Source organism: Enterobacter sp. CCUG 70166 (assembly GCF_020224095.1).
Lineage (GTDB): Bacteria > Pseudomonadota > Gammaproteobacteria > Enterobacterales > Enterobacteriaceae > Enterobacter > Enterobacter intestinihominis.
This window is the reverse complement of the sequence record NZ_NRIQ01000017.1, coordinates 16,317-73,987: the sequence shown is the minus strand read 5'-3', so window position 1 is coordinate 73,987 and position 57,671 is coordinate 16,317. Positions and strand designations below refer to the sequence as shown.

Here is a 57,671-nt window from a genome sequence, read left to right as displayed (position 1 = left end):
AACCGGCACCACCAGCGCCTCACTGCCCACGCCCGCCGGTAGGTTGGTTAAATTGATGGTGACCGTTCCGCTGACGCCGCCCACGACGGGAAAATCATCCGGGCGGGCATGGTTAAAATCACCTGCCAGGTCAATGTGTTGCTGTCGCTACTGCCTGAGTGCTCTTTGTACACAGCGGTAAACTCGCGACCGGGCAGGGCGTTGATCCTCACTACCGGTTTGTACTGCGCATTGCGGATATCGAAGGTGTTAAACAGGTTCTCTGGAAGGCTGAACACCACGTCCAGCAGGTCGGTACGGGTCAGGGTGACGACGGGCTGGCCGGCTGAGACGACCTGATGATTTCGCACATGTACGCTGGCCGCTGTCCCGCTAAAGGGGGCGACGAGCGTCATCTGGCTTAATTCCTCGCGAGCAATCTGTAGCGCGGCGTTTGCAGAATCGCGGTTTGCGCGCTGGACATCCATCTCGGCCTTCGACACGGCCTGGCGTCCTGCCAGGGTCTGGAAGCGGTCGAATTGCCGCTGAGCCAGGGTCGCCGCCGTTTGCCTGTCGTTCAGACGCTGCCGGGCTTCGCGATCGTTAAGACTGGCGAGCCTTTGCCCCTGTTTGACAACGGCACCCTGGCGAATGTCCAGGGTCTCAATCTGCCCGGCACGTTTGAACGCGAGATCGGTGGCGTCGCCGGATTCGATACGCGCGGGAAATACGCGCTGCTGCGCGTTGCCGGCCTTGACCACCTCTGCGACTTTTACCATTTTTGGCAGGGGCGCGGCGCGGTCGGGTTTGGGGTCGCACGCCGTCAGCAGCAATAAAACAGCAGGCAGAAGAGAGAGGTAGCGCTTCACAGTATTCCCCTGATAATAATTGTTTTATTTATTTCGTCATCAATGCTGGGGTGGCACTATTCCGCCAGGGCCGAGACGACCACATAGGTAAATAAACCGATTGCTGTGCTGGCGATAATGGCAAGCGCAATAAACAAACCAAGGCGAATCAGGCTTAAACCGTACATGCATTCCTCCATGAGGTTGAAGGTGGCGCGGGATAATGAGAATGAACGTGTTGCATGTCTGACTATGAGCATAGTCGGTGAATAAATAAATGTTAAATAACCATTATTAGTGGCGTGACATACTCAGGCGAAACAAGCGATACGATAGCGTATCCCCTTTGAATAACATCCTGATATTCCTGTGCTACGTTTAATAGCATCCATTCCTTTTTTCCGTAAAAGGCATTCACGCCTGTACCCATGGGTTTGATGCGATCTCTCCTGATTCACTCACTGTTGTGTTGGTTATAAAAAGGATGCTTGATATGTATAAAACGATTCTGGTGCCGGTGGATGTATACGAAACAGCGTTGTCTGATAAAGCGCTACAGCATGCCAAATTCCTGGCGCAAAGCGCATCGGGTAATGTCCATCTGCTGTACGTTATGCCAAAGTTCTCGGCGGAACTGACCCGCGGTTTTATTGCAGACGCGAGAAAGATGGATGAATATATGATTAATAATGCTAAAGAAAAACTGGCCGCGCTGGTAAAAAAAATCAGCCTGCCGGAAGCAAATGTCCATCTACATGTTCGCAGCGGGAATATACGTGATGAGGTAATCAAACTGGCGGATGAACTTAACGTCGGCGCGATTATTGTGGGGTCGCGCAATCCCAATATTCAAACCCATTTATTAGGGTCAGAGGCGGCGAGTATCGTTCGTTATGCACATGTTCCTGTTTTCGTTATTCGTTAATGACATGAAAGCAAGGTGATTTCTGAAAAGAACCCGAGGAAGGAACGATGATAACAGAAAAGCCTCACCATCCGTATTATCAACAGACCGTTGATGAAACCCTGACAAATATCAAATCCAGCCTGGACGGACTTACCAGTGCAGAAGCCACCGCCAGACTGGAAAAATACGGTGAAAATGCCTTACCGCAAAAACCGGGTAAACCTGGCTGGCTGCGCTTTCTGGCCCATTTCAACGATGTCCTTATTTACGTCCTACTGGCGGCGGCGCTGCTGAAGCTGATAATGGGACACTGGGTGGATATGTTTGTCATTCTTGGGGTGGCCATCATCAACGCCCTGATTGGACATATTCAGGAGAGCAATGCGGAGAAATCGCTGCAAAGCATTCGTAACATGCTCTCCAGCGAGGCTGTGGTCATCCGGCAGGGCAACCATGAAACTATCCCGACGACAGCGCTGGTGCCGGGAGATATCGTGGTGATACGCGCCGGGGATCGCATTCCTGCCGACCTTCGCGTAATAGAGGCGCACAACCTGCGGGTGGAAGAAGCTATTCTTACCGGCGAATCCACGGTAGTGGAGAAAAGCAGCGATGCGCTCCACGGGGAGTTGCCGTTAGGCGACCGTTACAACCTGCTTTATTCTGGCACCACCGTCAGCTCCGGCGGGGGAAAAGGGCTGGTGGTGGCGACCGGTGGGGAGACCGAACTCGGCCATATCAACCAGATGATGTCGGACATTGAAAAACACCGTACCCCGTTGATGGTGCAAATGGACAAGCTCGGCAAGACCATTTTTATCACCATTCTGGTGATGATGCTGGCGCTGTTCGTTTTCAGTCTTATCTTCCGTGATATGCCCGTATCAGAGCTGGTGCTGTCGCTGATTAGCCTTGCGGTGGCGGCGGTGCCGGAAGGTTTACCGGCCATTATCTCTATCATCCTCTCGCTGGGCGTGCAGGCGATGGCGCGTCGCAAGGCGATTATTCGCAAGCTGCCTACCGTGGAAACGCTGGGGGCGATGACGGTGATCTGCTCGGATAAAACCGGCACCCTGACCATGAATGAGATGACGGTAAAAGCGGTGATTACCGCGGACACCACCTACCGCGTGGAGGGAGACAGCTACGAGCCGGTGGGCAATATTCACCCTGTTGACGATCCAACACCGGTAACCGTGACCCAGGGGTCTGTGCTGGAGCGCTATCTGCGCACCGTCGATCTCTGTAATGACAGCCAGCTGATCAAAGATGAGCAGGGGCTATGGAAAATCACCGGCGGGCCCACCGAAGGCGCGCTGAAGGTGCTGGCGGCAAAAATCCCGCTTCCGGCAATTGACGCCGAATTGCGCAGTAAAATCCCATTCGATTCGCAATATAAATACATGTCCACCCTTTATCGCCTGGGCGACGAAGAGGTGATGTTAATCACCGGTGCGCCGGACGTCCTTTTCCGTCTTTGCCAGCACCAGCAGACTCAAAACGGGCTGGAGCCGTTCAACCTGCACTATTGGGAAGAGAAGATTGAAGAGTATGCGCGCGAAGGATTGCGCATGGTGGCTGCGGCCTGGAAACCGGCCGCCAGCGGGCAGCGCGAGCTGACGCATGCGGATCTGCAAGAGGGGGTCATACTGCTCGGCATTGCGGGCATGATGGATCCCCCGCGCCCGGAAGCCATTTCGGCCATTGCCGACTGCTTGCAGGCGGGCATTCGCGTGAAAATGATTACCGGGGATCATCCACAAACGGCGATGAGCATTGGTCAGATGCTGGGTATTGGCAACGCGGCGAGCGCCATTACCGGGCGCGAACTGGAGGCGATGGACGACCACCAGCTGAGCGAGGCGGCGCAAAAATACGATATCTTTGCCCGAACCAGCCCGGAAGATAAATTCCGTCTGGTGCAGGCGCTGCAAAGTAAGCAGGAAGTGGTCGGGATGACCGGGGACGGCGTGAACGATGCGCCTGCGCTGAAGCGGGCGGATGTCGGCATCGCGATGGGGATCAAAGGTACTGAAGTCACCAAAGAAGCCGCCGATATGGTGTTAACGGATGATAACTTTGCCACCATTGCCCGGGCGGTCCATGAAGGGCGTCGGGTCTACGACAACCTGAAAAAGACCATTCTGTTCGTTATCCCGAGCAACATCGCCCAGGCCCTGCTGATCATTATTGCCCTGCTGGCGGGGAACCTTATCCCGTTAACACCGGTACTGATCCTGTGGATGAACATGGCAACCTCGGCAACGCTGTCGTTTGGTCTGGCGTTTGAAGCGGGTGAGAAGGACATCATGAACCGGCCGCCGCGTAAGTCTAACCTGCACGTGATGGACGGTTACGCCATCTGGCGCGTGGTGTTTGTCGGCCTGATGATTGCCATCAGCGCCTTTGTGCTGGAGGCCTGGCTGCAACCGCGCGGTTACTCGGCGGAGTTCATCCGCACCGTGTTGCTGCAAACGCTGGTCACTGCCCAGTGGTTTTACATGCTCAACTGCCGCGTCACCGACGGCTTCTCCCTGAGTAAAGGTCTGCTGGCTAACAAGGGCATATGGATCGTGAGCGGCGTACTTCTGGCCCTTCAGCTTCTGATCGTCTATGCGCCATTTATGCAGATGTTGTTCGGTACCGAAGCGCTGCCGTTCCGCTACTGGATCATTACCTTCCTGATCGGGTTCGCAATGTTCATGATTGTGGAAGCGGAAAAAGTCCTTACCCGGAGATGGCGCACGACGAAAGGTTAACTGAATGAGTAGGCTAAGCCTGCCCACCGGCAGGCTTTCTCTTTGATCGAGTACAGAACACTATGATTCGATTTGCCGCGTTCGTTTTTACGCTTTGTATACTGGCTCCCGCTGCATCTGCTGTAACCTACCCACTCCCACCCGAGGGGAGCCGCCTGGTGGGAGCGCCGATAACTGTCACCGTACCTGAAGGCAATACCCTGCCGCTCGAAGCGTTTGCAGCGCAGCACGGGCAAGGGTTAAGCAATATGCTGGAAGCTAACCCGGGGGTAGATCCGTTTTTACCGCGTGCCGGTACACCGCTGGTGGTGCCGCAGCAGCTTATTCTGCCGCCAACCGTGCGTGAAGGGATTGTGGTGAACGTCGCGGAAATGCGTCTTTACTATTATCCAACCGGCAGCAAAACGGTTGAGGTGCTGCCTATTGGCATTGGTCAGGCCGGGCGCGAAACGCCGCGTAACTGGGTAACCGCCGTTGAGCGCAAACAGGAAGGCCCAACCTGGTCACCCACGCCAAATACGCGACGTGCTTACGCGAAGGAGGGGAAAACGTTGCCCGCGTTCGTGCCCGCCGGGCCGGATAACCCGATGGGGCTGTATGCCCTTTATATCGGCAGGCTGTACGCGATCCACGGTACCAACTCAAATTTCGGCATTGGCCTGCGCGTCAGCCAGGGCTGCATTCGCCTGCGTAATAACGATATCAAATACCTGTTCGATAACGTTTCGGTGGGAACGAGGGTACAGCTTATCGATCAGCCCGTAAAAGTGACCACCGAGCCGGATGGTAGCCGCTGGGTAGAGGTTCACGAGCCGCTTTCACGCAATCGCGCGGAATTTGAATCAACCCGAAAAGTGCCGCTGCCCATTTCGGCCGCGCAAAGGACGCAGCTGATAAGTGAAGGGGCGGGCGCTGAGCTGGAACGGCGGTCGGGGATGCCGGTGAGGCTTGCAATGCCCGGTGGCGTTGCGCTTTCCGGGCCTACAGGACCGTAGGTCGGATAAGCGGAGCGTCACCCGACAAACTTACCAAACGCAGAAAAGCAAAAAGCCTGCTTTAAAAGCAGGCTTTTCAAATTTGGCTCCTCTGACTGGACTCGAACCAGTGACATACGGATTAACAGTCCGCCGTTCTACCGACTGAACTACAGAGGAATCGTGTGAACGGGGCGCATATTATCGACCTGCGTACGCCTTGTCAAAGGATGGATCGCCGACTTTAGACTGTTTGCTGACAAAAACAGCAAACTGACGTTTTTACCAACGTAATGCACCATTATTGTGCAGATATACCCCGAATGGGGCAGATCGGAAACCGTTGTCACTGTCTGAAAACAGGCACCAGCGATTGGCTTTCCTTATTTTCAGCCGCTTAGCAAAGATATTTATTCGCTGCCAAAACCTGGCATCCATATTGCAAAACCTGTTTAACAACACAGCCGTTACCGGCACGCTATTTTCGAACAGGGGGCAACATGAACTTAAGACGACTGAAATACTTCGTAAAAATCGTCGATATCGGCAGCCTGACCCAGGCGGCTGAAGTGCTGCATATCGCGCAGCCTGCGCTGAGCCAGCAGGTCGCGACTCTGGAAGGCGAAATGGACCAGCAACTGTTGATCCGCACCAAGCGCGGCGTAACGCCTACCGAAGCGGGAAAAATTTTATATACCCATGCCCGTACGATCCTGCGTCAGTGCGAACAGGCGCAACTGGCCGTGCACAACGTAGGTCAGACCCTGAGCGGGAATGTCTCCATCGGCCTGGCGCCGGGAACGGCCGCATCGTCGGTAACCATGCCGCTGCTTCAGGCGGTGCGCGCGGAGCTACCGGAAGTGCTGGTTTATCTGCATGAGAACAGTGGTTCCGTGCTCAATGACAAACTGCTCAACGGTCAGCTGGATATGGCGGTGCTGTACGATCGCTCACCGGTTGCCGGGATCACCAGCCAGCCGCTGCTGAAGGAAGATCTTTATCTGGTCGGGACCCGTGATTGCCCCGGCCAGAGCATTGATTTAACCGCCGTGGCAGAGATGAACCTGTTCCTGCCGCGCGACTACAGCGCCGTGCGCGTTCGCGTTGACGAAGCGTTCTCGCTGCGCCGTCTGACGGCGAAGATTATCGGGGAGATTGATTCCATCTCCACGCTGACTGCCGCCATTGCCAGCGGCATGGGGGTAACGGTACTGCCCGAGTCTGCCGCACGTTCACTGTGCAGCGCGGCGAATGGCTGGATGGCCCGCATCACCACGCCATCCATGAGCTTACCGCTGTCGTTGAATATGTCCGCGCGCGGCTCCCTGTCACCGCAGGCGCAGGCGGTGAAAGAGATCCTGATGTCTCTGGTCAGTAAGCCGTCGCTGGAAAATCGCGAGCTGCAACTGGTCAGCTGATATTCCAAATAAGCATAAGATGCTGGTTTTTATTATTTGTTCTTCAGCCCGGCTGACTCTAACAATAGCCTTATGTCAGATGCGCCGGAGTGAATCGTGAATTTCCAGCAACTTAAAATTATTCGTGAGGCGGCCAGGCGGGATTACAACCTGACCGAGGTCGCCAACATGCTTTACACCTCCCAGTCAGGCGTCAGCCGACATATCCGCGAGCTTGAGGAGGAGTTAGGCATTGAGATTTTTATCCGTCGCGGCAAGCGCCTGCTGGGCATGACGGAGCCAGGCAAGGCATTGCTGACCATCGCTGAGCGCATTCTCAACGAGGCCAGCAACGTTCGTCGGCTGGCAGATCTCTTTACCAACGACGCTTCAGGTGTGCTGACAATCGCCACCACCCATACGCAGGCGCGCTACAGTCTTCCGACCGTTATCAAAGCATTTCGTGAGATCTTCCCGGACGTACGTCTGGAACTGATCCAGGGCACGCCGCAGGAAATCGAAGTGCTGCTGCATAACGGTGGGGCAGATATTGGTATCGCCAGTGAACGGCTGAGCAACGACCCGCTGCTGGTGGCGTTCCCGTGGTTCCGCTGGCATCACAGCCTGCTGTTACCCGCCGATCACCCCCTGAATCAGGTTTCGCCGTTGACGCTGGAAGAGATCGTCAAATGGCCGCTGATTACCTACCGGCAGGGCATTACCGGACGCTCGCGCATTGATGAAGCGTTCAAGCGTAAAGGTCTCACACCGGACGTGGTGCTGAGCGCGCAGGATTCCGATGTGATCAAAACCTACGTCGAGTTAGGGCTGGGGATTGGCCTGGTGGCCGAGCAGTCTGGCGGAGAATATGAGGCCGGAAATCTGGTGCGTCTGGATACGCGTCACCTGTTCGACGCGAATACCGTCTGGCTGGGGCTAAAGCGCGGGCAGCTTCAGCGCAACTACGTGTGGCGTTTTATTGAGCTATGCAACGCGGGGCTGTCGGTGGATGAGATCAAACGCCAGGTGATGGAGCCGGAAGAGGTGGCGATTGATTATCAGATTTAGTCGCTAATCAGTAGGCCGGGTAAGGCGCAGCCGCCACCCGGCAAATTTACCGAACCCACAAAAGCAAAAAGCCTGCTTTAAAAGCAGGCTTTTCAAATTTGGCTCCTCTGACTGGACTCGAACCAGTGACATACGGATTAACAGTCCGCCGTTCTACCGACTGAACTACAGAGGAATCGTGTGAACGAGGCGCATATTATCGACCTGCGTGCGCCTTGTCAAAGGGGAAAACACCGTTTTTGTTCGTTTGCCGACAATTTCAGCAAACCGATGATTTAATAGCAAATTTGCTTTCAAATTGCACAGCAAATCGCGCCGCCCGCAGACAGGCGGCGCGCAGGATCAGAACAGAACGGAGTAGTTCAGACCAAACGTACGGCCACGGCCTTTATAAGTATAAAGACCCGGTGCACCGTAGGTTGGACTATACAGCCCCGGTGCGCGCTGGCCCCAGGCGGTGGTGTAGTCTTTGTCCAGCAGGTTCTCCACGCTGAAGCTGACTTTGCCCACCGGCAGGGCGTAGCTACCCAGGAAATCAACGGTGTTATAGCCATCAATCTTCTTACCGTCGGCGTCAGACACGTCGAAGGTTTGTGTGCTCTGCACGCGCAGGGCCCAGTCGCCCGGCGCCCAGTTCACCCATGCGCTGGCTTTCGACGGGCTGGCGCTGTCGACCGTCAGCTTCTGCCATTTCCCGTTTTCACGCGTTTCGGACTTGATGGCGTTAAAGTTCGCCCCGGTGCTCCAGTCGCTGTCGGTGAAGAAATAATCCACCAGGCCTTCAATCCCGTAGATACGACGTTTGTCGTCTTCCAGGTTGATGGTCATGTCGCTCTTGTTGATGGTGATGGTTTTATCCGAGAGCGAGTAGTAGGCCGCCACCTGGGTACGCAGGTTATCGCCGGTGAAGCGCCAGCCCAGCTCGTAAGCATTGACCTTAATACCGTCCAGCGTTGAGTCGTTCACGTTCACGCTGTTTTGCAGGCGATAGTGACCATCGACCAGCTGATAGGTGCCGGAGCCGTAGTACTTCGCCAGGTCCGGAATTTCGAAGCCCTGGGAGAAGTTAAACCACAGCTGTTGCTGTTCGGTCAGACGTCCAAGGATCCCGGCGTTAAACAGGAAGTTGTTGTAGTCGGTTTTCCCGCCCGGCACCGCGTCAGCGGAGGTGGCTTTGCCCGTGGCGATTGCCTGCTGCTGGGCGTAACCGACAAAATCGTCCACCTTGTTTTCGGTGTACTGGTAGCGCACGCCGCCGCTCAGGGTGATAGCGTCAATGTCATAGCTGGCTTGCAGGAACGGCGCGAGGTTGGTAATGCTGTATCCCGGGTAACGGCCCACGTTGTAGGCGTTGTCCAGCTCCATGCCGCCGCTCGCCGCCGCTTTGCTTAAGTCGAAGAACTGCTGGTTGGCGTCGAACGTTTCGTGATCGGCATCCACACCCCAGGTGAGGGTCAGGTCGTCCATCGGCTTGCTGTTTAGCGTCAGCTTGCCGCCGTAAAAATCGGTTTTCTGCTGGGACGCGCCAATGCTGGTCACCGCGCCTTTGCTCAGCGTCGGGAACGGGTAGTAGGTCAGGCTCTCATCACGGTAGTAAATCTGCGCAACCAGATCCTGCCCCCAGAAGTCGGTGTTCGAGTACTGCAGGTTGATCAGGTGACGCTCTGTGCCCGGGATACGGTCAGAGTCCAGGTTGTCTTTGTTATAGGCTTTGGCATCGCCCGTGACCGCAGCGAAATTCTCTCCGAGGAACAGGCCGTGCTTGCCGTCGGATTCGCTCTTGTAGTACTGGGTGGTTAACTGGAGCTGCTGATGATCGTCGATGTTGATGGTGCCCGTTCCCATCACGTCGATACGGTCGGAATACTGCAAGCCGGTCTGGGTGTTATCGATAATCACCTCGTCGCCGTTGCCGTCATACCAGCCGCCGTAGCGCTGATAGGAGACCGACAGACGTCCAGAGGCATTGTCGTTGCCGCCGCTCACGGCTGCTGAGACGTTCTCATCATGGTCGTTATGGCTGTTAAACCCGCTTTTTGCCCCGGTCTGGAACTCCACTTCGGTCTCCGGCTGGCCTTTTTTGGTGACGATGTTCACCAGACCGCCGGTACTGCCGCCGCCGTACAGCGAGGTGGCGCCGGAAATGACTTCGATACGGTCAATGTTGAACGGATCGATAGAGTCGAGCTGGCGGCTGTCGCTGCGGGACGAGTTCAGACGTACGCCGTCCACCATTACCATCATGGAGCGACCGCGCAGGTTCATGCCGTAGTTGGTACGTCCCTGGCTGCTGACGTCCATGCCGGGGATCAGCTGGGCCAGCACCTCTTTAATCTCTTTCCCGCCCTGAACCTGCTGCTCAATTTCCGCCCGCTCTATAACCCAGGTGGTTTGCGCCATCTCTGCCACGCTGCGATGTGCCCGGCTGGCAGAGACCACAATATCTTCTTCCTTTTGTTCTTCCGCCCACGCAGAGGTAGAAAGCATGGCAAGCAAGCACGGATTTAAAACCCAAAGATGAGAACGTTTCATTGTTATGTTGATCCTGAATGTGTGTGTCAGTACTCGGTGGTCTTCATTAATGATTTAAAAACCTGGCTGCTCTCCGGGCTGGTGGTGCTCCGCCAGTGGATCACGCCGGGGGTGGTTGCCAGTTCAAACGGCTCGTCATCGTGAGCGCGATTCAGAATTCGCGCCGCGCGCCAGGCCATCAGGCTGAGCTGGGGTTCGGCAATACCGAGACGGTGCATCCCGGCATTGACGGCAAACAGGCGGTTGCTCTGCGGGCCGTCCCATTCAAGGGTAAAATCGTTGTTGATGCAGAAGGCTTCATCCTCATCCAGACGCAGTCGGGAAGAGAGCGGGGCGAGAAACGCGGGCTGCACGGCGCGGTAGCCGGTGGCGAAAATCACCACATCGCTTTCAAGCTGTTCGCGCCCGCCGTCCAGGTGATGCTGGATGCTGAGGCGCTGCCCGTTCTCCTGGCGCGTCAGCGCCGTCACCGAGCGGGACGGCATCAGGTGCGCCCAGGGTTTTTCCCGCAGCACTTCGAAGCGGTGATACATGGCACGATAGATGGCCAGCAGCGACTCCGTGGTGATCCCGTCGGAGGTCATCTTCTGCTCCTGCAACATCTGGCGACGGGCGTCGTCACCGAGGGTGGAGAAGCTGTCCACATACTCCGGCGTGAAATATTCGTTAGCAAACGCGGCTTCATCCAGCGCGTTGTAGTTGTTGCGACGCGAGATCCAGTTGAGGCTCAGCGGCTGGCCCCATTCCCCACGGAAGATATTCAAAAACAGATCCGCACCGCTCTGGCCGCCGCCGACGACGGTGACGCGCTTGCCTGCTAAATCCGGCGTGCGCAGCATCATTTCGCTGGCGTGGAAGCAGGTGTCGTCCTGCGCGGTGACGCAGTCTGGCAGATTGATCTGCTTCCCAATCCCCACGCAGACGTGGCGCGCCAGGAAGCGATCCCGCTGGGTCACGACCTCAAACAGACCGTTTTGCTCATCAAAGCTGACCTGCTGCACCTGCTGGCTGAAGGCCAGATTAGTCAGGTTATCCGCCGCCCAGCACAGGTAGTCGGCAAACTCCTCGCGCGAGACGGTGCGCTGCTCGGTAGTGAGGAAACGGTAGAACTTTTTGCGCTGTACCAGGTAGTTCAGGAAGCTGTGGCGGTTGGTTGGCTCCACGGCGCTGACCAGATCCTTCAGGAAGCTGGTCTGCATATGGCAGTCCGGTACCATCATTCCCGGGTGCCAGGAGAAGTGCGGCTTGCGTTCAAGAAACAGCGAGCTAAAACCGTCCAGCCCCTCTGCCAGCGCGGCAATACTGAGGTTGAACGGACCGATACCAATGCCGATGAAATCATAGGTTTTCATTGCGCTGACTCCTGGGAGACCAGAAAAAGAGGGTTATCAAGATCGCAGACGTAGTTCGGCAGCATGCGGCTGCCGCCATCGTGTTCAGAGAAGGTCAGTTTGACCGGGTTGAGGATCACGCGAATTATCTGCGGCTTAAACAGGTCGAACTTCGCGAAGCGCGCCGCAAGATCCGGATGGGCGGCCATATAGCGACGTAACACCTGCGCCAGGATCTGATAGAAGCGGGTTTCGCTCACGCCGCATTGCAGAGTGAGACGGGAAATAAAGCGCAGCACCGTGACAAAGTTGCCGGTTTGCAGGTCGTGGATGATGTAATCCGCACTGAGGCGTGCGGTGACGGCTTTTACCTGCTCCGGCAGGCTCTGCGCCTGCGGGAAATCCTCGTCCACCAGGCGCATGTCGCCCTGGAAATCCTTCAGCAGAATGCGCTGTGGGACGTAATCTTTCATCACCAGCGTGACGTTCTGGCCGTGGGCGATGAGCGCCACCCCGTAGCGGCAGAGCAGGTGATAGAAGGGGATCACCGTCGCCTCAAACAGCTTTTCCAGCCATGCGTCTGCGGTTAACCCCGAGCGTTTGATCCATGCGTCAATCAGCGGGCGCCCGTCGTTATCGGTTTCCATCAGCGCGGCCATCAGCACCGCCTGTTCGCCATCCTGTAAATAGCAGGATGGGTTCTCGCGCCAGATCACCCCCAGCATCTCCTGATAGCGGTACGGCGCCTCAGGCAATGCGGCATAACCCGGATGCGACAGATATCCGGCTGCGGGTTCGCCAAGCACCTGCGCCCCGGAGTGAATCAGCGTGGCATCGCTGGCGAACTGCTGCTGTAGCCAGCGCGAGGCCAGCGGACCGGCGGCAATATACTTGCCCGGAATACCGCGGTAGCAGGAAGTGTTGTAGATGGTCAGCGGCAGCTTGATGTCATACGGCGCGCGACGGCTGGCGTTGGTCAGCGTGCGCAGGGACTGCTGCGCCAGATACTCATCGCCGAACTCTCCCAGCTCCACCATCTCACCGCGCGCGAGCTGTGCCAGGAAATGAATGGCAATTTTTTGCTGCCACTGCCACGGATGCAGCGGCACCGGCAGCCAGCTGTCGTCCAGATCCAGTTCCTGCCAGCGGGCGTCGAATCGGGTGCGCTCGGCATCATCCATGGCGCTGGCGAGCAGGGTGTTGATATCGCAATCGGCGTCACTGCTCCAGACCAGACGATCGCGTTGCACGGCGACCCAGTGCAGACGAAAACGCCCGCGATATTCCGGCGCGTACAGGCGCAGGGCATCCAGCCCCCAGCCGCGGCGTCCCTTGTTAAAAATAAACTTCGGGTGACCGCGCATCAGGCACTGTAGTTCGTCCGGGTCGAGGTGGATCAGCGCATCGGCATCCAGCGTGTCACGCGCCTGCAACAGCTGCATGTCGCCCCGCAGCGTGGCGTAGAGATCTTCCATGTGCTCCGCCGTTTGCGCGTCGCTCATCTCCAGCACGGTGGCCAGTTGCAGCAGCGCGTTTTCCGCTTCGACCGCCGCGCCGCTGGCGGTGGTGAGGGTATCAGGGTCAATATGCAGCCAGCCCCAGATCCCACGCGTGGCGCTAAACTGCCAGGTCGCGTTGCCCATACTGATGCGCCAGTAGTCCGCCGAAACCGGCTCGGCGCGCAGGGTGCGTTCATATTCCAGTTCAGCGAGGATCTTCGCCACCATCTCGCGGTTCACTTTCTGCCAGAGCGCGTTCACAGTTCCACCTCATGGAAGAAGCGGTGACGCTCGCTCATGATGAGACGGGAGCGTTTGTGCGGGAAGTCGAACTCTTTCACCGTGTCGAAACCGGCAGACGCCAGATGGCGGAACAGACGCTGGTTGTCGAAGCGCGGTTCCGCCACAATGCGCGCCGTACGCGGTTCATCGAGATACAGATAGTGGCTGAGGCCGCGTAGCCAGCTGCGGATATACTGCGCCCCGCGCCAGTTCTCTTCACCCACCAGCATATGTAGCCCGCGGTCAAACGGCTGCCAGCGATAGTGGCGGCCAATGCGGTCTTCCGCCGCCCAGTAGAGTTCAAAATAGCCGAACGGCTGGTCGTCAAAGCAGCCGATCACCGGGTAACAATAGGTCGAGTCGAGCTGACGGCGCAGGTAGTTTTCCTGCTCGGCCTCCGGGCCCGCCATCTCCCAGAAGGCGTTCACGCGTGGGGTGTTCATCCAGCGGGTAAAACGCTCGCCGTCCAGCGCCACGTCCGCCACGCGGAAGCTCAGGGTGCGCTTAATCTGCGGATCGTAACGGCGATACACTTCGCCCTGCGGACGATGAGGGCGCAGCGGGAAGTACAGCTGACGGCTTTCATCAAACTGCATTCCGCCGCTCGCCTGCGGACGTTCGCCTTTCAGCCACAGCGGCAGCTGCCAGAATATTTCGCGCGCCAGATAATCCCCGTTTGCGATGCTAAACAGCGCCTGCGCCTGAGGTTCATCCTGCCAGGCGGCCCACGGCAGGGTAATGCCGGTCAGGGCGGGGGAGGCTACAAACAGCTGGTCGAGGGCGTCCACCAGCCAGCCGTCCGGGAGCCCGGCCAGACGCGCAAGGACCGCGCTGCCGTCAAGACCCAGCGTCAGCGGCAGGTTTTGTTCCGTGGCCGTACAGCGAAAGCCGTAGCCGGAATGGACGATGTTCGCGTTTGCCATCACGCCTTCTCCTTATAAAACGGGTTGCTAAAGTCGAAATAGATCACCGCCGGATCGACGATGGTGTTTTCGTTGCGATCGTGCAGGTAGCAGAAGAAGTTGCCTTTGCAGTTCCAGGTCGGGCTGTCGAGCACATAATCAAGGCAGCGGGTCTGCTTCGCCGTCGTGCGCAGTTTGGCCAGCGCGTCACGCACGCGGGGCATCAGGTTCTCTTCGCTGTCGAAGCCGGCAGCGGCGAGCGCGGCGGTGACGGCAAGGGTAGAGTTCAGCAGCAGGTAATAAGGGAAGTAGCGCAGCAGCTGGCTCTCACTGAAGCGGTTTTCCACCTCGGTTTCGCCTGCCTCTTTCAGCCACGCGTCGGCCCCTTCGGTCCAGGCGCTGCCCTGACAATCGCGGTAGATCAGCCCAACGGGGAAATCCTGCTGCATCTCAACGAGGATATTTTGCTGGTGCGCCAGCAGGACCAGACCGTAGTCCGCCTCGGCGCTGAACAGCGGAAGCAATACACGGTCGCAGTAGGCGTCCAGCCAGCAGCGGGCGGCCTGGGCGAGCGGGAGATCCAGACGCTGGCTCAGACGGCGCACCGCTGCCGCCAGCAGGCTGTCGCCGCCGTCCGGTGCCGCCTGGGTCAGGCTCACCAGCACGTTGGTTTGGGTATCTGGCGTATCAAACAGCAGGTTGACGCGCAGGGCCATCAGGCTCTCTTCCTGAATGACGCCGCTTTCATCGCGCAGCCCGGCCCAGCCGTCTTCCTGCATCACGCGCATGGTCGGGTAGCGCGCCTGGAGTTCCTGCCAGCGTGCCGTTTTCGCCAGCCGCGCCAGGCGCATGCCGCGCTTAACTTCTTTGACCGACAGCGTGCGCACGGAGTTGGTCAGCCGCACGCTGAGGGAAAACTTAATCATGTCGCTATTGGTTTCGCTGTACAGCGAGCGGGAAGAGCTGGTAGGCAGCCACTGTGCGCCCGCCTCGCCAAGATCCCGCAGGGCGCCTTTTTCAACCAGACGCTGGCACCACGGCTGCTCCAGCAAATAGGCAGCCTGCCACGGATGCATCGGCAGCAGCCAGCGGGTGTCGGTGAAGTGGCCGAGAAGATCCGGCGCACTCTGGGCCGCGAAGCGCAGCAGACGTTCACGCAGGGAGACGTTCAGACTGTCCCCGGCAATCAGTTCATGCTCAACCGCAAACCAGCGCAGCGGGAAGCGCGAGGCGAAATCCGGCAGATAGCGGCGCGCCTCGGCCTCGTTAAACGGCTCGTGCGACTTTGGGGCAGGATGAAAAGCATGGCCGACCAGCAGCGCCTGTTCCGCTTCGGCAAAGGTCAGCGGCTTATCGCGCAGGTTTGCCCAGTTGTGGCGTAAATCAATGGCCTGCCAGGTGTGCGTATGGCTCTCCAGGACGCGCTGCTTAAAGCGGGCCAGCGTATCGGCGTCCAGAGCGCCTTTTACTGTCTCTTTTTCAAGAATGAAATCAATCAGTTGATGGAATGTGACTGTGTCACCGCCGTCGCTGTCGGCCTGAATCAGCGTGGCCGGGAAACAATACTGGTGATGTTGCGTGGGGGAGAAATAGCGTACCGGAACCCGGATGGCCTGGGTTGGTGAGAGCGGGATATGTATCTGCGATAACTCATCCGCACGGGTTGCGGGAAGATAGTGCCAGTCCTTCGTTTCGCGCAGCAGCGCGTTCAAAAAACACTGGGCCGCAACATCTGTACCGGCGGAGCGGGGCAGAGCACGCATAGATGTACCTCATTCCATGACTGATAATAATTCTCGTTATGATATTCATTCTGTTTACAGCTGCAACTATTTTTGCAATATTTGTTTTCATAAACTTCATAATTTCCACACATTTATTGATATTATCTTCACAATTCTATGCGCACCTGTACTGAGAACATCACTGACAATATGGCCCCGAAGGCAAACTGGCCCCTTGCACTGGGCGCCGGTTTATTGGGTATCGGACAAAACGGTTTGCTGGTCATGCTGCCGCAGCTGGTCTCCCTGACCGGACTGTCGCTCTCCGTCTGGGCCGGGCTGCTGATGTTCGGCTCGATGCTCTTTTTACCCGCATCGCCCTGGTGGGGACGCCAGAGCGAGCGGCACGGCTGTAAGGTCGTGATGCTGGCCTCGTTAGGCGGCTATCTGGCGAGCTTTGTCGTGATGGCGCTGGTGGTCTGGGCGATGGCCAACGGCGCGCTGAATGCCCTCTGGGGAATGGCGGGCCTGGTTCTGTCGCGCATGCTGTACGGCCTGACGGTATCGGGGCTGGTGCCTGCGGCCCAGACGTGGGCCATTCAACGCGCGGGGCTGGATAAAAGAATGGCGGCGCTGGCAACGATAAGCTCTGGCCTTAGCTGTGGGCGTCTGCTGGGACCGCCTCTGGCCGCGCTGATGCTCAGCGTCAGCCCGGTCGCACCGCTCTGGCTGATGGCGCTGGCGCCGTTTATCGCGCTGCTTCTGGTGCTGCGCGAAGCCGCCGATCCCCCGCTGCCGCCGGTGGCGCACCAGTCGACGCGGTTACAGGCCTCTATGATGCCTTTCCTGCTGCTGGCGCTGCTGCTGGCGGCGCTGGTCAGCCTGATGCAGCTTGGTTTATCGCCGCATCTTCATCCGTTATTTAATGGCGATGCCGTGCAAATCAGCCATCATGTTGCCCTGCTGCTGAGCCTGGCCGCGCTGGCGACCCTGGCGGCGCAGTTTCTGGTGGTACGCCCGCAGCATTTTAGCCCGAGGGTTTTACTCTTAATTGCCGCGGTCTTGATGGTGGCGGGGCTTGGGCTGATGTGTCTCGCCAGTTTAGCCCTGTTCTACGTGGGCATTGTCATCACCTCGCTGGGTGCCGCCATGGCCACGCCGGGATACCAGCTTTTGCTCAACGATCGGCTGACGACGGGCAAAGGGGCAGGGGTGATCGCCACCAGCCATACGCTGGGGTACGGGGCCAGTGCGCTGCTGGTACCCGTGGTGACGCGCTTTTACGGTGAGCAGTTTTTGATTACTGCCGCATGGGGAATGGCGCTGCTGTTTCTCGCGGTGAGCGTGTGGGTACGATCGACCGATCGTACCCCTGCTGAACATTAGTGGAACGGATGAGAGGAGGTGCTGGCTGCGTCCTCACTTTGCCGCAGACGCTGGAGCGGATCCTGCTGGTAAAACTGGCAGAAACGCTGCCACAGCGCCGGGAAGCGTGGGGCGAAAAGCTCAGGTGCGCTAAAGAAATACTCGGACAGCACCGCGAAGCACTCGGCGGGATCGGTCGCGGCATAGGCATCAATGCTGGCCGCGCTTTCACCCACCAGGTCTATCTCATCCTGAATGTTTTCCATCGCCGCGTGCAGGTCGTGCTCCCATCCCGCGACTTCACGCAGCGGGATCAGCGGCACGCCGCTGGCGCGATCGCCGTTGCGGGTATCCAGCTTATGCGCTACTTCGTGAATGATCAGGTTGAAGCCCGAGGCATCGAACGAGTCCTGAATATCCAGCCAGTTGAGGATGATCGGCCCTTGCTGCCAGCTCTGCCCGGACTGCACCATACGCTGGTTGTGCACCAGCCCGATGTCATCCTCCCACTCATCATCGACGATAAACGGCGCCGGGTAGATCAGCACTTCATGGAAGCCATCCAGCCATTCGATACCCAGCTCCAGTACCGGTAAGCAGAAGAGCAGGGCGATGCGCGAATTTTTAAGCGGATCCAGTTCGAAGCCCTGTAGCGGCACCAGCCGTTTTTGCTGTAAAAAACGCTCGGCCAGCTGAATCAGCTTTGATTGCTCTTCAGGCAAGAGATTCGCCAGCACGGGGATCGCCAGAGCCTCATCCCAGGGCAGCGCCATATTTCGACCAGCTTCGTTCGTTTTCCAGGGCCACTTAATCATCGCTTTGCTCGTTACTCGCACGTGAACAAAATGGAAAGGTCAGGGGCTGTTAGCATGCCAACATACTCTGTTAAGCAGTATGACACTCCTCTTCGGCGGCATGCAGACTGGCAGCCTGTTTAAGAGGAATCCAGCCCGCATAAACTATCACTATGTGCCGTAAGGTTGATAGCGCTTTAGGGGTATCCCCTTCATTTTGTGAAGTATGTCGTACGCGGCTATGATAAATCTCTTCTTACCCTACCGTGCTTAAGGATCCCGTCAGTATGCCCGTCAATTTTGACCTCAACGATCTCTACGCCTTTCGCGCTTTACTGGAATACGGCAATTTCCGTCTTGCGGCAGAATCTATCTGCCTTTCCCAGTCGGCGTTGAGTCGCAGAATTGAAAAGCTGGAGGCGGCACTGGGGACAAAACTGTTCGACAGAACCACCCGGCGCGTCACGCTGACCCTGTATGGACAGACCTTTGCCGACCGGTGCGGGCAACTGCTTGTCGACGTGGAGTCCATGCTTTCGGATATCGATAAGGCCAGCGAGGAGCGCACGGGATTAATCACCGTGGCGACGGTGCCGTCAGCCGCCTGTTACTTTATGCCGGATGTGATCCGCCGCTTTCAGTCCCGTTACCCCCGCGTGCGCATTAAACTTATCGACAGCAGCGCCGGAAATGTTATCGAGGCCGTCACCCGCGGACAGGCGGATTTTGGTATCTGCTTTGCCCGGAGTTTACAGCCCGACATCGAGTTTGTCCCGCTGGTGGAAGACGTCTACGTGGCCGCCTGCCGACGAGACAGCCCGCTTGCAAAAAGAAAAAGCCTGACGTGGCAGGCTTTTTATCAGCAGGATTATATCGGTCTGGATAAGACCTCCGGCAACCGCAATCTTCTCGACCAGCGGGTCGGACATATTCGGCCTGAGCGCCCCAGCATCTGCGAAACGCGGCACGTGACGACTATGCTCGGGATGGTTGAAGCCGGGATCGGCATTGCGGCCGTTCCCGCCATGTCAATGCCCCGCGCAGAGCATTCGCTGCTGACGTCGGTGCCTTTAACCGAGCCAGAGGTCAGGCGAACCGTGGGGTTGATTCGCCGCCGCGGGCGGATCCAGTCCTACATTGCTGCCGAACTCGAAACGCTGATCACCGAGCAGTATCGCGAGGTGCACTGACGGGCGTTAAGCCCGTTGCCGTAATGACGCTGGCCGCCTGTGGCGAGGAGAGAAAGGCCAGCAGCGCTTTTCCCTGTTCGGGATGGTCGGCCTTCTGCGTTACGGCTCCGGCGAAACGGGTAATGTACTGCATGTCGTCAGGCAACTTACCCACAAACGTCACGCCCGGGACCGGCAGAAGCTCGCTCACCTGCTGAAAGCCGAGATCGTATTTCCCTTTTGCCACTTCAGACGCCACCGGGATGCGCTCAACCCGGTGCGCTTTATTTTGGACCTGGCCGTCGATGCCCAGCTTACGGAACAACTGGCTCTCAACATACCGGCCGCTGGCGCTGTCGGAATAAGCCATGGAATGCGCCTTCAGCAGCGTTTGCCGCAGGGCGGGTACCGTACTGATATCCGGCACCGGCGCGCCCGCTTTGACGACCATCCCGACGGGCGAATCCGCCAGCTCCACGCGGGAGCCCGTCGCCGTCCTGCGATCCTGTTCCAGTTTCGCCAGCGCATCTCCAACCATAATCACCACGTCCGCTTTTTCGCCCCGGGCGAGCCGGGCCGGAATGGCCTGCGGTGTTTTGCCCATCGACGGGCCGGAGACCACAATGAGCCTGTCGCCGCTTTGCGCTTCGTACTGCGGCGTCAGCTTCTCCAGCGCCGCTTTGAAGCCGCCAGAAATCATCACCGTTACATCCTGCGCAAGCGTGCCCGCGCTGAGGGTGGCGAAGGTCAGGGCGGCAATCACCGTTCTGAATGTAAGCATGAGGGATCACTCCTTAACGGCGGTTTGCAGGATTAACGTGCGACGACGATAGAGATAAAGCGTTGCCAGCAGGGCGCAAACGGCGGCAAAGCTCATCCAGTAGCCCGGGGAGGCTTTGTCGCCGGTGTACTCAATTAAGGCGGTAGAAATCACCGGCGTGAAACCGCCAAAGACCGCCGTTGCGAGGCTATAAGCCAGCGAGAAGCCCGCCACACGCACCTCTGCTGGCATGATCTCCGTCAGGGCCGGGATCATCGCGCCGTTATACAGGCCGTAGAGGAAAGAGAGCCACAGCAGCACGGTCAGCATCATGGAGAAACTCGGGGCTGCCGCCAGCATCGTCAGTGCCGGATAGCTGGTCGTCAGCGCCAGCAGCGTCATGGCAATCAGCACCGGTTTGCGTCCGAAGCGGTCCGACAACGCACCGCCTATCGGTAGCCAGATGAAGTTAGAAATGGCTACCAGCAGCGTGACCAAAAGACTGTCCGAGGCGCTGAGCATCAGGACTTTTTTACCGAAGGTCGGCGCGTAAACGGTGATCAGGTAAAACGCGGTGGTGGTCATCGCCACCATCAGCATACCCGCGACGACTACTGGCCAGTTGGCGAGCAGCGTTGTGAAGACCTGACGCATCGCCAGATGGTGGCGACGGGCGCTGAATTCCTCGGTCTCCTCCAGCTTGCGGCGCAGGAAAAAGATGAACGGCACAATCAGACAGCCAAACAGGAACGGAATACGCCACCCCCATTCGCGAATGGCACTCTCTTCCAGCACCATATTCAGCGCAAAGCCCATCGCCGCCGCGATCATAATGGCGACCTGCTGGCTACCCGACTGCCAGCTGGTGTAGAAACCCTTGCGGCCCGGCGTGGCGATCTCCGCCAGATAAACCGAAACCCCGCCCAGCTCGGCGCCTGCCGAAAAGCCCTGCAACAGGCGGCCGGTCAGCACCAGTAGCGGCGCCCACAGGCCAATGCTCTGATAAGAAGGGATCAGCACAATCAGAAAGGTTCCGGCGGCCATAATCGACAGGGTGACGATCAGTCCTTTACGGCGACCCACTTTATCAATGTAAGCCCCCAGCACAATGGCCCCGATCGGACGCATCAGAAAGCCCGCGCCAAAGACGGCGAAGGTCATCATCAGCGACGCAAATTCACTGCTTGCCGGGAAGAACGTGTGGGCGATGTAGGTGGCATAAAAGCCGAACAGAAAGAAGTCGAATTGCTCAAGAAAGTTGCCCGACGTGACGCGGAAAATCGCGCCCGCTTTCGAACGAACCGTTGCAGGTGAGGTTGAGGAAACCATGATTATCTCCAGTTTTATAGTGACGTTATGCTCGTCTGTTTCTGAAAACTGGATCAGGAAGTGGAAATTGATAAGCGCAAATCGCGCATGGACTGATGCGGGTGGTGCATTAATGACAAAGCGTTGACCAGTATTTACATATTCAACAATAACTTAACATTTCGGTGATCTTTTATTTACCACATTTCGCTAAGTTGCTGATATATCAGTTTTGTGACACCGCGCAGGTGAGAAGCCAGGCGGGGCCTGGCTTGGGATTATCAGCGCAGCGCGTTGGCAATTGCGCTAAACATCAGCGACGCTTCCAGCGGCTGGGCGCTGAATGACGGCTCTGCCTGCGGCCAGGTGGACCACTGGACGATAACCAGTTTTTCTTTCTGATTAACCACGATCATCTGACCAAAAATACCCAGCGCCCACAGGGAATCCTTCAGCGAATTTTCGACTTTCGGCTCCACGTTTGTGGCGGTGGCCGGCACTTCGTTGTTCCACCACTGGTAGCCGTACAACCCCTTCGGATGCGCCTCGGACACCGATCCTTTGGCCTGTGTCCAGGCTGAGGACTGCTTCACCCAGCCCTCGGGGAGGATCTGCTTTCCGTCCGGCAGTGTACCGTTATGCAGTATAAACTCCCCGAAACGCCCCCAGTCTTCCAGCGTGGCGTTAAATCCATGCGCACCCACGTCGTGCTGGCCTTTGCTGTAGGCATGCCACACGCCGTCGCTCGCCATGCCGTACGGCTGCCAGATGCTTTTCTCCAGATACGCCGCGAGCGTCATGCCGGTGGCACGCTCAAGCACATCGCCTAACAGCCAGGCGCCACCCGAGGAATAGGACCAGTTTTCACCCGCCGGGTGTTCACGGTGTAATCCTTTCACCAGGGTGCGCACGCAGTCGTAGGTGCCCGGTTTCGCTTCGCATTCGGTAAGCCGGGCGAAGTCTGACTGCGGGTTAGTGTAATCTTCGTTCCACGCCACGCCCGAGGTGTGGGTGATGAGCTGTTTCAGCGTTACGCCCTCCCAGGCGGTGCCTTTTAAATCCGGTTCGTACTGGGTGATGAGGTCGTCCAGTGAGTGGATTTTACCCTCTTTTATCGCAACGCCCACCAGCGCGGAAACCACCGATTTGCCCACGGAACGCGACGTCCAGAGCGTTGAGTTGGTATTGCCTTCTCCCAGGTATTTATAGGCCACTTTGCCATTTTTCAGCACCAGCATGCCGCTGACGTTCTGGCGTTTCAGGTAATCCTGAAGATTGTAAATCTTACCCTTCACCTGATAGCGGGCATCGGTGAGCGGTTTTTCTGCGGGCAGCAGCGGCGTTGCGTTGCCGTGGCGGAACACATCGCCTGCGTAGTTGCGGTAGTCATTGCGAAAGCCCACCACGCGATCGGCCTGGCTCCAGGTGAGCATGGTATGTGCGTCCGGGAGTCTGGCATCGAAAGGCGTCGGACAGGTCGTGAGGTCGGTACCGTTGCAGGCCGCCATGACGGCGGGCGAGAGCAGGCTGCTGACAACCAGCGCCGCGAGCAGCGTGCGGTTTGTTTTGATTTTCATATTTATCTCGTTTGGCTCAGGAAGGACTTCAGTTTAAGAACCTGCGGCCTATAATAAAAAACGCGTTATGGGGGAAAATCCCCCGGAAAAATCGCGTGGAGAATGACGTGGCATCCCTGATCTATTCCTTTGCCCAACTTGAGGCGTTCACCGCCGTCGCTGAGCACGGCAGCCTGATGAAGGCGGCCAGTAAACTCGGCAAAGATCGTACAACCTTGCGGGATCTGATCGATTTTCTTGAGGATGGGCTGGGCTACGCTCTGTTCCTGCGGGAGGGGCGCAGCCTGCGCCTGACGCCGGAGGGGGAGCAGCTTCAGCGGCAGGCGCACCTGCTGATGCGGCAGGTCAAAGCATTTGAGGCGTTTGCCCGATCGGTGCCGGACAGCGCCACGCAGGACATTGCACTCGTTTACGATCCGTTCACCCCCAGAGCTTTTTTACAGGCGCTGATTGCCACACTGGCGGCGAAAAAGATCCGCCTGAGCCTGACCAGCGCATCGCGCGATGAGGCGGAAGCCATGCTGGCGAACGGTCAGGCCGATCTGGGGATCTGCCAGGCGCGCAACCGCAGCGTGGGCAATGAGATGGAGTGGCGGGCGCTGGGGGCGATCGAAATGGATTTTTACGCCGCAACGACGCTTTTTGCGGAGGTTGCGTCGCCGGTGTCGCTGCTCGATCTCTCTCTGGTTCCGCAGGTGATTATGCATGCCGCGTCAGACGAGCCGGTTGCCCGTCGCCTGCAAATTTCAGGGCACACGCTTTTCACTAACGAACTGGAGATGCTGCGCGGCCTGCTGGAGAAAGGGTGCGGCTGGGGATTTTTGCCGACGCATCTTCAGGCGGCGCGATGGCAAAACGTAAAAAGGCTGCACACCGAAGTGGGCAGCCAGGGGATCGGTCAAACGATGGTGACGATCTGGAAACCGGGCAGCGACAAGCGCGGGTTAATTAATGAAACGCTGTCGCTGCTGCCGTCATTGTGGAAAGACTCAGCGCTGTGAACAGCCTTTGCACTGCTTGTTCTGGATCTGCTGGAAGAAATCGTTGCCTTTGTCATCCACCAGGATAAACGCCGGGAAGTTCTCCACTTCAATTTTCCAGATCGCTTCCATTCCCAGTTCCGGATACGCCACGCACTCCAGACTCTTGATGCTGTTTTGCGCCAGCACCGCCGCCGGGCCGCCAATGCTGCCGAGGTAGAAGCCGCCGTGCTTATGGCAGGCGTCCGTCACCTGCTGGCTGCGGTTACCTTTCGCCAGCATGATCATGCTCGCACCGTGGGATTGCAATAAGTCCACGTAGGAGTCCATACGCCCGGCGGTGGTTGGACCTAAGGAGCCAGACGCGTAGCCTTCTGGCGTTTTGGCCGGGCCTGCATAGTAAATCGGGTGATCTTTGACGTACTGCGGCAGGGCTTCGCCGTTATCGAGCAGTTCTTTCAGCTTCGCATGGGCGATGTCGCGCGCCACAATAATGGTGCCATTCAGCGACAGGCGGGTGGAGACCGGGTGCGCGGAAAGCTGCGCCAGAATATCGGGCATCGGCTTGTTCAGATCAATGCTTACCACGTCGCCTTCTCCCTGCTGGCGCAGGGATTCAGGAATATACTGGCCCGGATTGTGCTCCAGCTTCTCAATCCAGATCCCCTCGCGGTTAATCTTCGCCTTGATGTTGCGGTCGGCGGAGCACGAAACACCCATGCCGATCGGGCAGGAGGCACCGTGGCGCGGCAGACGGATCACGCGAATATCGTGGGCGAAGTATTTCCCGCCAAACTGCGCGCCAAGGCCGAGGTTTTGCGCTTCCTGAAGCAGTTCCTGCTCGAGCTGGACGTCGCGGAACGCCTGGCCGTGCGCATTGCCTTCGGTTGGCAGGCTATCGTAGTAGCGCGCAGAGGCGAGCTTGACGGTTTTCAGCGTGCCTTCCGCTGAGGTGCCGCCGATAACGAAGGCGATATGGTAAGGCGGGCAGGCCGCGGTGCCGAGGGTCCGCATCTTCTCAACCAGATAATTTTTCAGCTTCGCCGGGGTGATCAGCGCTTTGGTTTCCTGATACAGATAAGTTTTGTTGGCGGAACCGCCGCCTTTCGCCATGCAGAGGAATTTGTACTCGTCACCATTCACGCTGTAGAGGTCGATCTGCGCGGGCAGGTTGGTGCCAGTATTCACCTCTTTATACATATCCAGCGCCGCATTCTGCGAGTAGCGCAGGTTGTCTTCAATATAGGTGTTATACACGCCCTGGCTCAGCGCGGCTTCGTCACCGCCGCCGGTCCAGACGCGCTGGCCTTTCTTACCCATAATGATTGCCGTGCCGGTATCCTGACAGGTGGGCAGCACGCCTTTCGCCGCAATCTCGGAGTTGCGCAGGAATTGCAGGGCAACGTACTTATCGTTCTCGCTGGCTTCCGGGTCGCTCAGAATAGCCGCAACCTGCTACTGGTGAGAGGTGCGCAGCATAAACGCTGCGTCGTGGAAGGCCTGCTGGGCCAGCAGGGTCAACGCCTCTGGCTCGACTTTCAGCACTTCCTGACCGTCGAACTCGGCAACGGAAACGTGCTCTTTGGTCAGCAGATAATATTCGGTGTCGTCATGCGCGAGTGGGAAGGGGTTCTGGTAGATAAAGGGTTTGTTTGACATAGCTTGCTCCACAAAAATTTAACCGCCGGAGGAAATGTCCGGCGGTCAGAAATCAGAACATCATGGACATCCACGGGTAACCAATCAGCAGCAGAGCTGCCAGGAAGATGGCGCCGAAGATAGTGCCGAGGCGCCAGTAGTCTTTGGTTGGCAGGTAGCCGCTACCGTAGTAAATCGGGCTTGGGCCAGTACCGTACGGGGTGATGATCCCCATCACGCCCAGCGAGGTCACCATCAGCAGGACGAACACTTCCATATTCATGCCCGGAATGGTGGAGGCGATGGTCAGCATCGCAGGCAGCAGCGCCGTGGTGTGCGCGGTGGTGCTGGCGAACAGGTAGTGCAGCAGGTAGAACGCCAGCAGCAGGACGATGGTGGCGACACCCGGCGAGATACCGCTCATTAGCAGGCCGCCTTCTTTACCCAGCCAGCTGATAAAGCCGGTGGAGGAGAGACCATCCGCCAGTGCCACCAGGGTGGCGAACCAGACGAAGGTATTCCACGCGGCTTTGTTGCCGGTGATGTCGTTCCACTCCAGCACGCCGGTCCACAGCATCAGGCCAACGATCAGCAGGGCAGCCATGGCCGGTTCAATCCACGCCGCGGCGAAGATCCACATCAGCAGCGCGCAGCACACGAATACCAGCAGCAGGATCTCATTGCGCGACAGTTTGCCCAGTTTTTCCAGTTCGCGGGTCGCCCACAGTGGTACTTCATTGTTTACCTTCACTTCTGGCGGGTAGAACCAGTAGGCCAGCAGCGGCATGGTCAGGATCAGCAGGATACCCAGCGGCAGGAAGGCGAGGAACCAGGTCCCCCAGGAGATATCAATTCCAACGGTGCTTTTCACCAGCGCCAGTGCCAGCAGGTTAGGTGCCAGAGCGGAAAGGAACATCGAGCTGGTGATACAAGCCGCGGTGATTGCCACCCACATCAGATAGGAACCGATTTTGCGCGCGCTTGGGTCGTTGGGTTTTGAACCGTACAACGGCGGCAGGTTAGCGATAATCGGGTAGATGGTCCCACCGCTGCGCGCGGTATTGGACGGGGTGAACGGGGCCAGCAGCAGGTCCGCGAAGGTAATGGCGTAACCGAGCGTCAGGCTGCGACGGCCCAGGTACTTCACCAGAATCAGTGCCAGACGGCGGCCGAAGCGGGTTTTGTCGTAGCCTGCGGCAAACATAAAGGCACCGAAGATCAGCCACACGGTGGAGTTACCAAACCCGCTCACCGCCCATTTAAAGGAGGCGCCCGCCAGCTTGAATTTCGGGTCAGCCAGCTGTTCGGGGCTAAAGAGCACCCACTGGCTGCACAGCGCAATCGCCACCACGCCGGTGAGGCCGATTACGGCGCCCGGCAGAGGTTCGAAAATCAACCCGACGATGACGCCAACAAAGATGGCGAAGTAGTGCCACGCATAAGGCGGCAGACCTTCCGGAACAGGGACAAACAACAGCAGGACGGCGACAATGACGGGCAGGGCCATCATCAGCAGGCGTTTTGCTGTTCCATTTGATGCCAGATTCGCCGCAGGAGGCGTTACAGCAGTTTTTGTTTTCATAGTTTCACGTCTTAAGTTGTCAAAAATTCGTCGTACAGCGAAAACACAAATTCGAATGCTTTATTCGTTTTGCTTTTTTTAGTTATTTAAGGTGCGTTTTTGTGTTTTCAGTAATAGCGATTTAACGCATTTTTGTTTGCGCTAAATAAAAAATGATGATGTTTTTATATTGCGCCTTTGGATGCCATTACTATTGATCGCGATCAAAAAAACAGAATTGAGGACGTAATTTTATACTTTTTATAATAACCACTCTGAGTAGTGTGGTTATTCGCTATTTTTAAGCATTTTATTTATCAATTTTATAACATTATTAATTTGGGACGTGTTTTAGGTTTTGATTTTAAAGGATTTTTGATGTGTATGGTGTATTGGTTTTACCATTGTTGATTTAACTTTTTTAAATTAATGTGAACGTATAAAACATTCACGCTAACACCAATGTGTTATTAATGTTATCGCAGGGATTAAATAGTTTATTAACTAATGTAATGGCTTTAGAAACTAAAAAAAGCTTTATATTAATGTCATGACATCGGCGAAAACACAAATAAAAAATCCATACCGATAACGAATTCTTAATTTTTAAAGTTTGGAGTTTCTATTATGAGCACTAACGAACGTATTTTAAGCCCCTTCACATTACCGAATGGTACTGAACTGAAAAACCGTTTGTTAATGGCCCCGATGACAACCTGTACGGGGTATTTCGATGGCACCGTGACCAGCGAGCTGGTGGAGTACTACCGCGCCCGCGCTGGCAGCATCGGCACCATTATCGTTGAATGCTGTTTTGTTGACGATCTCGGCCTTGCGTTCCCGGGCGCAATTGGTATTGATAACGACGAAAAAATCGCCGGACTGGCAAAAATCGCTGACGCCATTAAGTCCAAAGGTTCCAAAGCCCTTCTGCAAATTTACCACGGCGGCCGTATGGTCGACCCAAAACTGATCGGCGGCCGGACGCCGGTTGGCCCAAGCGCGGTTGCCGCGCCGCGTGACGGTGCCGCGACGCCGGTTGCTCTGACTTCAGAGGAAGTGGAAGGCATGATCGGCAAGTTCGGCGAAGCCGTACGCCGCGCAATTCAGGCCGGCTTCGATGGCGTCGAAATCCACGGGGCGAATACCTATCTGATCCAGCAGTTCTACTCCCCGAACTCTAATCAGCGCGACGACGAGTGGGGTGGCAGCCGCGATAACCGCGCGAAATTCCCGCTGGCGGTGCTGGACATTACCCACAAGATGGTGCGCCAGTATGCGGACGACGCGTTCATCGTTGGCTACCGCTTCTCACCGGAAGAGCTGGAAGTCCCCGGCATTCGCTTCGAAGACACCCTGTATCTGCTGGAAAAACTGGCCGCTCGTGGGGTGGATTATCTGCACTTCTCCCTTGGCGCCGCCCTGCGTCCTTCTATCGTCGATACTCAGGACCCGACGCCACTAATCGAAAAATACTGCGCCATGCGCTCTGACACGCTGGCGCAGGTACCGGTGATGGGCGTTGGCGGCGTGGTGAATGCCACGGATGTGAATGAAGCGCTGGATCACGGTTACGACCTGATAGCCGTTGGTCGCGCCACCATCGCCTATCCAGACTGGACCGATCGCATCGCGGCGGGCGAAAGCCTGGAGCTGTTTATGGACAGTACCCGACGCGAAGAACTGAGCATCCCTGAACCGCTGTGGCGCTTCTCGCTGGTGGAAGCGATGATCCGCGACATGAGCATGGGCGAATCTAAATTCAAACCGGGCACCTTTATTGAAAAAGTGCAGGACGATGCTAACGAACTGGTGATTAACGTCAGCCTCGAAACCGATCGCATCGCCGATATCGAACTGGCCTCCGGCCCGAGTGAAGACGTCGAGTTTGTCACCAGCTTCGAAGAGATCCGTACCCGTATTCTGGATGCCAATACCCCGCACGTGGATGCTATCACCGGCGCAACCAGCCAGAGCGAGGCGGTGAAAAAAGCGGTCTCGAAGGCGATGCTCAAATCCAGCAAAGCGCTGGCGGCAGAAGAGGGCGCTGACCCGAATGAGACTAAAAGCGTGGACGTGGTGGTGGTCGGCAGCGGCGGTGCCGGTCTGGCGGCGGCGATTCAGGCTCACGACGAAGGCGCGAGCGTGCTGATCGTTGAGAAAATGCCGACTATTGGCGGGAACACCATTAAAGCCTCTGCCGGGATGAACGCGGCTGAGACCCGCTTCCAGCGCGTGAAGGGCATTCAGGACAGCAAAGAGCTGTTCTACCAGGAAAGCCTGAAAGGCGGTGGCAATAAGAACAACCCTGAACTGCTGCGTCGCTTTGTCGAGAACGCGCCGCAGGCCATCGAATGGCTGGCAACGCGCGGCATTATGCTGAACGACATCACCACCACCGGCGGGATGAGCATCGACCGTACGCACCGTCCGAAAGACGGTTCCGCGGTGGGCGGATATCTGATTAGCGGCCTGGTGCGCAATGTCAACAAACGCAACATCGAGGTGATGCAGGATACCTCCGTGAGCGACATCATCTTCGAAAACGGCGAAGTGACCGGCGTGCGTCTGACCACCGAAGAGAACGAAACCCTCACCGTGGCAACCAAAAGCGTAATTGTCGCGACGGGCGGCTTCAGCGCCAACAGCCAGATGGTGGTGAAATACCGTCCGGACCTGGAAGGGTTCGTGACGACTAACCACAAAGGCGCAACCGGCGGCGGTATCGCACTGCTGGAGCGTATTGGCGCAGGCACCGTCGATATGGGCGAAATCCAGATCCACCCAACCGTTGAGCAGAAAACGTCGTACCTGATTTCCGAATCCATCCGCGGCGGCGGGGCGATTCTGGTAAACCAGCAGGGCAACCGCTTCTATAACGAAATGTCGACCCGCGACAAAGTCTCGGCGCAAATCATCGCGCTGCCGGAGAAATACGCTTACATCGTCTTTGACGAGCATGTTCGCGCCAAAAACAAAGCCGCGGATGAGTACATCGCGAAAGGGTTTGTCACCAGCGCCAGCTCGCCAAAAGCCCTGGCGGAAGCGCTGGGGATGGATCACCACCAGTTCCTGGCAACGCTGGAACGCTACAACGGCTTTGTGGAAAAACAGCATGACGATGATTTTGGCCGCACCACCGCGCTGCGTGCGCCTATCAACGAAGGGCCGTTCTATGCCATTCAGATTGCGCCGGGCGTGCACCACACCATGGGCGGTGTGACCATCAATACAGAAACCTGCGTGCTGGACAGCAACCACAACGTATTGCCGGGAGCGTTTGCTGCGGGTGAGGTTGTCGGGGGTATCCACGGCGGTAACCGCATCGGTGGTAATGCGGTGGCAGATATCATTATTTTTGGTACGCTTGCCGGACATCAGGCGGCTATGCGTTCGAAAACACGGTAAGGCTCCTGTTTCCCCGGCGGCGCGGTGCTTGCCGGGGCTACATCTGAGGACTTATGCAATGCCTGATAGCCATCGCGTTTACAGCTACAACGCCGTTCTGATGGGCTCGCCCATCCTCCTGAAACTCTTCTCCCATGACGAAGCCCTCGCGTCCCGCGTGTTTCGCCTGATCAAACAGTACGAAGATCTCCTCACCGTCAACCGTGCGGATTCGCAGGTGATGGATGTCAACCATGCTGCCGGTCAGCATCCGGTTGTCGTCAGTCGCCCGGTGTTTGACCTGATCCGCTGCGCGAAAGCGGCCAGCCTGTCTACAGACAGTGCGTTCAACCTGGCGATAGGTCCGCTGGTCAAACGCTGGAAAATTGGCTTTAAGGGGGACGCTGTACCGCCCGCGGACGAGATCGCCGCCTTGCTGAGTATCACGGATCCTGCGAACGTGGTACTGGATGACGCCAACAGCAGCGTGTTTCTTACACGCCAGGGAATGGAGATCGATCTGGGGGCTATCGCCAAAGGTTATATCGCCGACAGGGTGCGGGATCACCTGCATAAAGAGGGCGTTGAACTTGGGCTGATCAACCTTGGCGGCAACGTTCAGACGTTAGGCTCGCCGGAGGGCGGCTGGCGCGTCGGCCTGAAAAAACCGTTCGCCGGTGACGCGCTGATTGGCGCTATGACGGTAGAGAACCGGTCGGTGGTAACGTCAGGCACCTATGAGCGCTATTTCGAGCAGAACGGCAAACGTTATCACCACATACTTGACCCGCGCACCGGCTACCCGCTGGATAACGAACTGGACAGCGTGACGATTATTTCGCAGGATTCCCTCGACGGCGATATCTGGACCACGCTGATCTACGGCATGGGTGTGGAAAAGGGCTGCGCCGCGCTGCGTTCGCGCCCCGATATTGAAGCCATTTTTGTCACCAAAACAAAAGAAGTGGTGATCTCCTCGATGCACCACTTCCGTTTTACCCTTCTGGACGACAGCTACCGAATTACTGGCAGTACTGTTTGAGCAGGCCGACCTGTTCCGGCTGCAAACGGTAGCGATATACCGGTCGACCGGTGGCGCCGTAGTGAATGCTGGTGAACAGGATATTGATTTGCGCCAGCCAGATCAGGTATTTGCGGCAGGAGACGCGGGAAATGTTGACCGCATTCGCCAGATCGTCGGTGGAAAATTCTATCTCCGGATGGCTGTCGATCCACTGGCAAATGGTGCGCAGCGTCTGCGGCGTTAAGCCTTTCGGTAATTTTTTGCTGTCGGCCAGCTCCGGCGCGCCGCCGTGAATCAGCTTGTCGACGTCGGCCTGTTCATAATACTGATGCGAGCCCATCAGACTGCGCTTTGCCTTCCAGCCGTTCAGCGCCTCTTCAAAACGCGGGAACTGGAACGGTTTAATCAGGTAATCCACCACGCCATAGTGCATCGACGTCTGGATCGTTGCGGCGTCGGAGGCTGACGAAATCATGATAACGTCAATCGGGCGGCCCGATGCCCGGATGATGGGCAATAGATCCAGCCCGTTATCCTGCTGCATATAGACATCCAGCAGCACCAGATCGATCGGCTGGCCTGGGTTTGCGATCAATGCTTCGGCCTGGTTGAGCGTGGAAGCGACGCCGCAGCAGTTAAAACCCTCAACGCGGTTAACATACAGACGGTTGAGGTCGGCTACCATGGCGTCATCATCGACAATTAATACATTTATCACGCGATATTCCTCTCGCTATCCCAGGGGATCTGAACAAAAAATTGGGTAAATACGCCAGGCTCCGACTCGACGGTAATATCTCCGCCCAGGTTCTGGATCTGCTGACGTGCAAGGAACAGCCCAACGCCACGGTTTTCACCTTTTGTTGAGTAGCCCTTCGTAAAAATAGCCTCCAGCCGCTCGGGATCAATGCCGGGACCGTCATCGCTGACCTCACCGCTCAGCCAGCCGTTCTGATAATGCAGCAGCAGGCCGATCTCGCCTTCCGGCTGACCTTCCATCGCATCCAGGGCATTTTCGATTAAATTGCCCAGCACGGTGATCAGAACCGCAACCTGCTCTTCATTGCTGGTGTCAGGAAGCTGACTCTCCTCGGCCAGCGTCAGGGTCACTCCCGCCTCTTTGGCGCGGTTGATTTTACCCAGCAGGAAACCCGCAATGACCGGCGATTTAACCTTGCGCTGTATCGCGCCGATATCCGTCTGATAATTCTGTGCGGTCTGGATGATGTACTCTTCCAGCTTATCGTAGCGCTTCATGTGCAGCAGGCCGAGGATCACGTGTAGCTTGTTCATAAACTCATGCGTATGTGAGCGCAGGGCATCAACATAGTTGACCATACCATCGATACGCTGCATTAACTGGCTGATTTCGGTCTTATCGCGGAAGGTGCTGATTGCCCCGATGACCTGATTCTGGCTTTTCACGGGGACCATGTTGCACAGCAGTAGCCGTCCGTTACAGCCGATCTCCTGATCCTGACGAGCAATGCCGGTTTTCGCCACTTCCCGCAGGCTGACCAGCAATGGTTCGCCGCTGCTCTCGGAGTGCTCACCCGAGCTCAGGAGCAAAATTTCTCTGGCGGTGTGGTTAATCATCGTCACGCGCCCGTGCATATCAACAGCCATCACGCCTTCGCGCAGGGACTGCAACATGGCCTGGCGCTGCTCAAAGAGGGCGGAGATCTCGTAAGGCTCCAGCCCGAAGAGAATACGTTTCAGAACCCGGACCAGACCCCATATCGCCACTGAGCTCATCAGAACGCTGAATAAGATGGTCCACACGGCATTGAGCCGACCGCGGGCAATCTGATCTTCAACTTTATTCAGCGAAATACCCACCACGACCACGCCGATCTGGTCGTGCCGATCGTCATAAACGGGCGTAAAAACGCGCAGTGCTTCCGCGAGTGCGCCGCGGTTCACGGAGACATTCTCTTTCCCTTCGAGGGCGGGCGTCAGATCGTCGCCAATAAAATGCAAACCTAACAGCGCTTCGTTTGGATGAGAATAGCGGATCCCACGCAGGTCGGTAACCACGGTAAACAGCAGGTCGTTGCGCTTCGTCACCGCCTGGGCAATCGGCTGGATGATGCCGGCCTGCGGCGATTCCATCAGGCCACGCTTGATCTCCGGGCTGTCGGCCAGCGTTCGGGCGATACCCAGCGCAGTATCTTTCACGTCATCGCGCGTGGCACGGGTGATCTGCACAGAGTACAGCGCGAAGACCACCAGCAGCACAGAACCGATAATGGCGCACACCATCAGCGTAACCAGCGTATTCAGCTTCATAGGGCGCTTGCGCGTCGGGGGGAAGGGCTGCAAATCGCTCATTAACACTCCGCGATGAAAAAGAAAGGGCTAATTATCGCTGATGACGGGCATTTCATAAAGCCATGTAAAGAGAGGCGTTTCGTGAGCCTTCTCTCATGTGACCTGTATAAAACACTTTATAGTGTGGGGGTACTCATAATAAGGAGGCAGTTTATGAGCATTATGCTTACCGGTACGGCCAGGGAAAGACGGCATGCCAGCACGATGAACATCGACAGATTATCTACGCTGGATATGCTTAATGTCATACACCAGGATGACGCACAAATCTCTTCTGCACTTACCCCTCACTTAAGTATGCTGGCTCGCGTGGTGGATAACGCGGCGGCGACGCTTAGTCACGGCGGACGTCTGGTGCTGATCGGCGCAGGCGCGTCCGGAGGCGTGGCGAAGCAGGCGGCAGAAGCGTTCGCGCCGGGAAAACATCCGGTCATTGCGATGACAGCAGGCGATAACGCCGGAAGCTACGCGCGCGGCGTTGCCGACCTTCAGACGATAAAATTCGGCGAGCACGACATGATGCTGGCGCTGTCCGTCAGCGGCAAAACGCCATGGGTTTGGGGCGCGATGCGTCATGCGTGGTCTCTGGGCTCAACGGTCGCGCTCATTACGGAGGATGCGCAAAGTGAAGCGGCGCAGCTGGCGAGCATGGTTATTGCCCCCGATCTGGGCGCGGATGTGGTTGCCGGGTATACCAACGCCAAAGCGGGCATTGCGCAAAGCATGATAATGCATATGGTCACCACCGGTCTGGCGATACGGACAGGACGGGTGTACAGCAACCTGCGTGTTGATCTGGAGGCAAGCAATACCAGATGGGCCGAGCGACAAATTGCCATTGTAATGGAAGCGGGGGGATGCTCCCGGGCGCAGGCGAAGGCGGCGCTGGAAAGCTGTAACCATCAGTGTAAAACGGCGGTGCTTATGGTGCTGACGGGTATGGATGCCTGGAAAGCGCATGAATTACTGGCACAGAATAACGGGTTTGTTCGCCTGGCCTTGCAGGAAGCGCCGTAATATTTCAGCGTCAAATAAAAAAAGCCCGCGTTGCGGGCTTTGCTATTTATGGGGATCAGAACTGGTAGATCATACCGATGCCAACGATGTCATCGGTTGCAATACCGTTGTCACTGTAGAAGGCATCATCTTCGTCCAGCAGGTTGATTTTATAATCAACGTAGGTGGAGAAGTTCTTGTTGAAGCTGTAGGTCATGCCCACGTCGATGTAGTTAACCAGATCCTGGTCTACATAGTCATAACCATTGCCTGGATGATAATCGTTACCACCCAAATCGATGCCTTTTGAATAGACCCACGCCAGGGATGGACGCAGACCGAAGTCAAACTGGTACTGCGCTACGGCTTCAAAGTTCTGAGTTTTGTTGGCGATGCCATCGTTGCCGTACGGAGTCATGTTGCGGGTTTCCGCATACATCATTGCCAGGTAGACATCATTCGCATCGTATTTTGCACCGATTGTCCACGCTTCCGCACGTTCACCGCCAGCATATTTGCTGAAGCGATTATAGGTACCTGCGCCGTAAGCAACCTGGTCGTTGGTACGGTCAGACGATGAATAAGCGGCACCCAGCGACAGACCGAAATCGAAGTCATAGGTAGTTGACATACCGAAGCCGTCGCCGTTCTGGAAACGAACATCATCATGGCCGTTTTTGGTGCCTTCCTGATTTTCGTTTGCGTTAGCGCCTTCATTAGCACCCTGATATTGCAGTGCAAAGTTCAGGCCGTTAACCAGACCGAAGAAGTCATTATTACGGTAGGTCGCCACACCGTTAGTACGGCCAACCATATAGTTGTCGGTCCAGGTATAGGAGTCGCCACCAAATACTGGCAGCATATCGGTCCAGGCTTCAACGTCATACACGACGCCGTAATTACGGCCGTAATCGAATGAGCCATATTCGCCGTATTTCAGGCCAGCAAAGGCCAGACGGTTAAAAGAGGTGTCGCCTGCGCCTTCGGTATCGTTAGCGTAGGTTTTATATTCCCACTGGCCGTAACCAATAAGATCGTTATTAATTTGTGTTTCGCCTTTGAAACCAATCTGGACATAGGTTTCATCGCCGTCGTCGCCTGGGTTGTCGGAGAAGGTATGACGTGCATCAACTTTACCGTACAGGTCAACTTTGTTGCCGTCTTTGTTATACATTTCCGCCGCATTTGCTGCGCCAGCCATTAATAACGCGGGTACGAGAATTGCCAGAACTTTTCTTTTCATTATATATTCCCTTTAAATATAAATTGTCTGAATATATGTAATTACCCTCCGTAACTACATGGCTGATACTATTCTATGGATTATTATTTAGGTTCAAAAATAAATGTAATTAAACTGGTAAAAATATTACAAAATATTTCTTTTTATCTCTTTATTTTTCGCGTGAATTAATTCATTGAAAATATAGCGGGTAATTATTATTAAGTATTTCTAAATTCTATTTATTTAGGGTTTTGATTCGGGTGTATTATAATTCACTCTCTTTTGAGCAACAGGATGGGATGATGGAACTTGCGCAGTGGCAGCACCGTTTTGAGCGCTGGCTCGACGAAAATCATTTTACTGATGATGCGGCGCACGATATCGCCCATTTTCGCCGCGTCTGGATGACGGCGCAGACCATTATGGCTGACGGGGATTGCGATCCGCTGGTTGTGCTGACCGCATGCTACTTCCATGACATTGTCAGCCTGCCGAAAAATCACCCGCAGCGTAGTCACTCCTCGCGGCTGGCAGCGCGAGAAACGCGCCAGATCCTGAGCCGCGATTTTCCTGATTTTCCGCCCGATCGGTATGCGGCCGTTGAGCATGCCATTGAAGCGCACAGCTTCAGTGCCGGTATCGCGCCGCAAAGCCCGGAGGCCAAAACGGTCCAGGATGCCGACCGGCTGGAGGCGTTAGGCGCCATCGGCCTTGCGCGCGTCTTTGCCGTGTCCGGTGCGCTGGGCACCGCGTTGTTTGATGCCGACGACCCGTTTGCCGGGGCGCGTGCGCTGGATGATAAAGCTTTCGCGCTCGATCACTTTCAGACCAAACTCCTGCGCCTGCCGGACACCATGCAAACCGCACGGGGACGCGAACTTGCGCGTCACAATGCCGATTTCCTGATCCAGTTTATGGCGAAGCTGAGTGCCGAATTACAGGGCGATTACCTCGGAACCGACAGCCAGATATTGACCCATTTCCGTCGCAGTGTGCGATCCTGAACTGTGGTACTCTGTTTTCTGTCTTTATTGTCCGGTTAAGAGAATGCAGGAAAATCGATCAGTGACTGTGCCCGCGCCTGAGCGGGTTGAGAAATCAACGGCAGCCGTGCAGGCACTCCTGCGTCAGCTGCTGGAAATGTATGATGCTAAAACGCTGGCAAACCAGCTGGTGGCACATGGCGAGAGCCACTGGAGCCCGGCAATACTCAAGCGGCTGCTGATAAGCGACAGGGCAGGGCACCGCCTGAGCGACGGCGAGTTCTGTTATCTGCGTAACCTGCTGCCGCACCCGCCTGCTGCGCATCCGAATTATGCCTTTCGCTTTATCGATCTCTTTGCCGGTATTGGCGGCATTCGCCATGGCTTTGAAGCTATTGGCGGGCAGTGCGTGTTCACCAGTGAATGGAACAAACATGCCGTCCGCACCTATAAGGCGAACTGGTACTGCGACCCCGACGAGCACCAGTTCAATGCCGACATCCGCGACGTCACCCTGAGCCACAAAACCGGCGTCAGCGACGAAGAAGCCGCTGAGCACATTCGCAACACCATTCCGGCGCACGATGTGCTGCTGGCAGGCTTCCCGTGTCAGCCGTTCTCACTGGCTGGCGTGTCGAAAAAGAACGCGCTGGGACGTGCGCACGGCTTTGCCTGTGATACGCAGGGCACACTGTTCTTTGATGTTGCCCGGATTATTGATGCCCGCCGCCCGGCAATTTTTGTGCTGGAGAACGTCAAGAATTTAAAGAGTCATGACGGCGGCAAAACCTTCCGCATTATCATGCAAACGCTGGATGAACTGGGTTACGACGTGGCGGATGCAGAGGACATGGGGCCGGACGATCCGAAAATTATCGACGGCAAATACTTCCTGCCACAGCACCGCGAACGCATCGTGCTGGTGGGATTCCGCCGCGATCTCAATCTGAAAGGCGATTTTACGCTGCGCGATTTGCCCTCGCTGTATCCGGCGCGCCGTCCGACAGTGGCCGATCTGCTGGAGCCCGCCGTCGATGCGAAATTCATTCTGACGCCAGTGCTGTGGAAATACCTCTATCGCTATGCCAAAAAGCATCAGGCCAAAGGCAATGGCTTTGGGTTTGGCATGGTCAATCCGCTTAATCCTGACAGCGTGACGCGTACGCTGTCGGCGCGCTATTACAAAGATGGCGCGGAAATTCTTATCGATCGGGGCTGGGATAAGGCGCTGGGCGAAAAAGATTTCGACGACCCTCAGAATCAACAGCACCGACCGCGGCGCTTAACGCCGCGCGAGTGCGCCCGCTTAATGGGCTTTGAGGCGCCGCAGGGCTACAGTTTTCGCATTCCGGTGTCGGATACACAAGCCTATCGTCAGTTTGGCAACTCGGTGGTGGTGCCAGCCTTTGCCGCCGTCGCAAAACTGCTGGCCTCACGCATCAGCAAGGCCGTTCAGCTGCGTCAGAGTGAGGCCGTCAATGGCGGACGTTCACAATAAGGCCACGCGCAGTAAAAACATGCGTGCCATCGGCACGCGTGATACCGCGATCGAAAAAAGGATCGCTGGCCTCCTGACCTCCATCGGGTTTGAATTCAGGGTTCAGGATGCCACGCTTGCCGGGCGTCCTGATTTCGTGATCGATGCGTATCAATGCATCATCTTTACCCACGGCTGTTTCTGGCATCATCACGACTGCTATCTGTTTAAAGTCCCGGCGACACGCACCGACTTCTGGCTGGAGAAGATTGGCAGGAACGTCGAGCGTGATAAACGCGATGTTTCGCAGCTTTACGCCCAAGGCTGGCGGGTGCTGATTGTCTGGGAGTGCGCACTGCGCGGAAGAATGAAGCTGAATGACGTGGAACTGACGGAGCGGCTGGAAGAGTGGATCTGCGGCGGCGGTCAGGCCGCGCAGATCGATACCCAGGGCATTCACCCGATCACGGTTTCTCCACCTCACACGCCGTGACAATCGGTTTCGCGGGCAGTAAATATTTACCCAGCGTGACCAGCACCACGGCAAAGACAATCACGCCCAGCGCCAGCCATTCAATCGTCGACAGCACTTCGCCCGCAAAACCGGTACCCAGCAGCACGGCAACCACCGGGTTAACGTAGGCGTAGCTGGTGGCAACCGCCGGTGAGACGTTGCGGATCAGGTACATATAGGCGTTGATGGCAATAATCGAGCCAAACAGGGCCAGATACCCGACGGCCAGGAAACCTGAGAGATCTGGCATTGCCGTCAGTTTTTCACCCGTCAACGCCGAGGCAATCAGCAGCACGATGCCTGCCGCGAGCATTTCAATGGCACCCGCCATCATCCCGGAGGGCAGCTCAATGCGGGAGCCGTAGACCGAGCCGAAGGCCCAGCTCATCGAGCCGATCATGATCATAACGGCAGCCCAGGGGTTTCCGCTCAGGTTTCCGCCGCTGTTCAGCATGATAATACCTACAAGCCCAATCGCGATGCCCAGCCATTCGAGCTTACGGGTGCGGATCCCGAACAGACGACTAAAGCAGAGCGTAAACAGCGGCACGGTCGCGACGACCACGGCGGCGATGCCCGACGGCACGCTCTGGTGTTCGGCGACGGTTACTGCGCCATTGCCCACCGCCAGCAGCAGCAGGCCAATCAGGGCGGCGTTAAGCAGGGGACGCAGCGGCGGTAGCTTGTGGCCGCGCAGCAATAAAAACGCCATCAGCAGCACGCCAGCCGTAAGGAAACGAATACCGGCCATCATCAGCGGGGGCCAGCTTTCCACGCCAATACGAATGACAAAGTAGGTGGATCCCCAGATGATATACAGGGAAAAAAGTGCTCCAATGAGCGGTAATAAATGCCGAAAACGCATAGTCCCTCACGACGAAATAAAAAGTTCGCTCATAGTTAACGCCAAAACTATCGGGCTGGCGAGTGCTTTAATTGTGTTGTTAATGTGAAATTTTTGTTGACGTGAGGTGCCTGTTTCCGGGCGGTGAGTTTTGTTCCATACTATTCACTTAATTAGCAAAAAAAGAAGGATAGAGATTTTGGCAGGAAGTAGCTTATTAACATTACTGGACGATATCGCCACCTTGCTGGATGACATTTCAGTCATGGGGAAACTGGCGGCGAAAAAAACCGCCGGGGTACTGGGGGATGACTTGTCACTTAACGCGCAGCAGGTCAGCGGCGTGCGGGCGAACCGTGAGCTGCCGGTGGTGTGGGGCGTAGCGAAAGGGTCCTTTATTAACAAGGTGATCCTTGTTCCGCTGGCGCTTCTCATTAGCGCCTTTATACCCTGGGCCATTACGCCATTGCTGATGATTGGCGGGGCGTTCCTGTGCTTCGAGGGTGCCGAAAAAGTGTTGCATATGTTTGCCGCACGCAAAGAGAAAGACACCCCGGAAATGCGTCAGCAGCGTCTGGAAGCGCTGGCCGCGCAGGATCCAAAAACGTTCGAGCGCGATAAGGTCAAAGGTGCGATCCGTACTGACTTCATCCTTTCGGCCGAGATTGTGGCGATTACGCTTGGGATCGTATCCGAAGCACCGCTGATGAATCAGGTCATGGTGCTTTCGTTGATTGCCATTCTTGTAACGGTTGGGGTGTATGGGCTGGTCGGTCTGATCGTCAAGCTGGATGATATCGGCTTCTGGCTGGAAAAAAAATCCAGCGCCATTGCCCGCGTTATCGGCAAAAGCCTGCTGGTGCTGGCGCCGTGGCTGATGAAAAGTTTGTCGATAGTGGGAACTCTGGCGATGTTCCTGGTCGGCGGCGGTATTATCGTGCACGGCGTTGCTTCGCTGCATCATGCAATTGAACATCTGGCGTGGGGACATGGTTCGGTGATCGCCGCCATTCTGCCGACGCTGCTTAACCTTGTGTTGGGCTTTATCGTAGGTGTCATTGTGGTGGCAGTGGTCAAGCTGGTAGAAAAAGTACGCGGAAAATCGCATTAATTTTTGCTGACCCCGGATGCAAAAAGACCATTCCTCGTCTAAATTGAAAACGTTTCACCCTGATACAGGAGGCAGGTATGGTCTTTTTGGTCAGTGATGAAGTTAAGCCAAAGAATGGTGGTCCATGCATGATTGTCACCGGTTATTCCAGTGGAATGGTGGAGTGTCGGTGGCATGACGGATATGGCATTAAGCGGGAGGCTTTTCGTGAAGATGAGCTTCAGCCTGGTGATAAAAGGCAAAAACGCGATAAGGCTTAATCACACAACGCCCGGCCTTGCCGGGCGTTTTTACTGGCAGAAGACTTATCATATCGGATGGTGAGCGACACTCAGGGAGTGCGTGTGCAGCACAATACCTTTGTTGTAAAACAATCTTTTTTGCAGTGGCTGCATAAGCGTAGCAATCCCCGTTTGGTTGTTAACCTCTGTTTTATCGTTGTCCTGATCTTTTCCACCCTCCTGACCTGGCGCGAAGTTGTGGTACTGGAAGATGCCTATATCTCCAGTCAGCGTAACCATCTGGAAACGGTTGCCAGTGCGCTGGACAGACAACTCCAGTTCAGCGTCGATAAAATGCTGTTTTTTCGCCACAGCATGCGTGATGCGCTGGAAACGCCGCTGGCGTTTGGCGTGCTGCATGATGCGGTAAAGCGTTTTGCCCGTTTGCGCGCATCCCCCACCTGGCAAATTGAGGTTGATAAACAGCGCACATTGCCGATCAACGGTGTGTCGGATGCCTTCGTTGAAAAGACCACCCTTCTGAATCGCGATGATGAGTTTCTTGATAATGAACTGTCCGCCGCGCTTGAAGTGGGGTATTTATTGCGTCTGGCATCCAGTTCTTCCGGCAACGAAGAGCGCGTGATTTATGTCTCTCGCGCCGGATTCTTTCTGGAAACGGATACGCCGGAAAATGCCAGCGATATCGTGCAGCGTTACTACCATCTGGTCACTCAGCCCTGGTTTACCCAACAGTCCGAGCGTGAGAACCGTGCGCGTGCCGTGCGCTGGTTTATCTCGCCTCCTTCCTCCTTTGTGGGCAAAAAGCCGCTGATCACCGCCAGTGTGCCTGTTTATTACAATCACGTCTGGTATGGTGTGGTGGCGATGGATTTCACCTTTGCCACCCTGCGTCGTCTGCTGGTGGAGGCCGTAGGCGATAACCCGGAAGGGGAATACCAGCTGTATGACAGTCGTCTCACCCTGCTTGCGACGTCTGGATCATCTGCTGCGGACGTTAATTATTTTGACGCGCCCGAACTAGCGCAGATAGCGCACGCAGTAGAATCGGATTCCGAAGGCGGCATTCGCCTGGGGAGTCGTTTTGTCAGCTGGGAGCGTCTCGACCACTTTGATGGCATCGTCCTGCGCGTGCACACCCTGGAAGAAGGGGTGCGCGGCGATTTCGGCAGCATCAGTATTGTGCTGGCATTGCTTTGGGCGCTGTTCACCGCGATGCTGCTCATCTCATGGCTGGTGATCCGGCGCATGGTCAGTAATATGTATTCGTTGCAGAATTCGCTGCAATGGCAGGCCTGGCACGACCCTCTGACCCGGTTGAATAATCGTGGGGCGCTGTTTGAGCGGGCGAAAATACTGGCGAAGCAGTGTGAACAGCAGGCGCTGCCTTTCTCTGTCATCCAGATCGATCTTGACTGCTTTAAGAGCATTAATGACCGGTTCGGGCACCAGGCGGGTGATAAGGTGTTGTCCCATGCTGCGGGGCTGATTGCCAGTACCCTGCGCACTAAAGATATTGCCGGGCGCGTCGGCGGCGAAGAGTTCTGTGTGGTACTGCCCGGCATGACGCTTGAAGAGGCGGCGGAAGTTGCAGAGCAGATCCGTGAGCGTATCGACAGCAAAGAGATCCTGATTAAGAAAAGTACTACCCTGCGCGTGAGCGCGTCGTTTGGCGTCTCTGGCGCGCAGGAGAAGGGCAATTATCACTTCGAAAATCTGCAATCCACCGCCGATGCGCGTCTGTATGAGGCGAAACAGCGCGGGCGTAACCGGGTCATCTGGCAGGATCACGTTAAAAAGTAATCAAGCCCCTCGCGCCAGCCGGCCGGTCCGGTGTGCTGAGTGCGATAAACCCGTGTGGGATCGTTGTTCTTAAGGCTGACCCCCTCCCGGTTGAAGCCTTTCACTACCACGGCGAAGGCTACGCTGTCCAGCAGAGGGGCATCATTGGGGCCGTCGCCCAGGCCCAGCGTTGTCGGGTCAAATCCGTCGTGCAGGTGATACTGTTCCACAAGCCAGTGCACCGCCACGTCTTTGCCACAGCTCGTGTCCAGAATATGCCAGAAGCGAGCACCCGGGACGATCTTCAGCCCCTGCCGGGCCAGTTCGGCTGCGAAGCGTTTCATTTGTTCATCACTGTCACGCCAGATCAGCGTCACGGAAGCCTCGTGTTTACGTGCAAGCGCTGCACGGGGACGGCTTAGCCCGGTCCATTCGGCGACCACGCGCTCATCCACATCGTCGAAGGTGGTGAATTTCAGATGCATCTCCTGGCGTACCCGGGCAATAAACTGCCGGATATCGTCATGCTTCTTTTCTGAGATGAACCGTGCGGCGTTTTCCCACCGTACGTCAGGCTGGATCACCGCGCCGTTTTCCGCAATGTAGGGCAGCCCGCCAAGGCAAAGTTCCTGCTGGATGTCACGCATTTCGGACGCGGTTTTGCTGCTGCACAGAATGACTGGTACCTGTTCATCCTGTAATCTCTTCAGCCAGGAAGCGGCAGGCTGCCAGTCGAGAGTGTGAAAATCCAGCAGCGTACCGTCGAGATCGGTAAAGACGAGCAGAGTCTCCTTTAGCGAAGGCATAACGTCTCCTGAATAATGATGTTCATCTAAGAAAAGTCTTAAAAAAACTCAGCATTGATGTCCCGTTGAAGTGGAAACGATCCCGATAAACCCACACGCAGCGCATGTTTATACTCATAACCAAAATTCACATGTATAAAATATAATATTCGCTAAGAGAATATATGCTTGTAAGACAAATCTGTTGGGGATAATGTCTTACCTGCATCAGATTTCCTGGTGTAACGAATTTACAAGTGCTTCTTGCATAAGCAAGTTTGATCCCGGTCATCCCCATGACCGGGATTTTTTTCGCCTTAGCGGTTCGTTTCCGAGACACTAAAGTCATGGATATCCAGCTCGAATGCTTCAGCCAGTTCACGGTAGGTATGGTAATCACGACCATTGACCACGACACGGTCTGAATTATCCTCCGCGCGATGAACTTCGGACTCACTGATTTCATTAATGGCGGCAAGCAGGGCATCGACATCCACTTCCACCTCACGCTTAATGGTGTCGCTGTACTCTTTGTCAGTCTTCATGGCGGGCTCCTCATTTAACCGTCTCAACAGCTAAGTATAGACCGCACACAAAAACGCCATTCGCGTCAGGCGGCGATGCCAGCCAGGGTAATTTGTTCTACACTGGCTCAAAACCACAGGAGGAATGTATGAAGGTCAACGATCGGGTAACCGTCAAAACGGACGGTGGGCCGCGCCGCCCGGGCGTGGTGCTGGCAATAGAAGAGTTTAATGAAGGCACAATGTATCTGGTGTCGCTGGAAGATTACCCGCTCGGCATCTGGTTCTTCAACGAACTGGGGCACCCGGATGGGATCTTTGTGGAAACGGCGGAATAGGGCGGCGTCGGGGGCGTCTTCTCCCCGGCCCGGCTGCTGAAAAGCAAAATCTCTGGCCAGGCCAGAGATCAAGGTAGGGTACAACATGGCCGTGCAAATTAGCGCATATTAACGAAAATCCCATTCGTCACATTATCTGTCAGGCGTACGACATGGTATATCACTTGCTTATTATGCGTTTTAATTTTCCTTTTAATATTTCCTTTGTGTGACGATACTGTTTTTGCCTTGATATTCATCTGGTCTGAGATCTGAATTGTCCCTTGTCCAGCCATCCACATTCTTAGCATACTTGATTCAGTTCTGCTTAATGATAGGGTGGGTAAGTTAACCGCCCCTACATTCTTAACTTCTTTATTCAAATAATCGCCTAGAATGTCATCAAGCGACTCTGGTTTAATCGATTTCGAACTGATTAATAAGTTTTTACGCACCAACAAATACTCATCGAAATGAATATTGGCGATCGCCATAAAAACAATAAACAGGGTTCTGGGATGCTGATTAATGATCTGCTTAATGTGCTGACTGTTAGCGGGGTCGTGAATGAAACAGTCCTCATTAATAAACACCACGCCGGGCTTGTGAGTCTCACAAGCGGCTGCGAGTTCTTCAACGGTGTGTGCATCGTTGATGTCTCTCTTTCTTACCCCTCTGCTTGCTAAGTACCCGGTTAACCCTAGCCGGGTGTAGCTGCATAAATCCATAATGATCGTTGACATGGCATACCCTCACTCAATGCGTAACGATAATTCACCACCTGCCTGAGAGCTCATAAACAGCCATACGGGATGGAAAAAATCTAATAAAACCTGTGAGCATGACAAAGACTTTCAGGCGAACTCACTATCCCGTAAAGTTACGTATAATTTGCCAGGAATCATCTTAAAGTAAAGTAAATATTAAGTATTGTGAGGTGGTTAGAAACATTTAAACCGCGTCAGATATATCCTGGTAGATGTTTTTCAAGATTATTTTTAGGAATATCCTCAGAAAGACATTGCAAACACTGCGGGTTATTATTTGCGTGGAAGTTCGCTGACAATATCCGCTAAGAGATTGAATATCTCGCTGAATAAATGCTCGCAGAAGGGGGCGATAAGTGGCATCAATAATGACATTAATAAAAGGCCAACCGTCAACGTCACCGGAAAGCCGATGACGAATACCGACAGCTGCGGGGCCATTCGGTTGAGTAAACCCAATGCGAGGTTAACGGTGAGCAACAGGGTTATGACAGGCAGCGCCAGCATCAGCCCGTTGAGGAAGATCAGCCCGGCAGCCCGCACCAGCGCCAGAAAAGCGTTACTGTTCACCGGGTTGTCGCCAATCGGCAGCGTGTGGAAGGTGTCCACCAGCATAGAGATGAGCCACAGGTGGCCGTTGAACGAGAGAAACAACAGCATCGCCAGCAGGTCGATAATACGCGCCAGCACGGGCATATTCAGATGGCTGCCCGGGTCAACGAACGTCGCGAAAGACAGACCCATCTGCAAACCGATCAGTTCGCCCGCCGTTCGTACCGCGGCGAAGGCGAGCTGCATCGTAAACCCGACCGCCACGCCAATCATCACCTGTTGCAGGGCAATCCATATCGCATTCGGGGAAAAAATCGGAATATCCACCGCCGGCAGGGAAGGGGCAACGATAATGGTGATAACCATGCCCAACCCAATTTTGATGCGTTTAGGCACCGACTTTTCACTGAGTATGGGGGCGGTGGAGATCAGCGCCATGATGCGCAGCATCGGCCAGAAATAGATCCCGAGCCACTGAACAAACTGATCGCTGGTGAATTGCAGCATCGTCCGTCAGCCGATGATGTAAGGCAGATTGGTGAACAGGTTGCGCATGTAGTCCAGCAGCAAATTGAGCATCCAGGGCCCGGCAACGATAATCGCCACGAAGACGGCGATGATCTTCGGGATGAACGACAGGGTCATTTCGTTAATCTGCGTGGCGGCCTGAAGAATACTGATAATCAGACCGGTTACCAGCGCAACCAGAAGCAGGGGCGCGGCGACGGCAATCGCGACTTTCATCGCTTCCGTGCCCATCATCATGACCGACTCAGGCGTCATTGCGCGCTCCTCAACTGTAGAAACTCTGCGCCAGCGAGCTGACCAGCAGCTGCCAGCCGTCGACCAGCACGAACAGCATGATCTTAAAGGGCAGGGCAATGGTTGCGGGCGGGACCATCATCATCCCGAGCGCCATCAGGACGCTGGCGATCACCAGGTCAATAATCAGGAACGGAATGAAAATGGTGAAGCCAATCTGGAACGCCGTTTTCAGCTCACTGGTCACATACGCTGGCAGCAGAATGCGCATCGGCACCGCTTCCGGTCCCTGTAACTCGCCCGTGTTAGCGAGACGGGCAAACAGGGCCAAATCCGCTTCGCGCGTCTGGCGAAGCATAAATTCACGTAATGGCTGAGCCCCCTTTTCCAGGGCAACCTGCATGGAAATTTTATCTTCGCTGAACGGCTGGTACGCCTCGGTGTAAATCTTGTCGATCACCGGCGACATAATGAAAAAGGTCAGGAACAGGGCTAAACCCAGCAGCACCTGATTGGGCGGCGCGGACGGCGTGCCGAGCGCATTTCGCAGCAGACCAAACACAATGATGATGCGGGTGAAACTGGTCATCATCAGCAGGATCGCCGGGATAAAGGTCAGCGAGGTGATGAACACCAGCGTCTGCACGGAGAGGGACCAGCTTTGTCCCCCGTTCGCCAGCGGCGTGGAAACCAGCCCCGGCAGCTGCGCATACACAGAAGGCGCGAACAGGCCCAGACCTGCCAGCGTAAGCAATAACAAACGGCGCATCAGGATCTCCCGGAACGCTTGAGCAAACTCTTCATAACGGACTGAAAATCCGCAGGGGCCTGGGCGTTAGCCTCCACCGTGACAGGCGCAGGGGGCAGCGTGTGAAGAACGTTAATGCTGGAGGCAGTCACGCCCAGCACCAGTCGCGCATCTTCCACTTCCACAATGACCACGCGCTCGCGTGGCCCGAGTGTGGTGCTGGCGCTGACCTTCAGTCCGCGCGTGCCGGCCGTTTTCCCCGCCAGCCCGAAACGCTTTGCCAGCCAGGCGGCGATAAGGATAAAGGCAATAATACCGAACAGCGCGCCGCTCACCTGAAGCAGCGGGGAGCCGGGTACGGCGGAGGGCGCGGACAGTGTTGCCTGGGTTTTCATACTTAACGGCTCAGGCGACGCATACGTTCGGAAGGGGTAATGATGTCGGTGATACGTACGCCGTATTTATCGGCCACCACCACTACTTCGCCCTGTGCAATCAGGTAGCCGTTGATCAGAATATCCAGTGGCTCACCCGCTAAACCGTCCAGGGCTACCACGGAACCCTGCGTCAGGCGCAGCAGCTCTTTAATAGTCATGCGGGTGCGGCCCAGCTCAACGGTCAGCTTGACCGGAATGTCCATAATCAGGTCGATGTCCTGTAACGTCCCGCTGACGTCGCCGCCGCCTAACTGCTGGAAGACCGCGTCTGCCGCGCTTTTCGTCGGCGTCGTTTTTTGCTCGTTTAACGCGTCAGCCCACAGATCGTCCAGTGCTCCGCTGTTTTCATCGGACGGATTGTTCATGTCACTCATTTGGGCTGTTCCTCATTCAGCGAATTCAAAATCGGGTTGATCAAGTGCTCAACGCGTAACGCATACTGGCCGTTAATTGTGCCGTACTGGCTTGTCAGCACGGGTACGCCATCCACATGGGCAATAATGCGGTCGGGTTTATCTATCGGCAAAACGTCGCCGGGTTGTAATTTCAGGATCTGCGATAACCGCATGGAGATGTCGGCAAAGTTAGCCACCAGCTCCAGCTGCGAGTGCTGAACCTGGCGCACCAGGTTCTCACGCCAGTTCTGATCTTCATGGCGTGAGTTCTCCAGCGGCGGGTTCACCAGCAGTTCGCGCAGCGGTTCAATCATGCTGAACGGCAGGCAGATGTTGAACTCGCCCGTCAGGTTGCCGATTTCGACGTGGAACGGGGTGTTCACCACGATGTCATTCGGTGAAGTGGTGATGTTGGTAAACTTCACCTGCATCTCGGAACGGACGTACTCCACTTCCAGAGGGTTAATCGCTTTCCACGCGTCGCTGTAGGATTCCAGCGCCAGCTTCAGCATGCGGTTGATAACGCGCTGTTCGGTATGGGTAAACTCGCGGCCTTCCACTTTGGTCGGGAAACGGCCATCGCCACCGAACAGGTTGTCCACTGCGATGAATACCAGGCTTGGCGAGAACACCACCAGGCCGGTACCGCGCAGCGGTTTCAGATGGATCAGGTTAAGGTTGGTTGGCACCGGCAGGTTGCGGGCAAACTCATGATACGGCTGAATGCGGATCGCACCGACGGTGATATCCGGGCTACGACGCAGCAGGTTAAACAGCCCCATTCGGAACTGACGTGCGAAACGTTCATTGATGATCTCCAGCGCCTGTAAACGCTCGCGCACCACGCGACGCTGGGTATTGGGATCGTAGGGACGAATATTATCGTCGCCGGTCAGACCCGGCTTCGGATCGTCACTCTTATCGCTGTCGCCATTGAGCAGCGCATCGATTTCTGCCTGAGAAAGAATACTGTCGCCCATGTCGTTACCGCAGAATGAAGGCTGTATACAGAACGTCAGTGACTTCCTGCTTAGGTTGGCCGTTGACCAGCGGGGTCGCCAGCGTCTGTTTGATCGCATCGACCAGCTTTTGCTTGCCCACATCGGTGGCGAGCGCGGAGGCATCCTGACGAGAAAACAGCAGCAGCAGACGGCTACGCACTTCTGGCAGGTAGTCGTTCAGACGTGCACGGGTCGCTTCATCTTTCAGACGCAGCGTAATGCCCACGTAAAGCACGCGATCCGCATCGCCGAGGTTCACGGTGAACGTATCCAGCGGGTAGAAGACCGGCGCCGGTGGAGGCGGCGCTTCAGCTTTGGCGGCTGCGCTGGAGGGTTCCTGCTGCATACGCCAGTAACTGTAGCCTGCGGTGGCGCAGGCCGCGAGGGTAATCAACACCAGCAGCGGGATCCAGATGGAACGCTTGCTTTTTTTGGTGATAGCGGAGTCTGTCATCTGATACGAGCTTCCTGTTTCGGTACAGCTTAATACGGTGATTATCCCGTGTCCGGCTTAGGTCAAAGCGTGGAAAAGACGGGGATAATCACGTTACCTCTGGCGTTTAGGCAAAGATGTCTACGGCACGGCTGCCGCGCGCGGCGGATTGCAGGGCGGCAGGGGCAGGCAATAACTCTTCGCTCTCCTCGTTAAACCCGCCATGCTGGCCTGAACGCGAAGCGTGCTGTTGTTGCCCGGATGAAGATTGCTGCTGCCCGGCAAAGCCTTCGCTGCTGACGCTGCTTTGGGAAAGCTGTATGCCGTTTTCCGCAAGCTGCGTGCGCAGGATCGGCAGGGCCGCTTCCAGCGCCGCACGAACGTGGCTGTGGGGCGAAACCATCTGCAACTGCGCCTGGTTGTCATCCAGCTTAAGCGAAATTTGCACCTGACCCAGATCTTCCGGGTGCAGGCGTAGCTCTGCGGTCTGTTGGCCCTGTCTGGTGAACAGGGTGATGTGCTGGCTTAGATTCTGCTGCCATTCGTGCGTGCCCAGCGGCTGGCTTAACACCGGCGCGGTCGCAACGGTAGCGGCAGGCTGGGGGGGTGCCAGGTGACTAACGATCGGGGCCAGCGTCGCGGTTGGGCTGGCGGCAGACGACGCCGTGCTCACTACGTCCTGCTTCTCCGCGACGGCGGCAACAGCTGGCGTAACGGCTGCCGTGGCGGGCAGCGACGTGTCGCTGTCCTGAACCGACGTTTTTTCCTGACCCGTTAACGCATGGCTAAGCGGCTGATGCTGGCCGTTGTCCGTCTGGGCTAGCGCAGAGGGGAGGGCGGCACGGGGGGCGACCTCCCCGGTGCTTGCTGGCTGCGTCGCCATTGGGGTGGTAGTCTGCTGGTGCGGTAACATCGCCATCAGCGCGCTTAACCCGGCCAGCTCCTCTTCTTCAGTCGTGGTCTCGCTATTTGCTTTCGCGTCCGTCCGGGTAAGCGCCTTCAGCGCATCCGTATTCGCTGCGGGTTTCAGGCCGGAGACGAGGCTTTGCAGGGAGACGGCGGTATCTTCATCAGTCAGGGTCTCCTGGCGGGAGAGCAGCTCGGCGATTTTGGCCTGGAGCGTGGTATCACCGTTTTTTTCCTGTGCCGCTGTCGACAGCTTGCTGCCCGCCGCTTTCAGATCGGCCAGCGTCAGCGGAGCATCTTTGCCTTTGCCGGTGGTCTCGGTCAGCGCGCCCGCCAGCAGAGAGAGAAAATCTTGCGCGCTCTCAGCGCCTTTTCCGGTCAGCGTGCCGCCGGACGGGTCGCTGTCGGTCATCAGCAGTTGTTGCAGTGTGATCATTCTGGTTTCCTCATTGATGCGCGCTGGGCAAACTCATCCATTTTTTTCTGATCCAGACGGTTTTCCGCCAGGGTCGAGGCTGCAATCTGCCGGTCCTGTAAGGTTTGCCAGGCCTGCAACCGCTGTTTTTTCTCGCGCCAGAAATTCAGCGCGGTATCGACTTTTTGCGTCCACTGGTTAAGCTGCTGGCGATGCTGCTCAATCGCCTTTTCCAGCGTCTGGATAAACTGCTGATAGTTAATCCAGCGCTGGCTACCAATGCCCTGCGTCATGTCGGTGTTAAGGTTGGTGCGATATTCATGCTGATAGTCGATTAACATCTTCAACTGTTCTTCAGCCTGCTGGCACCCGCGTCGCATTGCGCCAAGTTGCAATGCGGCATCATCAACTTCTTTTTCAGCCAGATCTTTCAGCGTTGATAACGCGCTGTTCTGCGCCATGACCTTCGCCCTCCACCTGTGTTACACCTGCGGGAAAATCAGCTCCAGTGCCTGGAGGGAATCTTCCCAGTCGGCGCGTTCAAAAATACCCTGTTGCAGAAATGCCTCCAGCTGCGGCCACAGGGCAATCGCTTTATCGAGCATCGGATCGCTGCCTTTGGCGTACGCCCCGACGCTTACCAGATCGCGGTTGCGCTGGAAGCTGGAGAGCAGTTGTTTGAAGTTACGCACGCGGGCGTAGTGTTGCTCGGTGATCAGGGCCGTCATCGCACGGCTGATCGACGCTTCAATATCAATCGCCGGGTAGTGCCCGGCTTCGGCCAGACGGCGCGACAGCACGATATGGCCGTCGAGGATCGCGCGCGCAGAATCGGCAATCGGGTCCTGCTGGTCATCGCCTTCGGTCAGTACCGTATAGAACGCGGTGATGGAGCCTCCGCCGCTGATGCCATTCCCCGCACGCTCAACCAACGCCGGGAGCTTGGCGAAGACCGACGGCGGGTAACCTTTGGTGGCGGGCGGCTCGCCGATGGCCAGCGCAATCTCACGCTGCGCCATCGCGTAGCGGGTCAGGGAGTCCATAATCAGCAGCACGTGTTGGCCCCGGTCGCGGAAATCTTCCGCGATTCGCGTGGCGTAGGCGGCACCCTGCATACGCAGCAGCGGCGATACGTCCGCCGGGGCGGCGATCACCACCGAGCGGGCGCGACCCTCCGCACCAAGAATGTTTTCGATGAAATCTTTGACTTCGCGACCACGCTCACCAATCAGGCCGACGACGATAACGTCCGCCTGGGTATAACGCGCCATCATGCCGAGCAGGACCGATTTACCCACGCCGGAGCCGGCAAACAGCCCCATACGCTGGCCGCGTCCCACGGTGAGCAGGGCGTTAATCGGCCGCACGCCGGTATCCAGTACGTGCTCAATTGGCGTGCGTTGCAGCGGGTTAAAGGGTTGGGTGATCAGCGCGCCGGTTTCGGTGGTATCAGGGGAGGGCAGGCCATCGAGCGGTTTGCCGCTCCCGTCCAGCACGCGGCCCAGCAGCGCCGGACCGAGCGGGAGCTGTTTGCCGCTTTGCAGGCCGTCACCGCTGATGTTTTTTGCGTAGACGCGGGCGCCGGGCAAAATCCCTTCCACTTCCTCAAGGGGCATCAGAAACAGTCGCTGGCCGTTAAACCCGACCACTTCACTTTCCACTTCACGCGTCTCACTCCCGTCCTGACGCTCAATCACGCAGGTGGCGCCGAGCGGAAGTTGCAGACCCGTGGCTTCCAGGACCAGACCGGTGGCACGCGTCAGGCGTCCATAACGACGAACGGATGGCAGCTGCGCCATCTTCGTTTCAAAATTATCGAGCGTGTTAAGCCAGCGCGTAAGGCGAGCGGTCATCAGACGACTCCCGGTGCCGCCAGGCGGCACAGTTCCTGCCAGCGGGTCGCGACACTGGCATCCAGATCGCCCTCATCCGCCGAGACCTTACAGCCTCCGTGATGGAGCGACGGATCGCCGCGCAGCCGCCAGCCGTGCAGGCTCAGCGTCGCGCCGAGGCTCTCTTCCACGCGCTGCAAATCATCAGGATGCACGCGCAGCTGCGGTTTGCCGCTGAACAGCGGCTCCTGCTGGAGCAGCCCCTGGATTTGCTTAATCAGCGCGGCGTTATCCACGACCGGCGTCTGGCCGATCACCTGACGGGCCGCCTCCAGCGCCATCTGCATCAGGCGCGAGGCAATCACGCTGTCGAGCGCATCCAGCGTGTGCTGAAACTCGCTCACCAGCTGCTGCATGCGGGCATGCAGCGGCGCCTGCTGCTGGCGCGCCTGCTCAATGCCCTGCTCTAAACCTTTCGCCAGCCCTTCCTGATAACCCTGTGCGTGCCCGGTCTGACGGCCTTCGTTCATCCCGGCGTTGAAGCCCTGCTCGTGCGCCTGCATTTGCATCTGGGCCAGCATCTGGGCGCGCTGTTCCTCTTCACTCAGCTCGGGCACGCCCGCCCCGGCGTCGCCCTCATCGGACGACACTATGGCAGGGGTGAACTCTGCGGTGGGAGGGGAGAGGTCGTCAGGCGTCCAGCGCTTCCACGACAGTTCATCAGACATAGGTGTCGTCTCCGCTGCCAATCACCATCTCGCCGGTTTCTGCCAGACGACGAACAATAAGCAGGATCGCTTTCTGTTCGTTCTCCACCTGAGACAAACGCACCGGGCCACGGTTGGCCAGGTCGTCGCGCAGGATATCGGCCGCACGCTGGGACATGTTGCGCAGGAACTTCTCGCGCAGCGGCTGCTCGGCGCCTTTGAGGGCGATAAGCAGGGACTCCGAATCCACTTCCTGAAGCAGGCGCTGGATGCTGCGATCGTCCACTTCGACCAGGTTTTCGAACAGGAACATCTCGTCGATAATTTTCTGCGCCAGTTCGCCGTCGAACTCGCGTACCGCCGTAATAACCGCCTCTTCCTGCTGCGTTTTCATCAGGTTGATGATTTCCGCTGCCGTTCTCACGCCGCCCATTTTGCTGCGCTTGAGGTTCTGGCCGTCGAGCAGGTTGTTCAGCACTTCGGTCAGCTCCGCCAGCGCGGCTGGCTGGACGCCGCCGAAGGTGGCGATACGCAGCATCACGTCGTGGCGCAGGCGCTCGTCGAACAGCGCCAGAATATCGGCCGCCTGGCCCCGTTTGAGGTGGACCAGAATGGTGGCGATAATCTGCGGGTGCTCGTCGCGAATAAGATCGGCGGCGCTTTGCGGTTCCATAAAGTTGAGCGTTTCGATCCCGCTGGCGGTGTCGCGCGTTTCGAGAATATCTTCCAGCAGGCTGGCGGCGCGCTCTTCGCCCAGCGCCTTAACCAGCACGGAGCGCAGGTATTCGTTGGCGTTGACGTTGAGCGCAGCAAACTGCTCGGCTTCCTGCTCAAACTCCGCCAGCACTTCGGTCAGCTGCTTGTTGGAGATCTGGCGCACGTTGGCCATCGCCGCGCTGAGGATCTGCACTTCTCGCTGAGAGAGGTGTTTAAACACCTCCGCCGCGCGATCTTCGCCAATGGTCATCAGCAGGATGACGCTCTTATCGGTGCCTGTAAGCGTATTACTCATGTTCGTTACCCATCCAACCGCGGATGACCAGCGCGACGACGCGCGGATCGTTATCTGACATTTCGCGAATGCGCTGGCTCATCACCTCTGCGCCCATACGCTGGTTAGCACGGCGCTGCTGCATCTGTTCATCTTTGCTGAGACGAACTTCAACCGCTTCTTCCTCGTCCGGACGCGCGTTCTTCTGTTCCAGCGCGGCTTTTTCGGCTTCAGCGCGACGCTGAAGCTGAGGACGGACACCCTTACGCCACAGCAGCCACGCGACAATCAGCACCAGCAGCCAGCGGCCTGCGGACATCAGCTGATCGAAGAACGCCTGCTGTTGCCAGAACGGCAGTTCGCCACCGGTCTCATCCACCGGGTTGAACGGTGAGTTCACAACGTTGAGGGTATCGCCACGTTTTTCAGAGAAACCCATCGCTTCGCGGGTCAAATCTTCGATCTGCTTCATCTGCTCCGCCGTGAGCGGCAGCGGTTTACCGTCCGGCAGCGTTTTGTAGTTCACCACCACGGCAACAGAGAGACGCTGAATATCTCCCGTGTTCAGTTTGGTATGGCGGATAGTCCGGTCGACTTCGTAGTTGGTCGTTTCGTTACGGCTGCTGTTACGCGGGCCGGCACTGTTCGCGGTCGAGGTCGTCTGCTGATTCGTTTGCTGACCGTTCTGCGGGTTGGCCGGCGGCGTGGAGATTGGCGCGGCGTTGGCAGGCGCAGGCTGGTTAGAGAGCGCACCCGGCACACCACCAGGATACTGGCCACCGACCTGTTCCGTCTCATTGATCTGACGCGAGCGTAACACGGCGCGAGAAGCATCCCCGTTCGGGGCGTACTGCTCTTCGGTCTGTTCTTTATTCGAGAAATCAATCTGCGCGGTGACCTGCGCATGCACGTTGCTGTTGCCCACCACCGGGCCCAGAATCGCTTCGATGCGACGCTGGAGACGGCCTTCCACGTCGGCAGCGTATTTCAGCTGGGCGTCGTTGAGATCGCGCCCGGCGGTGTTGGACTGCGTCAGCAGGTGACCGCTCTGATCCACCAGCGTAACGTTACCCGGCGGCAGACCGGCTACCGCACTGGAGACCAGGTGCGTGACGGCGCTGATCTGCCCTTCATCCAGCGCACGGCCAGGTTCGAGGTTAACCGTCACAGAGGCAGAAGGGGACTTTTGTTCGCGGACAAACAGGGACGGCTTAGGCATCGCCAGGTGCACGCGGGCACTTTTCACCGGGCCTAAGGTTTCAATCGTACGGGCCAGCTCACCTTCCAGCGCGCGCTGGTAGTTAACCTGCTCGCTGAACTGGCTGATGCCGAATTTTTCCTGATCCAGCAGTTCAAACCCAACCGCGCCGCCTTTCGGCAGCCCCTGCTGGGCGAGACGCAGGCGAAGCTCGTGCACTTTATCTGCCGGCACTTCAAGCGCACCGCCGTTATCGGCAAAGCGATACGGGATGTTCATCTGGGTCAGCTGGGTGACGATGGCACCGCCATCCTGGTCGGAAAGGTTGCTGTAGAGCGTGCGGTAATCCGGGCTTTTTGCCCATAAGACCATCGCGACAACGATCGCAATGGCGGCAGCGCCTGCCACAATCAACGGGATCTTAGGGTTGGCGCGAAGGCGGTTCATCCACTCGAGTGATTTATTCTGCGGCGCTGTCGATGCTGCTGTCGCACTCATTGCGCACCTCTTAAATCCTGGTGGTTTACGTTATTCGTGTAGAGAAACAAAACTGACTCCCGGGTCGGCAAACACGACAAAAGTTCCATACTGATGGCCCTGCCATTATTTGATGATTCGGGATTTTCTATGCGTCAAATAACCTGGTTTTTTAACGCTATTTACCGCCATTATCTTATTGACAAGCTGTTAGTCTTGACCTCGTAAAAAACCATCCAGGGGAGAGTCATGGCTATACAGGGCATTGAAGGGGTACTCAGTCAGTTACAGGCGACGGCGATGACCGCCCGTAATCAGAGCGTGGCTGACCAGCCGCAGGGCATTAGCTTCGCCGGTCAACTGCATGCGGCGCTGGACCGGATCAGCGATAAGCAAAACGCGGCCCGTACCCAGGCTGAGAGATTTACCCTCGGTGAACCCGGCGTGGCGCTCAACGATGTGATGGCCGATCTGCAAAAAGCGTCGGTGTCATTGCAGATGGGGTTGCAGGTGCGTAACAAGCTGGTGTCGGCATACCAGGAAGTCATGGGCATGCAGGTGTAAACCTTCCAATCTTACGCTGGCAGCCTGATGGCTTTAATGCCACAATATTTTTTTCTTCGCATGCAGGAAAGATGATGAAAAAAGTAGCAATTGTGGCTGCAATGCTGACGTTAGCGGGATGCGTTCAGGTCGAAAACTATCAGGAAGTGGTTAAGCATCCGGCACCTTCGCATCTGGCAGGTTACTGGCAGTCGAAAGGGCCGCAGAGCGCGATGGTGAGCCCGGAGGCGATTGCCACGCTGGTGGTGACGCCAGAGGGTGATACCCTGGACTGCCGTCAGTGGCAGCGCGTTATCGCGGTGCCGGGTAAGATCATGCTGCGTTCAGATGATTATTATAACGTGACCGAAAAACGAGACGTCTATCCGCTCGAGCGTGATGGGGCGGCGCTGGAGTATGACGGCATGGAACTATACAAGGTTGACCGCCCAACGGTGGAATGCGCAGATTACCTGAGCAAGAATCCGCTGGAGAGTAAGCTTCCGTAACCGTTTTGGAGTTTGCGCCCTCTACACGTGGTCTGAGGGATCTCCACAAAATAATGCCTTCACCGTCGGCCCCCTCTCCCTGGAGGGAGAGGGCTGGGGTGA

General features: G+C 56.6%; 49 protein-coding genes, 2 tRNA genes and 3 pseudogenes (1 of these 54 only partly in view). 20 read left to right on the top strand and 34 right to left on the bottom strand.

Going from position 1 to position 57,671, the window contains the following annotated elements; all coding sequences use genetic code 11:
- A pseudogene (locus CKK19_RS08500) lies at positions 1–848 on the bottom strand (efflux RND transporter periplasmic adaptor subunit); it reaches 237 nt to the left of the window's first position.
- A 472-nt stretch (positions 849–1,320) separates the two neighbouring features.
- On the opposite strand from CKK19_RS08500, the gene CKK19_RS08495 reads away from it, so the two are divergent.
- The 3 genes from CKK19_RS08495 to ldtA all read left to right on the top strand — a co-directional run bounded on the left by CKK19_RS08495 (position 1,321) and on the right by ldtA (position 5,488).
- Positions 1,321–1,752: a universal stress protein gene (locus tag CKK19_RS08495; RefSeq protein ID WP_063853271.1), complete on the top strand. Its 432-nt coding sequence runs from the start codon at positions 1,321–1,323 to the stop codon at positions 1,750–1,752.
- Between the two features lie 47 nt (positions 1,753–1,799).
- Positions 1,800–4,493, top strand: coding sequence for a cation-transporting P-type ATPase (locus tag CKK19_RS08490; protein ID WP_225455089.1), 2,694 nt, complete (start codon positions 1,800–1,802; stop codon positions 4,491–4,493).
- A 62-nt stretch (positions 4,494–4,555) separates the two neighbouring features.
- Positions 4,556–5,488, top strand: coding sequence for a L,D-transpeptidase (ldtA, locus tag CKK19_RS08485; protein WP_063853270.1), 933 nt, complete (start codon positions 4,556–4,558; stop codon positions 5,486–5,488).
- 83 nt (positions 5,489–5,571) lie between these two features.
- On the opposite strand, the gene CKK19_RS08480 is transcribed toward ldtA, so the two are convergent.
- Positions 5,572–5,647: transfer RNA gene (locus CKK19_RS08480), tRNA-Asn, on the bottom strand.
- A gap of 320 nt (positions 5,648–5,967) precedes the next feature.
- On the opposite strand from CKK19_RS08480, the gene nac reads away from it, so the two are divergent.
- Positions 5,968–6,885: a nitrogen assimilation transcriptional regulator NAC gene (nac, locus tag CKK19_RS08475; protein WP_022648585.1), complete on the top strand. Its 918-nt coding sequence runs from the start codon at positions 5,968–5,970 to the stop codon at positions 6,883–6,885.
- 96 nt (positions 6,886–6,981) lie between these two features.
- Positions 6,982–7,932, top strand: a complete 951-nt coding sequence (cbl, locus tag CKK19_RS08470) for an HTH-type transcriptional regulator Cbl (RefSeq protein WP_003859532.1) — start codon at positions 6,982–6,984, stop codon at positions 7,930–7,932.
- A gap of 99 nt (positions 7,933–8,031) precedes the next feature.
- Here the strand turns inward: cbl and CKK19_RS08465 are convergent.
- The 6 genes from CKK19_RS08465 to CKK19_RS08440 all read right to left on the bottom strand — a co-directional run bounded on the left by CKK19_RS08465 (position 8,032) and on the right by CKK19_RS08440 (position 16,241).
- Positions 8,032–8,107: transfer RNA gene (locus CKK19_RS08465), tRNA-Asn, on the bottom strand.
- A 167-nt stretch (positions 8,108–8,274) separates the two neighbouring features.
- The gene (locus tag CKK19_RS08460; protein ID WP_063853269.1) at positions 8,275–10,464 is read right to left on the bottom strand and encodes a TonB-dependent siderophore receptor; all 2,190 of its coding nucleotides are present in this window, start codon (positions 10,462–10,464) and stop codon (positions 8,275–8,277) included.
- Between the two features lie 26 nt (positions 10,465–10,490).
- Complete coding sequence (locus tag CKK19_RS08455; protein WP_023306541.1) at positions 10,491–11,816, bottom strand: lysine N(6)-hydroxylase/L-ornithine N(5)-oxygenase family protein; 1,326 nt, start codon at positions 11,814–11,816, stop codon at positions 10,491–10,493.
- Complete coding sequence (gene iucC / locus CKK19_RS08450; protein ID WP_074174371.1) at positions 11,813–13,555, bottom strand: IucA/IucC family protein; 1,743 nt, start codon at positions 13,553–13,555, stop codon at positions 11,813–11,815. The genes CKK19_RS08455 and iucC overlap by 4 nt, the downstream gene beginning before the upstream one ends.
- Positions 13,552–14,499 (bottom strand): GNAT family N-acetyltransferase, encoded by a 948-nt coding sequence (locus tag CKK19_RS08445; protein WP_063853268.1) that lies wholly within the window; start codon positions 14,497–14,499, stop codon positions 13,552–13,554. The genes iucC and CKK19_RS08445 overlap by 4 nt, the downstream gene beginning before the upstream one ends.
- The gene (locus CKK19_RS08440) at positions 14,499–16,241 is read right to left on the bottom strand and encodes an IucA/IucC family protein (RefSeq protein ID WP_225455088.1); all 1,743 of its coding nucleotides are present in this window, start codon (positions 16,239–16,241) and stop codon (positions 14,499–14,501) included. Before CKK19_RS08440 ends, CKK19_RS08445 begins: the two co-directional genes overlap by 1 nt.
- Positions 16,242–16,379: 138 nt before the next feature.
- On the opposite strand from CKK19_RS08440, the gene CKK19_RS08435 reads away from it, so the two are divergent.
- The gene (locus CKK19_RS08435; protein WP_038416336.1) at positions 16,380–17,588 is read left to right on the top strand and encodes an MFS transporter; all 1,209 of its coding nucleotides are present in this window, start codon (positions 16,380–16,382) and stop codon (positions 17,586–17,588) included.
- On the opposite strand, the gene mtfA is transcribed toward CKK19_RS08435, so the two are convergent.
- The gene (mtfA, locus tag CKK19_RS08430; RefSeq protein WP_022648578.1) at positions 17,585–18,382 is read right to left on the bottom strand and encodes a DgsA anti-repressor MtfA; all 798 of its coding nucleotides are present in this window, start codon (positions 18,380–18,382) and stop codon (positions 17,585–17,587) included. The genes CKK19_RS08435 and mtfA overlap by 4 nt on opposite strands.
- Before the next feature lie 266 nt (positions 18,383–18,648).
- On the opposite strand from mtfA, the gene CKK19_RS08425 reads away from it, so the two are divergent.
- The gene (locus CKK19_RS08425) at positions 18,649–19,551 is read left to right on the top strand and encodes a LysR family transcriptional regulator (protein WP_023300505.1); all 903 of its coding nucleotides are present in this window, start codon (positions 18,649–18,651) and stop codon (positions 19,549–19,551) included.
- Here CKK19_RS08425 and CKK19_RS08420 read toward each other — a convergent pair.
- The 3 genes from CKK19_RS08420 to CKK19_RS08410 form a co-directional block, all read right to left on the bottom strand.
- Complete coding sequence (locus tag CKK19_RS08420) at positions 19,523–20,311, bottom strand: substrate-binding domain-containing protein (protein WP_063853267.1); 789 nt, start codon at positions 20,309–20,311, stop codon at positions 19,523–19,525. The two genes, CKK19_RS08425 and CKK19_RS08420, sit on opposite strands and share 29 nt — an antisense overlap.
- Before the next feature lie 6 nt (positions 20,312–20,317).
- Positions 20,318–21,619 (bottom strand): MFS transporter, encoded by a 1,302-nt coding sequence (locus tag CKK19_RS08415; RefSeq protein WP_063853266.1) that lies wholly within the window; start codon positions 21,617–21,619, stop codon positions 20,318–20,320.
- A gap of 260 nt (positions 21,620–21,879) precedes the next feature.
- Entirely contained in the window at positions 21,880–23,175 is a 1,296-nt protein-coding gene (locus CKK19_RS08410; protein ID WP_063849654.1) for a serine hydrolase domain-containing protein, read from the bottom strand.
- Between the two features lie 95 nt (positions 23,176–23,270).
- On the opposite strand from CKK19_RS08410, the gene CKK19_RS08405 reads away from it, so the two are divergent.
- Positions 23,271–24,176 (top strand): LysR family transcriptional regulator, encoded by a 906-nt coding sequence (locus tag CKK19_RS08405; RefSeq protein ID WP_063853265.1) that lies wholly within the window; start codon positions 23,271–23,273, stop codon positions 24,174–24,176.
- Here the strand turns inward: CKK19_RS08405 and fumA are convergent.
- Both fumA and CKK19_RS08395 read right to left on the bottom strand, forming a co-directional pair.
- Positions 24,165–25,814, bottom strand: a pseudogene (gene fumA / locus CKK19_RS08400) (class I fumarate hydratase FumA). The gene CKK19_RS08405 and the pseudogene fumA overlap by 12 nt on opposite strands.
- Positions 25,815–25,866: 52 nt before the next feature.
- Positions 25,867–27,375, bottom strand: coding sequence for an anion permease (locus tag CKK19_RS08395; protein WP_022648571.1), 1,509 nt, complete (start codon positions 27,373–27,375; stop codon positions 25,867–25,869).
- 606 nt (positions 27,376–27,981) lie between these two features.
- Here CKK19_RS08395 and CKK19_RS08390 point away from each other — a divergent pair.
- Together CKK19_RS08390 and CKK19_RS08385 are read left to right on the top strand one after the other, a co-directional pair.
- On the top strand, positions 27,982–30,762 hold the full coding sequence (locus tag CKK19_RS08390) for a flavocytochrome c (RefSeq protein WP_063853263.1): 2,781 nt from the start codon (positions 27,982–27,984) through the stop codon (positions 30,760–30,762).
- 58 nt (positions 30,763–30,820) lie between these two features.
- On the top strand, positions 30,821–31,783 hold the full coding sequence (locus tag CKK19_RS08385; protein WP_063853262.1) for an FAD:protein FMN transferase: 963 nt from the start codon (positions 30,821–30,823) through the stop codon (positions 31,781–31,783).
- Here the strand turns inward: CKK19_RS08385 and dcuR are convergent.
- Together dcuR and CKK19_RS08375 are read right to left on the bottom strand one after the other, a co-directional pair.
- Positions 31,764–32,483 carry a two-component system response regulator DcuR gene (gene dcuR / locus CKK19_RS08380; protein ID WP_063853261.1) on the bottom strand — a complete coding sequence of 240 codons (720 nt, stop codon included), beginning with the start codon at positions 32,481–32,483 and terminating at the stop codon, positions 31,764–31,766. The two genes, CKK19_RS08385 and dcuR, sit on opposite strands and share 20 nt — an antisense overlap.
- Positions 32,480–34,096: a sensor histidine kinase gene (locus CKK19_RS08375; RefSeq protein ID WP_032624010.1), complete on the bottom strand. Its 1,617-nt coding sequence runs from the start codon at positions 34,094–34,096 to the stop codon at positions 32,480–32,482. The genes dcuR and CKK19_RS08375 overlap by 4 nt, the downstream gene beginning before the upstream one ends.
- Before the next feature lie 153 nt (positions 34,097–34,249).
- Here CKK19_RS08375 and CKK19_RS08370 point away from each other — a divergent pair, with 153 nt between their 5' ends.
- Positions 34,250–35,113 carry an N-acetylmuramic acid 6-phosphate etherase gene (locus CKK19_RS08370; RefSeq protein WP_023300495.1) on the top strand — a complete coding sequence of 288 codons (864 nt, stop codon included), beginning with the start codon at positions 34,250–34,252 and terminating at the stop codon, positions 35,111–35,113.
- Between the two features lie 55 nt (positions 35,114–35,168).
- Here CKK19_RS08370 and ompC read toward each other — a convergent pair whose 3' ends face one another.
- On the bottom strand, positions 35,169–36,335 hold the full coding sequence (gene ompC / locus CKK19_RS08365) for a porin OmpC (RefSeq protein WP_023300494.1): 1,167 nt from the start codon (positions 36,333–36,335) through the stop codon (positions 35,169–35,171).
- 284 nt (positions 36,336–36,619) lie between these two features.
- Here ompC and CKK19_RS08360 point away from each other — a divergent pair, with 284 nt between their 5' ends.
- The 3 genes from CKK19_RS08360 to CKK19_RS08350 are packed head-to-tail and all read left to right on the top strand — an operon-like array spanning position 36,620 to position 39,270.
- Positions 36,620–37,321, top strand: a complete 702-nt coding sequence (locus CKK19_RS08360) for a phosphohydrolase (RefSeq protein WP_023306528.1) — start codon at positions 36,620–36,622, stop codon at positions 37,319–37,321.
- Positions 37,322–37,364: 43 nt separating this feature from the next.
- Positions 37,365–38,798 carry a DNA cytosine methyltransferase gene (locus CKK19_RS08355; protein WP_154819152.1) on the top strand — a complete coding sequence of 478 codons (1,434 nt, stop codon included), beginning with the start codon at positions 37,365–37,367 and terminating at the stop codon, positions 38,796–38,798.
- On the top strand, positions 38,779–39,270 hold the full coding sequence (locus tag CKK19_RS08350; protein ID WP_022648562.1) for a very short patch repair endonuclease: 492 nt from the start codon (positions 38,779–38,781) through the stop codon (positions 39,268–39,270). Before CKK19_RS08355 ends, CKK19_RS08350 begins: the two co-directional genes overlap by 20 nt.
- Here CKK19_RS08350 and yedA read toward each other — a convergent pair.
- Positions 39,242–40,156, bottom strand: a complete 915-nt coding sequence (gene yedA / locus CKK19_RS08345; RefSeq protein WP_063853259.1) for a drug/metabolite exporter YedA — start codon at positions 40,154–40,156, stop codon at positions 39,242–39,244. The genes CKK19_RS08350 and yedA overlap by 29 nt on opposite strands.
- Positions 40,157–40,331: 175 nt before the next feature.
- On the opposite strand from yedA, the gene CKK19_RS08340 reads away from it, so the two are divergent.
- The 3 genes from CKK19_RS08340 to dgcQ all read left to right on the top strand — a co-directional run bounded on the left by CKK19_RS08340 (position 40,332) and on the right by dgcQ (position 43,291).
- Positions 40,332–41,246 (top strand): DUF808 family protein, encoded by a 915-nt coding sequence (locus CKK19_RS08340; protein ID WP_169810600.1) that lies wholly within the window; start codon positions 40,332–40,334, stop codon positions 41,244–41,246.
- A 77-nt stretch (positions 41,247–41,323) separates the two neighbouring features.
- Positions 41,324–41,506, top strand: coding sequence for a YodC family protein (locus CKK19_RS08335; protein ID WP_022648559.1), 183 nt, complete (start codon positions 41,324–41,326; stop codon positions 41,504–41,506).
- 84 nt (positions 41,507–41,590) lie between these two features.
- Positions 41,591–43,291 (top strand): cellulose biosynthesis regulator diguanylate cyclase DgcQ, encoded by a 1,701-nt coding sequence (dgcQ, locus tag CKK19_RS08330; protein ID WP_063853305.1) that lies wholly within the window; start codon positions 41,591–41,593, stop codon positions 43,289–43,291.
- Here the strand turns inward: dgcQ and CKK19_RS08325 are convergent.
- Together CKK19_RS08325 and yodD are read right to left on the bottom strand one after the other, a co-directional pair.
- A complete protein-coding gene (locus tag CKK19_RS08325) occupies positions 43,276–44,076 on the bottom strand; it encodes a mannosyl-3-phosphoglycerate phosphatase-related protein (protein ID WP_063853257.1) in 801 nt (266 codons plus the stop codon). The two genes, dgcQ and CKK19_RS08325, sit on opposite strands and share 16 nt — an antisense overlap.
- Before the next feature lie 296 nt (positions 44,077–44,372).
- A complete protein-coding gene (yodD, locus tag CKK19_RS08320; protein ID WP_017383339.1) occupies positions 44,373–44,600 on the bottom strand; it encodes a YodD family peroxide/acid resistance protein in 228 nt (75 codons plus the stop codon).
- A gap of 128 nt (positions 44,601–44,728) precedes the next feature.
- On the opposite strand from yodD, the gene dsrB reads away from it, so the two are divergent.
- Entirely contained in the window at positions 44,729–44,917 is a 189-nt protein-coding gene (dsrB, locus tag CKK19_RS08315) for a protein DsrB (RefSeq protein WP_003859583.1), read from the top strand.
- A 98-nt stretch (positions 44,918–45,015) separates the two neighbouring features.
- On the opposite strand, the gene rcsA is transcribed toward dsrB, so the two are convergent.
- From rcsA to fliF, 14 genes and pseudogenes are all read right to left on the bottom strand, one after another.
- Complete coding sequence (gene rcsA / locus CKK19_RS08310) at positions 45,016–45,639, bottom strand: transcriptional regulator RcsA (RefSeq protein WP_022648556.1); 624 nt, start codon at positions 45,637–45,639, stop codon at positions 45,016–45,018.
- Between the two features lie 290 nt (positions 45,640–45,929).
- Positions 45,930–46,722, bottom strand: a pseudogene (fliR, locus tag CKK19_RS08305) (flagellar biosynthetic protein FliR); the annotation flags it as partial.
- A gap of 6 nt (positions 46,723–46,728) precedes the next feature.
- Positions 46,729–46,998, bottom strand: a complete 270-nt coding sequence (gene fliQ / locus CKK19_RS08300) for a flagellar biosynthesis protein FliQ (protein WP_003859587.1) — start codon at positions 46,996–46,998, stop codon at positions 46,729–46,731.
- 10 nt (positions 46,999–47,008) lie between these two features.
- The gene (gene fliP, locus CKK19_RS08295; RefSeq protein WP_022648554.1) at positions 47,009–47,746 is read right to left on the bottom strand and encodes a flagellar type III secretion system pore protein FliP; all 738 of its coding nucleotides are present in this window, start codon (positions 47,744–47,746) and stop codon (positions 47,009–47,011) included.
- Positions 47,746–48,120, bottom strand: coding sequence for a flagellar biosynthetic protein FliO (fliO, locus tag CKK19_RS08290; RefSeq protein ID WP_022648553.1), 375 nt, complete (start codon positions 48,118–48,120; stop codon positions 47,746–47,748). The genes fliP and fliO overlap by 1 nt, the downstream gene beginning before the upstream one ends.
- A gap of 2 nt (positions 48,121–48,122) precedes the next feature.
- Positions 48,123–48,536: a flagellar motor switch protein FliN gene (gene fliN / locus CKK19_RS08285; protein ID WP_003859592.1), complete on the bottom strand. Its 414-nt coding sequence runs from the start codon at positions 48,534–48,536 to the stop codon at positions 48,123–48,125.
- Positions 48,533–49,537 carry a flagellar motor switch protein FliM gene (gene fliM / locus CKK19_RS08280; protein WP_006811158.1) on the bottom strand — a complete coding sequence of 335 codons (1,005 nt, stop codon included), beginning with the start codon at positions 49,535–49,537 and terminating at the stop codon, positions 48,533–48,535. The genes fliN and fliM overlap by 4 nt, the downstream gene beginning before the upstream one ends.
- Positions 49,538–49,541: 4 nt before the next feature.
- Positions 49,542–50,012, bottom strand: coding sequence for a flagellar basal body-associated protein FliL (gene fliL / locus CKK19_RS08275; protein WP_003859598.1), 471 nt, complete (start codon positions 50,010–50,012; stop codon positions 49,542–49,544).
- Between the two features lie 106 nt (positions 50,013–50,118).
- Positions 50,119–51,333: a flagellar hook length control protein FliK gene (gene fliK / locus CKK19_RS08270; RefSeq protein WP_063853256.1), complete on the bottom strand. Its 1,215-nt coding sequence runs from the start codon at positions 51,331–51,333 to the stop codon at positions 50,119–50,121.
- Positions 51,330–51,773 carry a flagellar export protein FliJ gene (fliJ, locus tag CKK19_RS08265; protein WP_006811155.1) on the bottom strand — a complete coding sequence of 148 codons (444 nt, stop codon included), beginning with the start codon at positions 51,771–51,773 and terminating at the stop codon, positions 51,330–51,332. The genes fliK and fliJ overlap by 4 nt, the downstream gene beginning before the upstream one ends.
- Positions 51,774–51,794: 21 nt before the next feature.
- The gene (fliI, locus tag CKK19_RS08260) at positions 51,795–53,165 is read right to left on the bottom strand and encodes a flagellar protein export ATPase FliI (protein ID WP_032624018.1); all 1,371 of its coding nucleotides are present in this window, start codon (positions 53,163–53,165) and stop codon (positions 51,795–51,797) included.
- Positions 53,165–53,872, bottom strand: a complete 708-nt coding sequence (fliH, locus tag CKK19_RS08255) for a flagellar assembly protein FliH (RefSeq protein ID WP_022648550.1) — start codon at positions 53,870–53,872, stop codon at positions 53,165–53,167. The genes fliI and fliH overlap by 1 nt, the downstream gene beginning before the upstream one ends.
- Positions 53,865–54,863, bottom strand: a complete 999-nt coding sequence (fliG, locus tag CKK19_RS08250) for a flagellar motor switch protein FliG (protein WP_003859608.1) — start codon at positions 54,861–54,863, stop codon at positions 53,865–53,867. The genes fliH and fliG overlap by 8 nt, the downstream gene beginning before the upstream one ends.
- Positions 54,856–56,538, bottom strand: coding sequence for a flagellar basal-body MS-ring/collar protein FliF (fliF, locus tag CKK19_RS08245; protein ID WP_022648549.1), 1,683 nt, complete (start codon positions 56,536–56,538; stop codon positions 54,856–54,858). Before fliF ends, fliG begins: the two co-directional genes overlap by 8 nt.
- A gap of 228 nt (positions 56,539–56,766) precedes the next feature.
- Here fliF and fliE point away from each other — a divergent pair, with 228 nt between their 5' ends.
- Together fliE and yedD are read left to right on the top strand one after the other, a co-directional pair.
- Complete coding sequence (fliE, locus tag CKK19_RS08240) at positions 56,767–57,081, top strand: flagellar hook-basal body complex protein FliE (protein ID WP_032624020.1); 315 nt, start codon at positions 56,767–56,769, stop codon at positions 57,079–57,081.
- A 74-nt stretch (positions 57,082–57,155) separates the two neighbouring features.
- Positions 57,156–57,569 (top strand): lipoprotein YedD, encoded by a 414-nt coding sequence (yedD, locus tag CKK19_RS08235; protein WP_063853255.1) that lies wholly within the window; start codon positions 57,156–57,158, stop codon positions 57,567–57,569.
- The last annotated feature ends 102 nt before the right edge of the window (positions 57,570–57,671 follow it).

Coding starts and splice junctions, on each gene's coding strand:
- CKK19_RS08495 (WP_063853271.1), top strand. CDS start 1,321: ATGTATAAAACGATTCTGGTGCCGGTGGATGTATACGAAACAGCGTTG.
- CKK19_RS08490 (WP_225455089.1), top strand. CDS start 1,800: ATGATAACAGAAAAGCCTCACCATCCGTATTATCAACAGACCGTTGAT.
- ldtA (WP_063853270.1), top strand. CDS start 4,556: ATGATTCGATTTGCCGCGTTCGTTTTTACGCTTTGTATACTGGCTCCC.
- nac (WP_022648585.1), top strand. CDS start 5,968: ATGAACTTAAGACGACTGAAATACTTCGTAAAAATCGTCGATATCGGC.
- CKK19_RS08460 (WP_063853269.1), bottom strand. CDS start 10,464: ATGAAACGTTCTCATCTTTGGGTTTTAAATCCGTGCTTGCTTGCCATG.
- CKK19_RS08455 (WP_023306541.1), bottom strand. CDS start 11,816: ATGAAAACCTATGATTTCATCGGCATTGGTATCGGTCCGTTCAACCTC.
- CKK19_RS08445 (WP_063853268.1), bottom strand. CDS start 14,499: ATGGCAAACGCGAACATCGTCCATTCCGGCTACGGCTTTCGCTGTACG.
- CKK19_RS08440 (WP_225455088.1), bottom strand. CDS start 16,241: ATGCGTGCTCTGCCCCGCTCCGCCGGTACAGATGTTGCGGCCCAGTGT.
- CKK19_RS08435 (WP_038416336.1), top strand. CDS start 16,380: ATGCGCACCTGTACTGAGAACATCACTGACAATATGGCCCCGAAGGCA.
- mtfA (WP_022648578.1), bottom strand. CDS start 18,382: ATGATTAAGTGGCCCTGGAAAACGAACGAAGCTGGTCGAAATATGGCG.
- CKK19_RS08425 (WP_023300505.1), top strand. CDS start 18,649: ATGCCCGTCAATTTTGACCTCAACGATCTCTACGCCTTTCGCGCTTTA.
- CKK19_RS08420 (WP_063853267.1), bottom strand. CDS start 20,311: ATGCTTACATTCAGAACGGTGATTGCCGCCCTGACCTTCGCCACCCTC.
- CKK19_RS08415 (WP_063853266.1), bottom strand. CDS start 21,619: ATGGTTTCCTCAACCTCACCTGCAACGGTTCGTTCGAAAGCGGGCGCG.
- CKK19_RS08410 (WP_063849654.1), bottom strand. CDS start 23,175: ATGAAAATCAAAACAAACCGCACGCTGCTCGCGGCGCTGGTTGTCAGC.
- CKK19_RS08395 (WP_022648571.1), bottom strand. CDS start 27,375: ATGAAAACAAAAACTGCTGTAACGCCTCCTGCGGCGAATCTGGCATCA.
- CKK19_RS08390 (WP_063853263.1), top strand. CDS start 27,982: ATGAGCACTAACGAACGTATTTTAAGCCCCTTCACATTACCGAATGGT.
- CKK19_RS08385 (WP_063853262.1), top strand. CDS start 30,821: ATGCCTGATAGCCATCGCGTTTACAGCTACAACGCCGTTCTGATGGGC.
- CKK19_RS08375 (WP_032624010.1), bottom strand. CDS start 34,096: ATGAGCGATTTGCAGCCCTTCCCCCCGACGCGCAAGCGCCCTATGAAG.
- CKK19_RS08370 (WP_023300495.1), top strand. CDS start 34,250: ATGAGCATTATGCTTACCGGTACGGCCAGGGAAAGACGGCATGCCAGC.
- ompC (WP_023300494.1), bottom strand. CDS start 36,335: ATGAAAAGAAAAGTTCTGGCAATTCTCGTACCCGCGTTATTAATGGCT.
- CKK19_RS08360 (WP_023306528.1), top strand. CDS start 36,620: ATGGAACTTGCGCAGTGGCAGCACCGTTTTGAGCGCTGGCTCGACGAA.
- CKK19_RS08355 (WP_154819152.1), top strand. CDS start 37,365: ATGCAGGAAAATCGATCAGTGACTGTGCCCGCGCCTGAGCGGGTTGAG.
- CKK19_RS08350 (WP_022648562.1), top strand. CDS start 38,779: ATGGCGGACGTTCACAATAAGGCCACGCGCAGTAAAAACATGCGTGCC.
- yedA (WP_063853259.1), bottom strand. CDS start 40,156: ATGCGTTTTCGGCATTTATTACCGCTCATTGGAGCACTTTTTTCCCTG.
- CKK19_RS08335 (WP_022648559.1), top strand. CDS start 41,324: ATGGTCTTTTTGGTCAGTGATGAAGTTAAGCCAAAGAATGGTGGTCCA.
- CKK19_RS08325 (WP_063853257.1), bottom strand. CDS start 44,076: ATGCCTTCGCTAAAGGAGACTCTGCTCGTCTTTACCGATCTCGACGGT.
- yodD (WP_017383339.1), bottom strand. CDS start 44,600: ATGAAGACTGACAAAGAGTACAGCGACACCATTAAGCGTGAGGTGGAA.
- dsrB (WP_003859583.1), top strand. CDS start 44,729: ATGAAGGTCAACGATCGGGTAACCGTCAAAACGGACGGTGGGCCGCGC.
- rcsA (WP_022648556.1), bottom strand. CDS start 45,639: ATGTCAACGATCATTATGGATTTATGCAGCTACACCCGGCTAGGGTTA.
- fliQ (WP_003859587.1), bottom strand. CDS start 46,998: ATGACGCCTGAGTCGGTCATGATGATGGGCACGGAAGCGATGAAAGTC.
- fliP (WP_022648554.1), bottom strand. CDS start 47,746: ATGCGCCGTTTGTTATTGCTTACGCTGGCAGGTCTGGGCCTGTTCGCG.
- fliO (WP_022648553.1), bottom strand. CDS start 48,120: ATGAAAACCCAGGCAACACTGTCCGCGCCCTCCGCCGTACCCGGCTCC.
- fliN (WP_003859592.1), bottom strand. CDS start 48,536: ATGAGTGACATGAACAATCCGTCCGATGAAAACAGCGGAGCACTGGAC.
- fliM (WP_006811158.1), bottom strand. CDS start 49,537: ATGGGCGACAGTATTCTTTCTCAGGCAGAAATCGATGCGCTGCTCAAT.
- fliL (WP_003859598.1), bottom strand. CDS start 50,012: ATGACAGACTCCGCTATCACCAAAAAAAGCAAGCGTTCCATCTGGATC.
- fliK (WP_063853256.1), bottom strand. CDS start 51,333: ATGATCACACTGCAACAACTGCTGATGACCGACAGCGACCCGTCCGGC.
- fliJ (WP_006811155.1), bottom strand. CDS start 51,773: ATGGCGCAGAACAGCGCGTTATCAACGCTGAAAGATCTGGCTGAAAAA.
- fliI (WP_032624018.1), bottom strand. CDS start 53,165: ATGACCGCTCGCCTTACGCGCTGGCTTAACACGCTCGATAATTTTGAA.
- fliH (WP_022648550.1), bottom strand. CDS start 53,872: ATGTCTGATGAACTGTCGTGGAAGCGCTGGACGCCTGACGACCTCTCC.
- fliG (WP_003859608.1), bottom strand. CDS start 54,863: ATGAGTAATACGCTTACAGGCACCGATAAGAGCGTCATCCTGCTGATG.
- fliF (WP_022648549.1), bottom strand. CDS start 56,538: ATGAGTGCGACAGCAGCATCGACAGCGCCGCAGAATAAATCACTCGAG.
- fliE (WP_032624020.1), top strand. CDS start 56,767: ATGGCTATACAGGGCATTGAAGGGGTACTCAGTCAGTTACAGGCGACG.
- yedD (WP_063853255.1), top strand. CDS start 57,156: ATGAAAAAAGTAGCAATTGTGGCTGCAATGCTGACGTTAGCGGGATGC.